General features: G+C 66.0%; 57 protein-coding genes and 2 tRNA genes (2 of these 59 running past the window's edge). 31 read left to right on the top strand and 28 right to left on the bottom strand.

The window, feature by feature from the left end:
• Positions 1-526, bottom strand: the 5' portion of a protein-coding gene (gene hisS, locus J7S20_RS12540; RefSeq protein WP_284054556.1) for a histidine--tRNA ligase. 725 nt of this gene lie to the left of the window's left edge; 526 of the gene's 1,251 nt are visible here — the first part of the coding sequence; it begins with the start codon at positions 524-526; the stop codon falls past the left edge of the window.
• 109 nt (positions 527-635) lie between these two features.
• Here hisS and J7S20_RS12535 point away from each other — a divergent pair.
• Positions 636-709 (top strand) — tRNA-Gly (locus J7S20_RS12535).
• Between the two features lie 26 nt (positions 710-735).
• Here the strand turns inward: J7S20_RS12535 and rlmB are convergent.
• Positions 736-1,482 carry a 23S rRNA (guanosine(2251)-2'-O)-methyltransferase RlmB gene (gene rlmB, locus J7S20_RS12530; protein ID WP_284054555.1) on the bottom strand — a complete coding sequence of 249 codons (747 nt, stop codon included), beginning with the start codon at positions 1,480-1,482 and terminating at the stop codon, positions 736-738.
• Positions 1,483-1,664: 182 nt separating this feature from the next.
• Here rlmB and J7S20_RS12525 point away from each other — a divergent pair.
• The 6 genes from J7S20_RS12525 to J7S20_RS12500 all read left to right on the top strand — a co-directional run bounded on the left by J7S20_RS12525 (position 1,665) and on the right by J7S20_RS12500 (position 7,883).
• Positions 1,665-1,750: transfer RNA gene (locus J7S20_RS12525), tRNA-Tyr, on the top strand.
• 188 nt (positions 1,751-1,938) lie between these two features.
• The gene (locus J7S20_RS12520; RefSeq protein WP_284054554.1) at positions 1,939-3,549 is read left to right on the top strand and encodes a putative bifunctional diguanylate cyclase/phosphodiesterase; all 1,611 of its coding nucleotides are present in this window, start codon (positions 1,939-1,941) and stop codon (positions 3,547-3,549) included.
• Entirely contained in the window at positions 3,550-4,308 is a 759-nt protein-coding gene (locus tag J7S20_RS12515) for a tetratricopeptide repeat protein (RefSeq protein WP_284054553.1), read from the top strand.
• Between the two features lie 70 nt (positions 4,309-4,378).
• Entirely contained in the window at positions 4,379-6,082 is a 1,704-nt protein-coding gene (locus J7S20_RS12510) for a protein kinase domain-containing protein (RefSeq protein ID WP_284054552.1), read from the top strand.
• A gap of 11 nt (positions 6,083-6,093) precedes the next feature.
• A complete protein-coding gene (gene tagH, locus J7S20_RS12505; RefSeq protein ID WP_284054551.1) occupies positions 6,094-7,116 on the top strand; it encodes a type VI secretion system-associated FHA domain protein TagH in 1,023 nt (340 codons plus the stop codon).
• 56 nt (positions 7,117-7,172) lie between these two features.
• The gene (locus J7S20_RS12500; RefSeq protein WP_284054550.1) at positions 7,173-7,883 is read left to right on the top strand and encodes a PP2C family protein-serine/threonine phosphatase; all 711 of its coding nucleotides are present in this window, start codon (positions 7,173-7,175) and stop codon (positions 7,881-7,883) included.
• A 27-nt stretch (positions 7,884-7,910) separates the two neighbouring features.
• On the opposite strand, the gene J7S20_RS12495 is transcribed toward J7S20_RS12500, so the two are convergent.
• Positions 7,911-8,453, bottom strand: coding sequence for a YceD family protein (locus tag J7S20_RS12495; protein ID WP_284054549.1), 543 nt, complete (start codon positions 8,451-8,453; stop codon positions 7,911-7,913).
• Complete coding sequence (locus J7S20_RS12490) at positions 8,450-8,959, bottom strand: ubiquinol-cytochrome C chaperone family protein (protein WP_284054548.1); 510 nt, start codon at positions 8,957-8,959, stop codon at positions 8,450-8,452. Before J7S20_RS12490 ends, J7S20_RS12495 begins: the two co-directional genes overlap by 4 nt.
• 115 nt (positions 8,960-9,074) lie before the next feature.
• Between J7S20_RS12490 and J7S20_RS12485 the strand changes: the two genes are divergently transcribed.
• Together J7S20_RS12485 and J7S20_RS12480 are read left to right on the top strand one after the other, a co-directional pair.
• The gene (locus tag J7S20_RS12485; protein ID WP_284054547.1) at positions 9,075-9,554 is read left to right on the top strand and encodes an outer membrane protein assembly factor BamE; all 480 of its coding nucleotides are present in this window, start codon (positions 9,075-9,077) and stop codon (positions 9,552-9,554) included.
• A 123-nt stretch (positions 9,555-9,677) separates the two neighbouring features.
• On the top strand, positions 9,678-10,280 hold the full coding sequence (locus tag J7S20_RS12480) for an RcnB family protein (RefSeq protein ID WP_284054546.1): 603 nt from the start codon (positions 9,678-9,680) through the stop codon (positions 10,278-10,280).
• Positions 10,281-10,464: 184 nt separating this feature from the next.
• On the opposite strand, the gene pbpC is transcribed toward J7S20_RS12480, so the two are convergent.
• Positions 10,465-12,609 (bottom strand): penicillin-binding protein 1C, encoded by a 2,145-nt coding sequence (gene pbpC / locus J7S20_RS12475; RefSeq protein WP_284054545.1) that lies wholly within the window; start codon positions 12,607-12,609, stop codon positions 10,465-10,467.
• Positions 12,606-18,347 (bottom strand): alpha-2-macroglobulin family protein, encoded by a 5,742-nt coding sequence (locus J7S20_RS12470; RefSeq protein ID WP_284054544.1) that lies wholly within the window; start codon positions 18,345-18,347, stop codon positions 12,606-12,608. The genes pbpC and J7S20_RS12470 overlap by 4 nt, the downstream gene beginning before the upstream one ends.
• Positions 18,348-18,501: 154 nt before the next feature.
• Between J7S20_RS12470 and J7S20_RS12465 the strand changes: the two genes are divergently transcribed.
• The 5 genes from J7S20_RS12465 (at position 18,502) to J7S20_RS12445 (ending at position 24,414) form a co-directional block, all read left to right on the top strand.
• Positions 18,502-19,887, top strand: a complete 1,386-nt coding sequence (locus J7S20_RS12465; protein WP_284054543.1) for a glycosyl transferase family protein — start codon at positions 18,502-18,504, stop codon at positions 19,885-19,887.
• Complete coding sequence (locus J7S20_RS12460; RefSeq protein ID WP_284054542.1) at positions 19,884-20,924, top strand: hypothetical protein; 1,041 nt, start codon at positions 19,884-19,886, stop codon at positions 20,922-20,924. The genes J7S20_RS12465 and J7S20_RS12460 overlap by 4 nt, the downstream gene beginning before the upstream one ends.
• Positions 20,925-20,973: 49 nt before the next feature.
• Positions 20,974-21,888 (top strand): sulfite exporter TauE/SafE family protein, encoded by a 915-nt coding sequence (locus J7S20_RS12455; protein ID WP_284054541.1) that lies wholly within the window; start codon positions 20,974-20,976, stop codon positions 21,886-21,888.
• The gene (locus tag J7S20_RS12450; protein WP_430980941.1) at positions 21,885-22,652 is read left to right on the top strand and encodes a TIGR02186 family protein; all 768 of its coding nucleotides are present in this window, start codon (positions 21,885-21,887) and stop codon (positions 22,650-22,652) included. Before J7S20_RS12455 ends, J7S20_RS12450 begins: the two co-directional genes overlap by 4 nt.
• Before the next feature lie 76 nt (positions 22,653-22,728).
• Positions 22,729-24,414 carry an ATP-binding protein gene (locus tag J7S20_RS12445; RefSeq protein ID WP_284054540.1) on the top strand — a complete coding sequence of 562 codons (1,686 nt, stop codon included), beginning with the start codon at positions 22,729-22,731 and terminating at the stop codon, positions 24,412-24,414.
• A gap of 65 nt (positions 24,415-24,479) precedes the next feature.
• Here the strand turns inward: J7S20_RS12445 and J7S20_RS12440 are convergent, their stop codons facing one another.
• Positions 24,480-25,979, bottom strand: a complete 1,500-nt coding sequence (locus J7S20_RS12440) for a M23 family metallopeptidase (protein WP_284054539.1) — start codon at positions 25,977-25,979, stop codon at positions 24,480-24,482.
• A gap of 235 nt (positions 25,980-26,214) precedes the next feature.
• On the opposite strand from J7S20_RS12440, the gene J7S20_RS12435 reads away from it, so the two are divergent.
• The 6 genes from J7S20_RS12435 (at position 26,215) to J7S20_RS12410 (ending at position 31,849) form a co-directional block, all read left to right on the top strand.
• Entirely contained in the window at positions 26,215-28,728 is a 2,514-nt protein-coding gene (locus tag J7S20_RS12435; RefSeq protein WP_284054538.1) for a helicase-related protein, read from the top strand.
• On the top strand, positions 28,721-29,026 hold the full coding sequence (locus J7S20_RS12430) for a S4 domain-containing protein (protein ID WP_284054537.1): 306 nt from the start codon (positions 28,721-28,723) through the stop codon (positions 29,024-29,026). Before J7S20_RS12435 ends, J7S20_RS12430 begins: the two co-directional genes overlap by 8 nt.
• Before the next feature lie 37 nt (positions 29,027-29,063).
• Positions 29,064-29,405 carry a ferredoxin FdxA gene (gene fdxA, locus J7S20_RS12425; protein WP_284054536.1) on the top strand — a complete coding sequence of 114 codons (342 nt, stop codon included), beginning with the start codon at positions 29,064-29,066 and terminating at the stop codon, positions 29,403-29,405.
• A 324-nt stretch (positions 29,406-29,729) separates the two neighbouring features.
• Complete coding sequence (locus tag J7S20_RS12420; protein WP_284054535.1) at positions 29,730-30,269, top strand: CarD family transcriptional regulator; 540 nt, start codon at positions 29,730-29,732, stop codon at positions 30,267-30,269.
• Between the two features lie 124 nt (positions 30,270-30,393).
• Positions 30,394-31,110, top strand: a complete 717-nt coding sequence (locus tag J7S20_RS12415) for a head GIN domain-containing protein (RefSeq protein WP_284054534.1) — start codon at positions 30,394-30,396, stop codon at positions 31,108-31,110.
• Positions 31,111-31,150: 40 nt separating this feature from the next.
• Positions 31,151-31,849, top strand: coding sequence for a head GIN domain-containing protein (locus tag J7S20_RS12410; protein ID WP_284054533.1), 699 nt, complete (start codon positions 31,151-31,153; stop codon positions 31,847-31,849).
• Positions 31,850-31,858: 9 nt separating this feature from the next.
• On the opposite strand, the gene pdeM is transcribed toward J7S20_RS12410, so the two are convergent.
• From pdeM to J7S20_RS12390, 4 genes are all read right to left on the bottom strand, one after another.
• Complete coding sequence (pdeM, locus tag J7S20_RS12405; protein WP_284054532.1) at positions 31,859-32,521, bottom strand: ligase-associated DNA damage response endonuclease PdeM; 663 nt, start codon at positions 32,519-32,521, stop codon at positions 31,859-31,861.
• Positions 32,522-32,565: 44 nt separating this feature from the next.
• Positions 32,566-33,480 (bottom strand): aspartyl protease family protein, encoded by a 915-nt coding sequence (locus J7S20_RS12400; protein ID WP_284054531.1) that lies wholly within the window; start codon positions 33,478-33,480, stop codon positions 32,566-32,568.
• A 118-nt stretch (positions 33,481-33,598) separates the two neighbouring features.
• Positions 33,599-36,022: a ligase-associated DNA damage response DEXH box helicase gene (locus J7S20_RS12395; protein WP_284054530.1), complete on the bottom strand. Its 2,424-nt coding sequence runs from the start codon at positions 36,020-36,022 to the stop codon at positions 33,599-33,601.
• 17 nt (positions 36,023-36,039) lie between these two features.
• A complete protein-coding gene (locus tag J7S20_RS12390) occupies positions 36,040-36,225 on the bottom strand; it encodes a hypothetical protein (protein WP_284054529.1) in 186 nt (61 codons plus the stop codon).
• A gap of 101 nt (positions 36,226-36,326) precedes the next feature.
• Here J7S20_RS12390 and J7S20_RS12385 point away from each other — a divergent pair, with 101 nt between their 5' ends.
• Entirely contained in the window at positions 36,327-37,322 is a 996-nt protein-coding gene (locus J7S20_RS12385) for a ligase-associated DNA damage response exonuclease (protein WP_284054528.1), read from the top strand.
• Positions 37,323-37,353: 31 nt separating this feature from the next.
• Positions 37,354-38,370, top strand: a complete 1,017-nt coding sequence (locus tag J7S20_RS12380) for a zinc transporter ZntB (RefSeq protein WP_284054527.1) — start codon at positions 37,354-37,356, stop codon at positions 38,368-38,370.
• Between the two features lie 19 nt (positions 38,371-38,389).
• On the opposite strand, the gene J7S20_RS12375 is transcribed toward J7S20_RS12380, so the two are convergent.
• From J7S20_RS12375 to J7S20_RS12345, 7 genes are all read right to left on the bottom strand, one after another.
• Positions 38,390-38,845: a hypothetical protein gene (locus tag J7S20_RS12375; protein WP_284054526.1), complete on the bottom strand. Its 456-nt coding sequence runs from the start codon at positions 38,843-38,845 to the stop codon at positions 38,390-38,392.
• A gap of 80 nt (positions 38,846-38,925) precedes the next feature.
• On the bottom strand, positions 38,926-40,428 hold the full coding sequence (gene rpoN, locus J7S20_RS12370; protein ID WP_284054525.1) for an RNA polymerase factor sigma-54: 1,503 nt from the start codon (positions 40,426-40,428) through the stop codon (positions 38,926-38,928).
• A 5-nt stretch (positions 40,429-40,433) separates the two neighbouring features.
• Positions 40,434-41,210, bottom strand: a complete 777-nt coding sequence (gene lptB / locus J7S20_RS12365) for an LPS export ABC transporter ATP-binding protein (RefSeq protein WP_284054606.1) — start codon at positions 41,208-41,210, stop codon at positions 40,434-40,436.
• A 128-nt stretch (positions 41,211-41,338) separates the two neighbouring features.
• The gene (locus J7S20_RS12360; RefSeq protein WP_284054605.1) at positions 41,339-41,872 is read right to left on the bottom strand and encodes an LptA/OstA family protein; all 534 of its coding nucleotides are present in this window, start codon (positions 41,870-41,872) and stop codon (positions 41,339-41,341) included.
• 2 nt (positions 41,873-41,874) lie between these two features.
• The gene (lptC, locus tag J7S20_RS12355; protein WP_284054524.1) at positions 41,875-42,519 is read right to left on the bottom strand and encodes an LPS export ABC transporter periplasmic protein LptC; all 645 of its coding nucleotides are present in this window, start codon (positions 42,517-42,519) and stop codon (positions 41,875-41,877) included.
• Positions 42,520-42,553: 34 nt separating this feature from the next.
• Positions 42,554-43,171: a ribonuclease D gene (locus J7S20_RS12350; RefSeq protein WP_284054523.1), complete on the bottom strand. Its 618-nt coding sequence runs from the start codon at positions 43,169-43,171 to the stop codon at positions 42,554-42,556.
• A gap of 31 nt (positions 43,172-43,202) precedes the next feature.
• A complete protein-coding gene (locus J7S20_RS12345; RefSeq protein WP_284054522.1) occupies positions 43,203-44,000 on the bottom strand; it encodes a TerC family protein in 798 nt (265 codons plus the stop codon).
• Positions 44,001-44,214: 214 nt separating this feature from the next.
• Between J7S20_RS12345 and J7S20_RS12340 the strand changes: the two genes are divergently transcribed.
• From J7S20_RS12340 to J7S20_RS12325, 4 genes are all read left to right on the top strand, one after another.
• A complete protein-coding gene (locus J7S20_RS12340) occupies positions 44,215-45,012 on the top strand; it encodes a cold-shock protein (RefSeq protein WP_284054521.1) in 798 nt (265 codons plus the stop codon).
• Between the two features lie 190 nt (positions 45,013-45,202).
• Positions 45,203-45,532 carry an ArsR/SmtB family transcription factor gene (locus J7S20_RS12335; protein ID WP_284054520.1) on the top strand — a complete coding sequence of 110 codons (330 nt, stop codon included), beginning with the start codon at positions 45,203-45,205 and terminating at the stop codon, positions 45,530-45,532.
• A gap of 11 nt (positions 45,533-45,543) precedes the next feature.
• A complete protein-coding gene (gene arsC / locus J7S20_RS12330; protein ID WP_284054519.1) occupies positions 45,544-45,972 on the top strand; it encodes an arsenate reductase (glutaredoxin) in 429 nt (142 codons plus the stop codon).
• Positions 45,972-47,258: an arsenic transporter gene (locus J7S20_RS12325; RefSeq protein ID WP_284054604.1), complete on the top strand. Its 1,287-nt coding sequence runs from the start codon at positions 45,972-45,974 to the stop codon at positions 47,256-47,258. The genes arsC and J7S20_RS12325 overlap by 1 nt, the downstream gene beginning before the upstream one ends.
• A gap of 13 nt (positions 47,259-47,271) precedes the next feature.
• Here J7S20_RS12325 and J7S20_RS12320 read toward each other — a convergent pair whose 3' ends face one another.
• The 7 genes from J7S20_RS12320 to J7S20_RS12290 form a co-directional block, all read right to left on the bottom strand.
• The gene (locus J7S20_RS12320) at positions 47,272-47,769 is read right to left on the bottom strand and encodes a GNAT family N-acetyltransferase (RefSeq protein WP_284054518.1); all 498 of its coding nucleotides are present in this window, start codon (positions 47,767-47,769) and stop codon (positions 47,272-47,274) included.
• Between the two features lie 6 nt (positions 47,770-47,775).
• On the bottom strand, positions 47,776-48,540 hold the full coding sequence (locus J7S20_RS12315) for a hypothetical protein (RefSeq protein WP_284054517.1): 765 nt from the start codon (positions 48,538-48,540) through the stop codon (positions 47,776-47,778).
• Positions 48,541-48,601: 61 nt separating this feature from the next.
• The gene (locus J7S20_RS12310) at positions 48,602-50,197 is read right to left on the bottom strand and encodes a cisplatin damage response ATP-dependent DNA ligase (RefSeq protein ID WP_284054516.1); all 1,596 of its coding nucleotides are present in this window, start codon (positions 50,195-50,197) and stop codon (positions 48,602-48,604) included.
• A gap of 68 nt (positions 50,198-50,265) precedes the next feature.
• A complete protein-coding gene (locus J7S20_RS12305) occupies positions 50,266-50,451 on the bottom strand; it encodes a DUF1328 family protein (protein ID WP_284054515.1) in 186 nt (61 codons plus the stop codon).
• Positions 50,452-50,514: 63 nt separating this feature from the next.
• Complete coding sequence (locus J7S20_RS12300; protein WP_284054514.1) at positions 50,515-51,006, bottom strand: Dps family protein; 492 nt, start codon at positions 51,004-51,006, stop codon at positions 50,515-50,517.
• Between the two features lie 101 nt (positions 51,007-51,107).
• On the bottom strand, positions 51,108-51,674 hold the full coding sequence (locus tag J7S20_RS12295) for a TMEM165/GDT1 family protein (protein ID WP_284054513.1): 567 nt from the start codon (positions 51,672-51,674) through the stop codon (positions 51,108-51,110).
• 10 nt (positions 51,675-51,684) lie between these two features.
• On the bottom strand, positions 51,685-52,008 hold the full coding sequence (locus J7S20_RS12290) for a hypothetical protein (protein WP_284054512.1): 324 nt from the start codon (positions 52,006-52,008) through the stop codon (positions 51,685-51,687).
• A gap of 191 nt (positions 52,009-52,199) precedes the next feature.
• Here J7S20_RS12290 and rpmG point away from each other — a divergent pair, with 191 nt between their 5' ends.
• Entirely contained in the window at positions 52,200-52,367 is a 168-nt protein-coding gene (gene rpmG / locus J7S20_RS12285; protein ID WP_066808222.1) for a 50S ribosomal protein L33, read from the top strand.
• Positions 52,368-52,469: 102 nt separating this feature from the next.
• On the opposite strand, the gene J7S20_RS12280 is transcribed toward rpmG, so the two are convergent.
• On the bottom strand, positions 52,470-52,832 hold the full coding sequence (locus J7S20_RS12280; protein ID WP_284054603.1) for a response regulator: 363 nt from the start codon (positions 52,830-52,832) through the stop codon (positions 52,470-52,472).
• A 39-nt stretch (positions 52,833-52,871) separates the two neighbouring features.
• Between J7S20_RS12280 and J7S20_RS12275 the strand changes: the two genes are divergently transcribed.
• The 4 genes from J7S20_RS12275 (at position 52,872) to J7S20_RS12260 (ending at position 55,229) form a co-directional block, all read left to right on the top strand.
• Positions 52,872-53,144 carry a DUF3572 family protein gene (locus J7S20_RS12275; protein ID WP_284054511.1) on the top strand — a complete coding sequence of 91 codons (273 nt, stop codon included), beginning with the start codon at positions 52,872-52,874 and terminating at the stop codon, positions 53,142-53,144.
• Positions 53,144-53,803: an HAD family hydrolase gene (locus J7S20_RS12270; protein WP_284054602.1), complete on the top strand. Its 660-nt coding sequence runs from the start codon at positions 53,144-53,146 to the stop codon at positions 53,801-53,803. Before J7S20_RS12275 ends, J7S20_RS12270 begins: the two co-directional genes overlap by 1 nt.
• Positions 53,800-54,261, top strand: a complete 462-nt coding sequence (locus J7S20_RS12265) for a RidA family protein (protein ID WP_284054510.1) — start codon at positions 53,800-53,802, stop codon at positions 54,259-54,261. Before J7S20_RS12270 ends, J7S20_RS12265 begins: the two co-directional genes overlap by 4 nt.
• Positions 54,262-54,458: 197 nt before the next feature.
• The gene (locus tag J7S20_RS12260; protein ID WP_284054509.1) at positions 54,459-55,229 is read left to right on the top strand and encodes a TorF family putative porin; all 771 of its coding nucleotides are present in this window, start codon (positions 54,459-54,461) and stop codon (positions 55,227-55,229) included.
• Positions 55,230-55,333: 104 nt separating this feature from the next.
• Here the strand turns inward: J7S20_RS12260 and J7S20_RS12255 are convergent, their stop codons facing one another.
• Positions 55,334-55,744, bottom strand: a complete 411-nt coding sequence (locus J7S20_RS12255) for a DUF3035 domain-containing protein (RefSeq protein ID WP_284054508.1) — start codon at positions 55,742-55,744, stop codon at positions 55,334-55,336.
• Positions 55,737-55,807, bottom strand: the final stretch of a protein-coding gene (gene lspA, locus J7S20_RS12250) for a signal peptidase II (RefSeq protein ID WP_284054507.1). Its footprint extends 448 nt past the window's final position; 71 of the gene's 519 nt are visible here — the last part of the coding sequence; its start codon lies beyond the right edge, outside the window — the gene reads right to left on this strand; the stop codon is at positions 55,737-55,739. The genes J7S20_RS12255 and lspA overlap by 8 nt, the downstream gene beginning before the upstream one ends.

Below are 55,807 nucleotides of genomic sequence, written 5' to 3'. Positions count from 1 at the left end.
GCGTTTCGGCATCGCCCAGCGTGTTGAGCTGCAGCGTAACACCGTCGGCGATGCCGAGTTCGTCCAGCAACTGATCGGCAAGCGTCAGCAGCTCGACATCGGCGGCGGGTTCGGCCGCGCCGATGATCTCGGCATCGATCTGGTGGAACTGGCGATAGCGCCCCTTTTGCGGGCGTTCGTAACGAAACACCGGCCCGTGCGTCGCAAGCTTCATCGGTGCGTGCTGCTGCCAGCCATTGGTGATGAAGGCGCGCGCGATGCCGGCGGTGAATTCGGGACGCAGCGTCACCGAATCGCCGCCGCGATCCTCGAACGTGTACATCTCCTTGGAGACGACATCGGTGGTCTCGCCCAGCGAGCGGGCAAAGACGGCGGTTGCCTCGAACACCGGTATCTCGACGCGGTCGAAGCAATAGAGCCGCCGGACGCGGTCAAAACCATCGACGACGCGCGCAAAGCGACGCTCGTCCTCGCCTAGGATGTCCTGCGTTCCGCGGATCCGGTTGGGGGTATCGATACGGGCCATGGAGCCGCGCTATCTAGGGCGAAGATCGACGAAACGCCAGTGCTTCGCGCGAACAGCATCTTGCGCCCGCGTGCGGTCCCCGCTAACTGCTGCGGTCCGCACTGCACGGGCGGGTATAGCACAATGGTAGTGCAGCAGCCTTCCAAGCTGAATATACGGGTTCGATTCCCGTTACCCGCTCCAGCAGTTCCCCAAATCGCCGACCGACCTCAGCCGCGTACCGCCGCTGCGTATAGCGCGATTGCGGCGGCGTTCGACACGTTCAGGCTTTCCACCTTTGGCCCGATCGGCAACTTGGCGAGTTCGTCGCAATGCGCCTCGGTATTGTTGCGCATCCCTTCGCCTTCGGCGCCGAGCACGAGCGCCACGCGCGCATCGCCCAGCGCGTCGGCGAGCAGCCGGTCGGTATGGCCGGTGAGTCCGATCCGCCAGAACGCCGCCTCCGCAATCTCGTCGAGCGCACGGGCCAGATTGACCACCCGGACCCATGGCACGGTCTCCAGCGCGCCGGACGCGGCGCGCGCGATCGTGCCCGATTCGGGCGGCGCGTGGCGGTCCTGCGTGACGATGCCCAGCGCATCGAACGCGGCGGCCGAGCGCAGGATCGCGCCGACATTGTGCGGATCGGTCACCTGGTCGAGCACCACCAGCGGGCGCCGGTCGCCCTGCCCCTGTTCGAGCAGATCGCCCAGCCAGACATCTTCGAGCGGATCGACTTCGGCGACGATTCCCTGATGCGGCGCATCGGAAGGCACCAGCCGCGCGAGATCGGCCGGCTCGGCAAAGGTGATCGGCAGCACCGGCGGCAGATCGAGCGCGCCCAGCGCCTCGCGCGTGCCCCAGATCTTGCGCACCGTGCGTTCCGGATTGGCGAGCGCGGCGGTTACCGCGTGCCGCCCCCAGAAGCGCGGACGGCCGGGCGCCGCCTTGTTCGGGCGATGTCCGCGCCGCGCCATCAGCGGGCGCCTGCGACGATGGCGAGCGATCGGATGGCTGACGGCATGAAATGTCTTTCGCTTGGTCGTTGGGCGGGCGGCGGACGCTATGCGTGCGTTACGGCGCTGGCAAGCGGGGAACAGGCGTTGACAGCGCGGCCCGTCATCGGCATGGAGCGCCCTCGCTGTTTCAGCGGCCCCATGGACAGGTGGCCGAGTGGTTAAAGGCAGCAGACTGTAAATCTGCCCGCGCAAGCGTACGCTGGTTCGAATCCAGCCCTGTCCACCACCCTCCCAAACTCGAATGGCCTGCAGCTACCGCGCCTCCGGCGACGGCATCTGCATTTAACCCTCTGTTACGGTTGTCGTTTTAAGACGCGAGCCTTGGGTTACTGAGTAGATGACATGGCCGCACGCAGGCGCGCGCCGAAGAGCGCGCCGGATCAGCACTGGATCCTATCCTTTGCGCCATGGGCAATGGCCGCGACGGGATTGCTGGTGCCGCTCCTGCTCGTTGCCGGCGCTCCCGACGACACCGATATCGTCTCGCTTTCGCTATGCGCCGTCGCGGTAGTCTCCGCCGCGCTGGGCCTCCACGCACTATTCCGCCGCGACGATCGGCTTGCGCGCGTCTCGCAGCGGCTCGATTCGATGCTGGAGACGCTTTCGATCTCGATACCCGAAGAACAGGCCGGTGCCGTCGATATGCTCGAAGCGCGGATGGATGCGCTGGGCGGCGCGGTCGATTCGGTGCGCCACCGCTTCGCGCGCCGCAACAGCGCAACCGGGCTGCCCACGCGCGAACCCTTGCTGGAGCGCATACGCGACGATCTCTCCCATGCCGCTTCGGGTACGCTCGGCGTGTTCGAATTCGTCGAGTTCGAGCGGCTGTCGGGCTTCGATCCTGACGTGGCCGACCGCACGATCACCGCGCTGGCAAAGCGGATCGGGTCGATGGTCGGCCAAAGCCAGCACCTGTCGCAACTCGACCGGTCGCGGTTCGGCATCTGGTTCGCCGGGCGCGGGCGCGACCAGACCGAATCGGGTATCGAGGCGATCCGCTACGCGCTCGGCGACGCCATCGCCGTCGATGGCCGTGAAATCCTCCCCGAAATCCGCGCAGGTTCAGCCAGCGCCCCCGATGACGGATCGACCGCCGAGGCGCTTCTCGCCGCCGCCATATCCTCGCTCGCCGACGATGGCGGAGACGGCACGGCGGCAGGCTCCACCTCGGTCGGCGCCCGCGTGCGCGAGGCGTTTTCGCTCGAACAGGATTTGCGCCGCGCGGTCGCACAGGGAGAGCTCGAGCTTGATTATCAACCGCTGATCGACGCGGCCGAGCGCCGGATTTGCGGCGCCGAGGCGCTGGTCCGCTGGCGCCATCCGACACGCGGACGCATCTCGCCGGGGTGCTTCATCCCCATCGCCGAACGGATTGGCCTGGCCGAAGAGATCGGCATGTGGGCGCTCAACGCCGCCTGCCGCCAGGCGCGGCAGTGGCGCGGCGCCGGTCTCGACCGGTTCCGCGTGGCGGTGAACCTGTCGGCACGTCAGCTCGATCGCGACGACCTGCCGGCGATGATCCAGCGAACGATGTCGCGGCACGCGCTGGAGCCCGGCATGCTGGAAATAGAACTGACCGAAACCGTCGCTGCGGGCGATGTCGCAAGGGCGGCGCGATTGTTCGATGCGCTGCGCGAACTGGGCATCGCGATCGCGATCGACGATTTCGGCACCGGTTTCGCCAGCCTCAGCTATCTGCGCCAGCTTGCCTTCGACAAGCTCAAGATCGACCGCGAATTCGTCACCGAAGTCGACAAGCGCCCCGCCAGCCAGGCGATCTGCCAGAGCCTGCTCGCACTGGGTCGCGGACTGGGGATTCGCGTGCTGGCCGAAGGCGTGGAGCGCGCCGAGGAATATCTGTGGCTGCGCCAGCAGGGATGCGGCCATTTTCAGGGCTATTATTTCGCCAAGCCGATGGCGCCCGAACAGCTGACCGCGCTGGCGAACGACAACGCATTGGCCGGCCGCATCGCGGTCTCGGCGCCGCAAATTCTTCAGCAACATATACGAACAGGGGTGCAGTAAATGAGCGTACACAGGGGGAGCGGCGTGCGTGCCGCATGGATCGCGATGCTCGCGGGGACCGCGCTTGCGGGCTGCTCGCACGGCGGCAATATCGCCCCGAAAACAGCGGCGCCCAGCGCGCCGGCGATGGTTCAGGCGATCAGCAACGACCTGCAGGTCGGCGATGTCATCGACGCGCTCAACCGCGGCGACGAAAAGACCGCGCGCAAGAAGCTGAAGGCGATGCTCAAGCGCGATCCCGGCGACGCTCGGGCGCAAACGCTGATGCAGTCGATAGAGGGCGACCCGAAAGCGATGCTGGGCGAACAGTCTTTCGCCTACACACTGCGTCCCGGCGACACCTTTCCCGATCTGGCGAAACGCTATCTGGGCGACACCGACAAATTCTATGCGCTCGCGCGCTATAACGGGATCGACACACCCGAGGCGGCGAAAACCGGCACGGCGATCCGCATTCCGGGGACCGAGCCGCAAGCGGCGCCGCGCCCGAAGCGCGTCGATCGCCCCGAGCCGAAACCGGCCCCGGCGCAGCCCAGGCCTGAACCGAAGGCCGAGCCCGCCCCGGCCAAGCCCAGCGCCGATCCCGCGCGCGCCGCCAGATATCGCTCGGCCGGTTTGGCGGCACTCAGCCAGGGCAAGGTCGATCGGGCAGTCGCGCTCCTGACCCGCGCCGCCGCGCTGGATCCCGGCAATGCACTCATCAAGCGCGATCTCGCCCGGGCGCAGCGCGTCCGTCGAGCGGTCCGCGCCCGACAATAGGCCGGCGGGAAGATTCCTTTAATTCCCGCCTGATACACATCCGTTCCGAAGCTGAGACGAAGGAACGGATATGCAATCGGTCGGCCGCTACCAGATCAAGGCTGCGCTCGGGGAAGGTGCGATGGCGGATGTCTATCGTGCGCATGATCCGGGCGTCGGCCGCGACGTGGCGATCAAGATCCTCAAGCCCGAATATCGCGCCAATGCCGATATCGTCGGCCGTTTCCTGCGCGAATCGCGCGCCGCCGGAATGCTGTCGCACGCCAATATCGCGACGATCTACGATGTCGGAGAGGCGGACGGCTTTCCCTATATCGCGATGGAATTCGTCGATGGCCGGCCGCTCGACGAAATCATCGCCGAACAGGGCCGAATGCCTGTCGAGCGCGCGCTCGACATTGCGCGACAGCTTGCCGATGCGCTGGCCTATGCCCATCGCCAGGGCATCGTCCACCGCGACATAAAGCCGTCGAACATCCTGATGTGCGAAGGCGGACGGACCGCCAAGCTGCTCGATTTCGGCATCGCGCGGATCGCCGACGGCGATGACATGCACGACGCCGACCAGGCCTGCCGCACGCAGGTCGGACAGGTCGTCGGCACGCCGCGCTATATGAGCCCCGAACAGGCGCTTGGCCTGCCGGTCGATCAGCGCTCCGACCTGTTTTCGCTAGGCGTGGTGCTGTACGAACTGCTGACCGGCAAGACCGCGTTCGATGCAACCGGCGTCGGGACGCTCGCCATCCAGATCGCGCAGCAACAGCCCGCGCCGATCGAGCGCACCGTTCGCGACTGTCCAAAGGGCGTGCGCTACATCGTCGACAAGCTGCTCGCGAAGAAGCCCGAGGAACGCTACGCCGACGGCGATGCGCTGGGCGACGCGATCGGCCGCGAGATCGAGGCACTGACCGGCGAGGATGGCGAGCGCCGCCGCGGCCTCGCGCTCCGTTTCAAGCTGCCGCTCATCCTCTGCGCGACGACCGCGATCGCCCTCGCCTTCTGCGTCGTTGCCGTGCTCAACCGCCAGACGCGAACGATGGAGAATATGGCGCTTGCCTCTGGTTCCTCGATCACCGCGTTCGTGACCAGCAACGCCGCGCTCTATGCAGCGGAAAACGCAGGGCTACCGCCCGAACAGCAAGACTGGATGCCGTTGCAGGCCTTTGTCGCGAGCGCAGCCGGCGATGCCAATGTGCGGCGGATCGTGGTGGTCGATGATCGCGGCATCGTTCGCGCCGCCGGCGACAAGTCGCTGATCGGAAACCCCTATCGGCAACCGGCCGGCGAGCCGCATGTCGATTTCAAGGGCAAGGCCAACATCACCGAAAGCACAGGCTCGCGCGGCGACGGGTATCGTTTCGTCGAACCGATCGAATATGCCGGCGCCAATTTCGGCAAGGTCGATCTGGTCATCGGGCGTCAGGCGCTGGACAGCGCCATCGCCAGCGCACGCAACCTGCTGATCGGCCTGTCGATCATCGTCATGGGGGTGGTGTTCGCGATCGGATATATGAGCGCGCGCATCATCGCGCGGCCGATCCGTCGCCTGCGCCGCGCGCTTGACGACGCGGCGAAGGGCCGGCTGGGCTTTCGCATTTCGCACCGCCGCCGCGACGAGCTCGGCCAGCTCTTCGACAGCTTCAACCACATGGCCGCGACGCTGGAGCCGCAACTGGTCGCGCCGGCCGAAGATCCGGCGGCGCTCGCCCGCACGCGCGTCGACAATCCCGTTCACAAGCAGCTCGACCGCATCCGGTCGCAGCACGCCGCGTAGGAGCTTCGGCGATGTACGTATTCCGCCTTTTCGATCAGGCAGACCCGCTGCATCCGCTCGATGCCCGGATGATCCGCGAAGGGTTGCTCCGCGTCGGCCGCGACCCCGGCTCGGACTGGGTGCTGGTCGACCCCGAATGCGAATTGTCGCGCGCGCACTGCGAGTTCGAGGCGAACGACGATGCGCTGACGATATGCAGCCTGGGCGCCAACGGCGTCTTCGACGACGCGACCGACACCCGCCTTCCCGAGCATGAGCGCGTCACGCTGTCGCTGCCCCAGACGCTCAGGCTCGGCAAATACCGCCTGGTCGCCGAACGCGCCGCCGACACCGAACTCGACGAGGCGAGCGCCAACAGCACGATGGTCTTCCAGCCGCCGCTCGGCGATTCGATCGAGGTACCGGCCGATTGGGCCGACGGCGCCGCAACGCTGTCGTCGCAACCGATGGAAGAGGGGTCGCTGCTCGAGGCGTTCTGCGAGGGCGCGGGTCTCGACGCATCGGTATTCTCGACCGAGGAGCCGACCGAGATCATGCGTCGTGCAGGCGCCGTATATCGCCAGATGGTGCTCGGCGTCGGCGACCTGATGGCCGAACGCGACCGCGCCCGCGCGCAGTTCCGCCTGGCGCGCACGACGATCGGCGGCGACGGCAACAACCCGTTCAAATGGGCGCCGACGCAGCGGCTCGCGATCGACCTGCTGCTCGCCGGCGAAGCCAGCTTCCTGTCGGGACCGGCCGCGCTCAAGGCATCGTTCCGCGACGTCAAGAAACACCTCGTCGCGACCTTTGGCGGATTCCGCGCATCGCTTCGCGCCGCCGTCGCCCATTTCGACCCAGAGGCCGTCGAACAGGAAGCGAGAAAGAAAAAGGGCGGCCTGCTCAAGAGCCGCGACGCCGCCGCCTGGGAAGAGGCGCGCAAACGCCATGCCGAGCTGGCGCAACAGATCGAACAATGCGAGGATGGTCTGCTCAATCGCGCTTTTGTCGAGGCCTATGGTAAAGCCGCGAACACGGCCGAAACGATAAGCTGATGGGCTTTTGGGGGGCGATTCGGCGACGGGCGGGTGAACCCGCGGCGACGGACGAAATGACAGGACACCGGCAATTCCGTTCGGCTGCGACGACGCATGTCGGGCTGGTGCGCCAGATCAACGAGGATCGGCTGCTCGACTATCCGGACGCCGGCATCTGGGCGGTGGCCGACGGGATGGGCGGGCATCGCGGCGGAGGATCGGCGGCGGCGACCGCGATTCGCGAGCTGGAAACGCTCGCGGCTGCCCCTGCGCGCCTTACCCGCGAACGTGTCCGGGATGCGCTCGACCGCGCCAACAGCGCCATCCGCCAGGCAACGGGCGATGGGGAAATCAGCGGCTGCACGATCGCGGGCGTGTTTGCAGGCGAAGGAAAGGCCCATATTTTCTGGGCTGGAGACAGCCGGGTCTATCGCTGGCGCGGCGGCCGGCTCGATTGCATGACGCACGATCACAGCCTGGTTCAGGAGTGGGTCGATGCCGGCGCGCTGACCGCCGATCAGGCGCGCGGGCATCCGCGGTCGAACGTCATCACGCGCGCGCTGGGCACCGCCGACCAGGTCGAAATCGATTTCCGCAGCGAAGATTGGTGCACCGGCGACCGCTTCCTCGTCTGTTCGGACGGGGTCTGGGGAATGATCGAGGAACCGGCGATAGCGGAAACGCTTTCGCTGCCGCTCGAATCGGTCGCGCCCGCACTGTGCGGCGCGGCGCTCGATGGCGGCGGCAGGGACAATCTTGCGCTGATCGTCATCGACCGGGCCTGACCCGCCGGCAGGGCCGCGCTTCGCTGCTCAGCCGCCCTTGAGTTTTTCCTTCAGCGCCCGCGCGAGCGGACTCGACTGCTCGGCATCGGCGTCCGCTTCTTCATCGCTGACCACGCCGGCTTCGCGCAGCACGCGGTCGGCGTCCGGACTGCGCGGAAACGGATCGAGCGCCAGCGCCAGCGTCTCGGCCGCCGCCTCACCCAGATCGACCGCACCGCCTTCGTAGAAGACCGTGTCGCATTCGTCCTCGTCGAGTTCGAGCTCCTCCTCGGTCTCGCTGCCGGCCGGGACGAAGCGCAGGCGGACATCCTCCTCGATTGCGGCGGGAACGGGCTCGCCGGTGGCGATGCACGCCTGTTCGACCGCACCCGACACATGGCCGTCGGCGAACACCGACCGCCCTTCGCGCCGGACCGAAAACTTCGCCTCCAGCCGGTCGAGCGAGACCAGTCCGAATCGCTGCGCCAGTGCCGCGCGCTCGGCATCGTCTGCCGCGATCCGCACCTCCGAATCGCCAGCGCCGATCTGGTCGAGGCGTTGCGGGCGGCTGAATTCGACCGCATCGGTCATGGCAGATTCCCCGCGAGCAGCGAATCGAGCTCGGTCGCCGCCAGCGCCTCGCGAAGCGCCATCAGCCGCTGCTCGACATGCCCGGCGGGCGCGCTGCCCGGGTCCTCACCGCGATAGAGATTGCGAATCAAGGCGGGCTTCAGGTCGCCCTCCTTCACCCCCTCGCGATAGGCACCCAGCCGACCGCCCAGCATGCCCATCATCCGCCCGACATGCTTGCCGATGACGATATCGCCGAAACCGATCTGGCGGAGCTGCCCGTCCATGTCGTCGATGAAACATTCGGCAAGGCTCGCGCCCGGTGCCGTGCCCTGCGGATCGGCTTCCAGCCGCAGCAACACCATCGAGAGAACCGCCGCGATCATGTCGAACCGGCCGTCGATCGTGTCGGCGACGCCCCCTTCGACATACCAGTGCGGCTGGCGCGCGCGTTCGACCACTGCATTGTACAGCGCGCTCGTTTCGCGCGGCGGCACCCTGCCGAAAAGCCTGTCCAGAAATCCCATCGCCGCTTCCATATATCGTCAGCGGCCTTGTTTGACCGCGCCACCGCGCATATTGAGGCGAACGGCGCGCGATGCAATCCGTGCGCCGGCGTATGTCGTGCTGGGAGAATTTTGAATGTCGGTGCTGTCCAACCGTGTCCTGATCGCCGTTGCGCTGGGATGCGCCGTTGCAACCGGCGGCTGTACCAAGACGCGAATCCATCACGGCTATGTGATCGACACCGATCTTGCCAATTCGATCAAGCCGGGCGTCGATAACCGCAACTCGGTCCTGCGCGTGATGGGCCGGCCGACCTTTGCCAGCCAGTTCAACGACGGCGAATGGTATTATCTCGCGCGCAACGTCAGCTCGTTCGCCTTCAACCGGCCCAAGCCGGTCAGCCAGACGACGATCCGCATCCGCTTCGACCAGAGCGGCACCGTCAGCTCGGTCGACAAGATGGGCATGGAACAGGTCGTCTCGATCAACCCGACCGACAAGAAGACGCCGACGCTGGGTCGCAAGCGCGGTTTCTTCGAACAGCTGTTCGGCAATATCGGCACGGTCACCCCCGGCGGCGTGGGCGGAGCAGGCGGCGGCGGGCAGGGCCAGTAACGCCCGCCTTTCGTTTTCCTGACCGTTACGTTCCCGCAAGGTTCAGTGCGGGCATGCGAAGGTCCTCCTCAGCATCGGAAAAGGCGCGCACGGCGCCGACCGGCAGACCGAGGAGGACCAAGGATGCGAAAGCTGACACTGGCGGCACTGATGGCCGCCGTTTCGATACCAATGACCGCGGTTCCCGCGACCGCTTCGGCGCAGTCGCGCCATCACGGCGAACATGCCCGCGACGGACGCCATCATCGCAACCACGATGCGCGCCAGCGCCACCGCGCGACGCGCCATGAAAGCCGCAGCCGCTCGCATCGCCGGGCAAGGCAGCGCGAACATCGTCGTGAGGCACGGCGCGAATACCGCCATCATCGCCGCGAAGCGCGTCGTGAATATCGTCACCACCGCCGCGAAGCACGCCGCGAATATCGCCACCACCGCGCCGAACGCCGCCATTATGCCCGCAATGCATGGCGGAGCCACCGGTCGCATAACCGGCGCCTCTATCGTCGCGGCCACTGGAACGCGCCGTTCCGCTACCACCATTTCCGCTCCGGCGTGCGGATCGGCCGCGTCTATTATTCGAGCCGCTATTACATCAACGACCCGTGGCGCTATCGCTTGCCGCCGACCGGCCGCTGGCAGCGCTGGGTGCGCCACTATGACGATGTACTGCTGGTCGACGTCCGGCGCGGCATCGTCCTGAGGGTGATCCCGAACTTCTTCTGGTAATCACCGGCAACAAAAAAGACCCGCAGCGATTTCGGTCGCTGCGGGTCTTGCGATAGGCCCCTACCCTTCGGCCGCGCCGGCCGTTACGCGACGGCGCGGCCGGTGCGTATGTGCACCAGTCCGAAAGGGTAAGGACCGAGGTGTAAAACGCGCATCTTCGCGATTGGCTCCACAGCAGATGCAACTATCGCACGGTGAAGCGAACCTGATCGACGACGCGGCCTGCAAGGTCGATCAGGCGCAGGCGATGCGACCCCGGCCCGGCCAGGACCAGCGGCCCGTCCTCCGCATTGCCAAGATCGCGCTTGTCGAGTTCGAGGCGGTGGCCGACCGCCTCACCCGAAACCGAAATCGCCAGCCGCTGACGCTCGATCGGAATATCGGGGTCCAGCGCATAGACGCTGCCCGAAACCGGGCTGACGATGCGCGGCCTGCGCGCAGCGGCCGGGGCCAGCGCGACCTGGCTCTGCGCGGTACCGGCAACGAAATATTCCTCGCGCGGCTGTTCGGCCCGGCTTGCGAAGGCGATTCGCCGTTCGTCGACACCCTTGGGGCGGCTCGGCTGTTTCCCGCCGCGATCGGCGTGGATGGCTAGCATCACGTCACGCCATACCGGCGCCGCGCCGCTCGTCCCCGATACCGCGCGCATCGGATCGCCCTCCAGATTGCCGACCCAGACGCCGACCGTGTAGCGGTCGGAAAAGCCGATGCACCAATTGTCGCGCATCGCCTTCGACGTGCCCGTCTTCACCGCCGCCCAGAAGGGTAGCCGCAGCGCATTGTCGAGGCCGAAAGTCGCCACGCGGGCATTGGGATCGGACAGCATGTCGCCGACGATCCATGCCGCCTGCGGCGTGGTGATCGCGCGCGGCTTCGCCACCTCGGCGCCTTTGACCAGCTTCAGCGGCGACCAGCGCCCGCGCTGTTCGAGGCTGCGATAGGCGGCGACCTGCTCCATCAGCGTCACCTCGGCCGAACCGAGCGCGAGCGAATAGCCGTAATATTGCCCGTCCTCGGTCAGCCCGCGATATCCGGTGTCCCACAACCGGTCGCGAAAGGCATCGACGCCGACGAGCAGCAGCGTGCGTACCGCGGGCACGTTCAGCGATCCGGCAAGCGCGATCCGCGCCGATACCGGCCCCTTGAACTCGTGATCGTAATTCTGCGGAACGTAGAGCCCGGTCGCCGTGTCGAGCTGAACCGGCGAATCGTCGAGGATCGAGGCGGGAGTCAGATATCCCTTCTCGATCGCATCGGCGTAAAGGAACGGCTTCAGCGTCGATCCCGCCTGGCGGTAGCTGTCGGCGCCGTCCACCGCGGGCGCGGTCGATGCACCGCCGACACCGCCGACATAGGCGCGCACCTCTCCGCTATCGTTATCGACAACGATCACCGCACCGTCGCGCGCGCGTGTGCCACCCAGTCCCTGCAACTGCCGCCGGAGCGCGGTGATCGCGATCTGCTGGATATGCGCGTCGAGCGTCGAGGTGACGCGCATACCGGGCCTGGTCAGCAGCTTGACTGAGAGATGCGGCGCAAGACCGGGATCGAGCGCGAGGCTGCGCGCCGGGCCGAGCATCGACGCGGCCCCCGCTTCGAACCGGGCACAATCCTTAGCAGCGGCGAGAGCGCAGGCACGCGCGGCAACTTCCGGCGCGTCGGCAGCCGGGTCGGGCAGCAACGCCGCGAGCAGTTCGCCATCGTCGCGCGACAGCGTTGCCGGCGTCTTGCCGAACAGGCTGAGCGCGGCTGCGCCGATCCCCTGCGATTCGCCCCGAAAGCCGGCGAGGTTCAGATACGCCTCGAGGATCTGGTCCTTGCTCCAGCGCTTTTCGAGCGCGAGCGCGGCGCGCATCTGGCGCATCTTGTCCCAGATGTCGCGACTGCCGGGTGCTGCGAGATCGGGCGAAAGATACGCCGCGACCTGCATCGACAGCGTGCTGGCGCCGCGCGAGCGCTTGCCCTCTATCCGGTCGCGCGCCGCGCCGAGCACCGCCCACCAGTCGACGCCGCGGTGCGAGCGGAAGCGCTTGTCCTCGGCATCGACCAGCGCCTTGCGCGCGGCCGGCGACACCTTGTCGGCAGGCGTCCAGGCGAGCCGCCGCACCTGGAAATCGACGCGCGCGCTGTCGAGCAGCACGCCGTTGCGGTCGTAGAGCCACGCTTCGGACGGGCGCCACGCCGCACGCACTTGTCGGTAGTCCGGCAGGTGCGGCGGGAAGGTGACGAAATCGAGCACCGCGATCGCCAGTGCGAGCATGCCGACCGCCGCCAGCGCCACCTTCGACCAGGTGAGCGTGACGTTGCGGCCGGCGAGCGCGAATTTCATCGCTGCGCGACCGTCATCGGCTGGTTCGGCACGGCGGCGTGGATCGCGGGCGAATACATCGCCTCGACGCGCGTCGGCGGCAGGTTGAAATGCCCGGCACCGTTCAATCGCATGACATAGGAAACGGTCAGATCGCCCTCGGGCATCCAGCCATAATAAGCGCGCCAGCTATCCTGCCCGCGCTCGACATAGCTGGGGGAGATCCCGGTGCTCGTGCCGCCCTCGCCGCCCAGCATCTGCGACTGGCCGCCGAGATTGCTGACGATCGTCGCACCGGCAGGGACCGGATCGTCGATCACCACCCAGCTCCGCGCCGCCGAGGCATTGACGCTGATCGTAACCTTCACGACATCGCCGCGCGTCAGCTTGCCGGGCGTTCGCGCCTGCACCACCTCCACGCGCCGGGTCATGCGATATCCGGCCGCAACCGGCTGCTTCAGCGGAACCGCCGCACGCACCGAAACCAGCGCCCAGGGTGCTGCGCCGCCCGCTTGCGACAGCGTCAGCCGCGACTGATTTTCGGGCAGCGGCAAGCGAAGCGTGCGCGCATTGCCCGACACGGGCCATTTGCGGCTGACCGACTGCCCGCCGAGCGACGCGGTCGTCACACCCGCAATCGCTTCGGCCGGATAGGCGCGCATGAAATTGCGGACCGCGACGCTGCCCCAGGCATTCGCGGTCGTCGTATCCCAATGTCCGTGTCGCAATCGCTGCGCGACGCCGACCATCATTTTCGGCGTGTCCTCGTTCCAGCCCGGCCGGCCCATCGTCGCCATCATCGCCTTGATCGCCGATTCGTCGTTCGAAGCCATCAGCCACCACGCCGTGTCCTCGCTGTCGGTAATGTCGAGCCGCGTGCCTTCATAGGCCAGCCGCTTGCGCAGTTCGGCCTCGGCTTCGACGCGGAGCTGCGGCCCGTTGGCGAGCCCCGGCACCTTGCCGAGCGCCATCAGATAATCGGCAAGGCTCGCGGTCGGCATCTGCGTGACCGGCAGCCCGATCTGACCGAGCATATCGGCGCTCGCCGCGCCCTGCCTTGCCAGTGCCGCGAACGCCGCGACGCGTTGCAGGCGGACATCGCCATAATCCTCGTGCCGCAACCGCCCGTCGAGCACCGCTCTCATGCCGTCGAGCATCCGTCCGCGCGGCCCGTCGGGAATCTCCAGCCCCGCCTCGGCGGTCAGCGACAGCACATAGGCGGTCAGCGCCTCGGACCCCTGCAACTGGTCCGAGGGGAAGTATCTGAGCAGCCCGTCGCGATCGAGATAAACGGGGATTTCCGCCGCCAGCCCGCGCCAAGCCTGCTGGTCGCCCAGCGCCACCGCCTGCGACAGCTTCTGTTCGAAACAGCCATAGGGATACTCGGCCATGTACGACCGCACGCCGGTCAGCGGCGGCGCCAGCGTATCGCTGAGCGCCACCGTCACATCGCCGCGGCCCGGCAATGCTCCACCGGGCGGGGCAATGGCGATGGTGCCGCTCGCGCGGGTCAGCGTCGAAGACCAGGTTTCGACCGGCACCGCCGGGATGACCTTCTGTGTGACGCTAAGGCGATCGGTCGAACGGCCGCTCGCATCGCGTGCGCTTACCTGCCAGGTGAGCTGGTCGATCCCCTCGGGCACGGTCATGTTCCACGCGACCGGCGCGGCACCGCCGGGCGGGATCGTCACGGTCAGCGGATGGCCGGTGGCAACGCGCGGATTGACCGCCACCGTCGCCGTCACCTTCATCGGATGATCCGATCCGTTGCGCAGCGTGAAGGCGTTGGCGACGAAATCGCCGGTGCGCACCAGCGGCGGCACGCCCGAGAAGATACTGAGGTCCTGCGCGGTCCTGACCGTCGTCTGGCCGGTGCCGAACATGCCGTCGCCATCGGTCGCGATCGCCACCAGCCGGAACGAGCTGAGCGCGTCGGACAGCGGCACGCGGATGCGCCCGATGCCGCGCTGGTCGAGCGGGACATGCCCCTTCCACAGCAGCACCGGCTTGAAATTCTCTCGGTTGAGACCCGACAGGTCACCGCCACCCCCGCCGCCGCCAGCCGCGACCGCCTTGCGCCCATAATGCCGCTTGCCGACGACCTGCATCTGCGCGGTCGAGGTCAGTACCGACAGCGGACGGTCGCCCATCATCGCCTTCAGCACGTCCCAGCTATCGTTGGGTGCGAGCTGGAGCAGCGCCTCATCGACCGCGACGAAGGCGACATCGGCGTTCCTGGCCGCCTTGCCGTCGGGCGTCAGCACCTGGAACGCGACGCTCGCCGTATCGCGCGGCGAATAGCGCGTCTCGTTCGCGGCGACGCGGACATTCAGCCGGTGTGCGTCCCAGCCGACCTTCACCTTCGCGATGCCAAGGCGATAAGCGGGCTTGGCGAGGTCGACGGTCGCCGTCGGTTTTGCGACATCGCGCGAGAAGAACGGCAGATGCCAGCGCCGTGCGAGATCGGCGAGCCACAAGCGCCAGCCGCCGACGCGTCCCCGCACCGCGAGCACCGAGACATAGACGTCGGGCGCATAGGCGCCGGGCATCGGCACCTCGACCACCGGGTCCTTGCCCGACAGCTTGGTGACGAAGCTAGACAGCACGCCCTCTCGCTCGACGGTGACGAGCGCGGTCGCCTGACGGAACGGCATCCGCACCTGGAAGCGCGCGGTCTCGCCCGCCTTGTATTCCTGCTGCTCGGGAATGACGTCCATGCGGTCGCCATTGTCGCCGCCGAACCACCAGTCGTCGTCGCCCGCAAGCCATACCGAGGTACCCGCGCGCGCCACATTGCCGGCGGCATCGGTCGTCGTCGCCACCGCGTAGATTTCCCCCGACAAGCCGGGATCGAGCTTGCATTCGGCGCGGCCGAGCTTGTCGGTCGTGGCGGTGCAGCCTTCGTCGAGCCGCGTCGTCTTGCGCTGGTTGTCATAGGCGTAGAAGCCGCCGATCAGCCGCCGCCGCGCGGTCAGGATCTCGCGGCTGTAGAGCGCCACCGAAACCTTCTTGTCCTTGAGCGGCTTGCCGTCGGTGTCGAGCGCGATGAATTTCAACCGCAGATCGTCGGCGCGCATCATCCAGCCATCGGTGCGGATGCCGAGCTGCACGCCCGAGGTGTAGAGCGGAATGCGCCGCGACGCCGTCAGCACCTCGCCGTTCGCATCGGGATAGTCCATCTCGACCAGCATGTTGGTCGGCTGGTCGACCGTCTGCGGCACATCGATCGCGACGCGCGCGGTGCCGTCGCCCTTGAGCGTGATCGGCATCGTTTGCGTCGGCGGCAGCGGATTGGTCTCGTCGACCTCGTTGTCGCCGTTCAGCGGCTGCACGCCCTCGGTCACCTTGTCGGCGGAGAAGCTGTAATCCTCGTATCCGTCGGGGTGGAGCGCGGTCTCGAAATAGCCGACGCGCGTCTCGACCGGGAGGTTCGCCGCGCCGCCGCCCGACAGATAGCCGACATAGAGGTCGAGCGGCACGACATGCGGCTTCACCTGCGCTTCCTTCGGCCCCGACACCGTCGCCTTCATCGTCGGCAGGCGGTATTCGTCGACGCGGAAGGTCTGGTCGGTCCAGATCGTCTTGTCGCCGATGATGAAGCGCAGGTCGTATTCGCCCATCGGCGCACCCTGCGGCACGTGCCACATACTTTCGCCCACGCCGCGCGCGTCGATCGTCACCGGCAGGTCGAACTGTGTATCCGATCCGCGGTGCGACAGGCGCAGCGTGCCCTTCATCCCGCCCTCGACGGCGAAGCCCTTCGCCACCTGCTTGCGGACGATATGCTTCATGTGGATCGTCTCGCCCTGCCGGACGAGCGCGCGGTCGAAGATCGTGTGGAAGACCGGTTCGGGCGACGAATAGCCGAACGGCAGCTCGAAATCGTACGGCGCGATGCCCTTGTCCCAGTTCGTCAGCGTGAAGCTGTAATCGCCGCCCGAGCGCGCCGAGACCATCAGCGGGTGAGGACCATCCTTGCGCTCGCAACTGCCATAACCGTCCGGTTCGGGAAGCCCGTCGGGGATGAGCAACCGGCCCTCGCCATCGGTGCGGCCGTGCGCGAGCAGCTTTCCCGTGCAGCTATCGGTGACGCGCACATCGGCACCGCCGACCGGCTTTCCGCTATCGAGCGACGTGATCCACGCAAGCGAGTTCGCCCGCCCCCATTTGAAATGCACCGCCATGTTGGTGACGAGCGCTGCGGTGGCGACATAGCGCGTCTGGTCACGACCCAGCAACGCGCGGCCAAGCGCCGGGCTGGCCAGTTCGACGACGTAGAAACCGGGCTTGCCGAGCGGGATGCCGACGACCTCGAACGCCTTGCCCTTGCCCGCGGGCTTCAGTGTGAAGCGATGCGCATCGGCGGCGGTCAGCACGGGATTTTCGCCGGTACGGTTGATCCGCACCTGCTTGCCGTTCCGGGTAACGGTTTCGACCTTGTAATCGCCCGCCTTGTCGACCTTGCGCAGCCACTCGGCGACCGCGCCGTCCGATCCGGCGACGCGCAGGCTCTTACCGGTTGCGCGCAGATTGCGGTTCATGCCCTGCAATACCGGCTCGACACCGCGCACGGTGACGGGGAGCACCCCACCTTCCTTCGCCTCGAGAATGCCGAACGGCGCGGCGAACTTCACCAGCGGCGGCGCTTCGTCGATGCGAATGTCGAGCGGGAAGCGCTCTGCATTGGCGAGGCCGCGACCCGACAGATCCCTGATCGCCGCGGGCAGCACCAGCTTCGCCGTCGTGTCGACCGGCAGCGGCGCCTTGAACGTCAGGTCGGACAATGTCGCATGGCGCTTGTCATCGTCCGACAGCGTCGGCGCGACCTTGCGCCCATCGGGAAATTCCAGATGCAGGCCGGCAAGTTTCGACCGCGGCACGCGGGCACTGAACCGGACATGCGCGTCGGTCAGCGGATTGCAGCCCGCCTGCGGATTGACGCGCGAACATTCGAACCGCGCGGTGAAGGGTTTCCTGACCTCGTAATCGAAGCGCTGGTCGGTGCCCGCGACACGCCCCGATTTGCTCTTGATCCCCGCACCCCAGACGAGCGCCATGTCGCGTCCCGGCGGCAGCGGACGGCGGCATTTCAGCGCGGTGACGGCCGATAGCGCCTGCCCGCGGAGCTTCGGGTCGTCGGGCAGGTCTTCGGCGATGCCGCCGCGTTCGAGAAAGCTGCGTACCTGCCACCGATTGGGCCCGAGCTTCGTCAGCAAATCGCCGGCAAGTTCGGGTTTCAGGACATCGACCGGAATCTTCTCGCCGATGCCATCGACCGCGCAATAGGCGTTCTCGGCAACCGAAACGGGGTCGGCGGGCAGGTTCGCCGCGATCAGGAAAACCTGATCCTCGTCGATCTCGCTACCATAGGCGCTCGGCAGTACCGAACGCGCCACCGGCCCGCCGCTATCGACTTCGAAATGCGACGTGCCCGCGACGGCATAGCCCTTCAGGCTCTTCAGCCCGTCGACCAGATCGAACCCGCAGGTGACGCCGCCGGGCAGCGGTTTTGCGAAGTCATAGACAAAGGTACGCTGATCCACCCAACGCCCCTGCCCCTTGCATTTCGTGGTAACCGGCGGCGCGCTGCGCGGATCGCCGAGCGGCACCATCGGGTCGCTGAAGCGGATCGTGAAACGCGCGATCGCACCGCCACTGACGCCGGGCGTCGAAAGGATCACCCTGGGGGCGGCATCGCCAAAGGCCAGGACCGGCATCAGCGCGAGCAGCGCAAACACGATCCGAGCAACGAGTTTCATCGACAGCCTCCCCGTACATGCCGAAGCTACCGCACCGGCGAGACGAGTCCAGCGCGGATTCTTCCTATTTCGACGGCACTTGCGCTGACGTTACGCAAAGCCAATGATGCGCGCGTCCGAATCGATAGGGGGGTACGTGCCGGACGCGGGGGTCATGATCGGCTGGCTGGATGCACTTGCGCGGGAGGTGACGCTGTTCGCCTGCGTCGGATTTCTGGTCGGCGGGCTCGACGATCTGGCGGTCGATTATCTTTTCCTGAAACGCGCTATTCGCAACCGTTTGCGGCGCGGCAGTCAGCGTCAGCCGAATGTCGGCGACCTTGCGCCGCGCGCAGACGCGCTGCTCGCGATCTATATCGCCGCCTGGGACGAATCGGCGGTGATCGGCCGAATGCTCCGCGCCGCGCTCTCGCGAATCGACCGATCCGATTACGTGATCTATGTCGGCACCTATCCCAACGACCGCGAAACCATCGCCGCCGTCGCGGCGGTTGCGGCCGGCGACGACCGCATCCGGCTGGTCATCAACGACAAGCCCGGGCCGACGACCAAGGCCGATTGCCTGAACGCCATCTGGCGCGCGATGCTGCGCGACGAGCAGGCCGGGGCTCCACGCGTCGAGGCGGTCGTGCTGCACGATGCCGAAGACCTGATCGACCGCGATGAACTGAACGTCCATGCCGCATATCTTCGCGACTTCGAGCTCGTCCAGGTACCCGTATTGCCGCTGATCGACCATTCGTCGCGCTTCGTCGCCGGTCATTATGCCGACGAGTTCGCAGAGGCGCATGGCAAGCAACTCCCCGTCCGCTCGACGCTCGGCGCCGGACTGCCGCTCGCTGGTGTCGGCTGCGCCATCCGGCGCGACATGATCGAACGAATCGCGGTCGATCGAGACAATGACCCCTTCGACGCATCCAGCCTGACCGAGGATTACGAGCTTGGCCTGACGGTCAAAAAGCTCGGCGGCAGGGCGGTGTTCGCCCGCGTGTCGAGCCGACCCGGCGGCCCGCCGGTCGCAGTGCGCGCCTATTTCCCCGGCCGGCTGGACGCAGCGGTCCGTCAGAAGACGCGCTGGATGATCGGGATCGCGCTGGCCGGATGGGACCGCGTCGGATGGGCGCCCGCACGCGACTGGCGCGATCACTGGATGCGGATGCGCGACCGGCGGGCGCTGATGGCGGTGCTGGTGCTCGCCACCGCCTATGTCGCCGTGGTTGCCAATGCCGCCGCATGGGGGCTGCACCGGCTGACGGGGCTGTCCGCGCCGCCCGTTCCGTTCGTGCGCCAGGCGCTGCTGGTCGCGACGATGCTGCTCCTGTTCTGGCGACTTGGCGTGCGCGCCGTCTTCGTAGGGCGCGCCTATGGTGTCGCCGAAGCACTGCTGTCGATCCCGCGATCGGTGGTCGGCAACGTCATCGCGCTGCTGGCGGCACGGCGCGCGGTATTCCGCTATGTCACGATGCTGCGCGGCGGCCATATTGCATGGGACAAGACCTCGCACCGGTTCCCCGACGCGGTCGAGGAAGCCGCGACGTGACGCGTGGAGGGCGACCGTTACGCTTCATACTGCTCGTCGTCGGTGGTTGGACGGCACTGCGCGTGGCGATGCTCTGGCCGCAGACAGGCTCGTTGCCGGCAGCTGTACGCGGAGCATTGCCGGTGACGATCGCGCAAACGCGCGGCCTGCCGGTGCTCAGGCGACATCGTCCTGTTTCAGCCAATGCCGCCGCGCACGATTCCGCGGCGCGTGCCGTCCAGCCGGAATCGCCGATTGCTACCGCAACGCCAAAACGGTCGGTTTTCAACCTGCCCGAAGCACGGCCAGCCCATGATGCGGTCCGGGCACAGTTCGCGCTGATCGGGCTGGTGCGGTTCAACGGCACCGTAGAGGCGCAGGCACGTCCGCGGCCCGTTCTCGACCCATTGCCCGCGAGACCGGCGCCGCATCCGTCGCGCTGGCGGGGGACCGCTTGGCTCTTCACGCACGGGAACGGTACGCAACTGAACGATTCGGCACGGCTGGGCGGCAGTCAGGCAGGGGCGCGGCTATCCTATCCGCTGGCGCCCGATAATCGGATCGCGGCGGCGGGCCGCGCCAGCACGCCGTTGCAAGGCGACGGGGCGGAGGCGAGCGTCGGTGTCGAATGGCGCCCATGGAATGCACCGGTCGCGCTGGTAGCCGAACGCCGCTTCGGCCTCGACAATCAGCGGGGTGGTCCCGCGACCGCCATTGTCGGCGGATCGGGACCCGCGCCACTCGCCGGCGGCTTCGACCTGGAAACCTATGGCGAGGCGGGTGCGGTATTCCGCGAACGGCCCGATTATTATGCCGCCGGCGCGGCGCGGCTGTCGCGAAAGACCGCCAGGATCGGCGACACCGCAATATCGCTCGGGCTCGGCGCATGGGCGAGCATGCAGCGCGAAGCGTCGCGGGTCGATATCGGCCCTTCGGTCAGTATTCCGCTGCATGTCGCCGACGGAAATGCCCGCCTGTCGCTCGACTGGCGACAGCGCGTGGCGGGCGACGCCAGCCCCGGTTCGGGGCCGGCGTTGACGCTGGGTGCCGATTTCTGACCGAGGCGGCTTTTTAACCGCGCGAGAACGCACTATCCCTGCCGTCCGCATGGACATCTACCTTCCCATCGCCAACCTGTCGGTCAACGCGCTCGTCATCATCCTGTTGGGTGGGGGCGTCGGGCTGTTGTCGGGCATGTTCGGCATCGGCGGCGGATTTCTGACCACGCCGCTGCTGATCGTGTACGGCATTCCGCCGACGGTGGCCGCCGCGTCGTCGGCGTCGCAGGTCACGGGATCCAGCGTGTCCGGCGTGTCCGCGCATTTCCGCCGCGGCGGCGTCGATGTGAAGATGGGCGCGATGATGGTCACCGGCGGCATATTCGGCTCGCTGTTCGGCGCGGTATTGTTCAGCATCCTTCAGAAATCCGGCCAGATCGATACCGTGATCGCCATCCTGTACGTCGTGCTGCTCGGTTCGATCGGCGGACTGATGTTCATCGAATCGATCGGCGCGATCCGTAAGGCGAGATCGGGCACGGCATCGCGCGCGCGCAAGCGCCGCCACCACCCGCTCATCGCTTCGCTGCCGTTCCGGACGCGCTTCTATGCGTCGGGACTCTACATATCGCCGCTCGCGCCGATGCTGCTCGGCTTCTGCATCGGTATCCTGACGACGCTTCTCGGCATCGGCGGCGGCTTCATCCTCATCCCGGCGATGCTCTATCTGCTGGGCATGCATACGCGCGTCGTCGTCGGCACGTCGCTGTTCCAGACGCTGTTCGTTACCGCCAGCGCGACGCTGGTCCATGCGACGACCACCAAGTCGGTCGATATCGTCCTCGCCACGCTGCTGCTGCTCGGATCGGCGACGGGCGCGCAGATCGGCGCGCGGTTCGCGCAGAAGGTGACGCCCGAATATCTGCGGCTGGCGCTCGCCGTCATCGTCCTCCTCGTCGGTCTGCGCATGGCGCTGGGCCTCGGCTGGCGCCCCGACGAGATCTACACGGTAGACCTGCCGTGAAGCTGCGCGCGCTGATCCTTACCGCGCTGCTGCCGCTCCTGATCGGCGCGACCAAGCCGGTGCTGGTGCCCGATGTCTCGCAACGCGACATCGACATCGTCTACAGCTTCACCGGTGCCGACCTGCTGCTGTTCGGAGCGATTCTGTACCCCGGCGGGCAGGCGCCGGGTCCCGACGAGCCGCCGACCGACATCGTGATCGTGGTAAAAGGCCCCTCGCAGTCGATCCTGCTGCGCGAAAAGCAGAAGGTCGCCGGCATCTGGGTCAATGCCGAAAGCGCGCGCTATCGCTCGGTCCCGTCCTTCTACGCCATCGCGTCGTCGCGGCCGGTGCGCGATCTGGTCGATGACCGCACCCGCGCGATTTACGAATTCGGGCTCGACCGGCTGCAACTCTCGCCCGCCTCGGGCATGGCGCCCGACACCCAGTCGCGATTCGCAAGCGGCCTGGTCGATCTGCGCAAGCGCGCCGGGCTCTATTACGAAGCGCCCGATGCAGTGCAGATCACCGACCGCGTTCTCTACCGCGCTCGGGTGACGATCCCCGCGCGCGTGCCCGTCGGCAAGTTCACCGCGGAGACGTTCCTCGTCCGCGATGGCCGCGTTCTCGCGGCGGCGGTGCGAGACATCAATATCCGCAAATCGGGGTTCGAACGTTTCGTTGCGAGCGCAGCCGACCGCTCCTCGATCCTGTACGGGCTTGCCGCCGTCGCGCTGTCGGTGCTGCTCGGCTGGAGCGCGGGAGCGATTTGGCGTCGTTTCTGACGCCATGGTAGCGCGAACCTAACGGTATATTTACCCGGCGTCGCCAAGGTGGCCGATGGACCACCGAGGATTTTTTATGGCGGACATGCTGGGCGCGCATGCGTTCGAACAGGCGGAACCTGCGGGAACGGGCAGCGCGAGCGCGACCGGTTCCGCACCCGAATCGGTGGCGGCAATCGGTGCCGTCATGGAAATCGCCGGATCGTCGAGCCTGGTGCTGCTCGACCGTGCGGCGATCGAGGAGCTCGCCGATCACGAGGATTCGGCGATGGCGACGGCGGGCCGGGTCGGGGCGCAGATCAAGATGCGCGTCGGCAATGTCTGGCTGGTCGCCAATATCCGCTCGCTCAAGATGAGCGACATCGATTCGGACCGCGTCGTCGCGCAGATCGACTTTCTCGGCGAGGGCGACGAGGAACGGCTGACCGGAAAGCTCTATCGCTTCCGCCGCGGCGTGACGCGTTATCCGACACCGGGCTCCTACGTCTATCCGGTATCGACCGCCGACCTGAACCAGATCTACGCCGCCGACGAGCGCGCCAATGTCGAGATCGGCACCGTCTATCCGACGCGCGACATTCGCGCCGCGCTGTATGTCGATGCGATGCTCGGCAAGCATTTCGCGCTGCTGGGATCGACCGGCACGGGCAAATCGACCGCGACATCGCTGATCCTGCACCGCATCTGCGAACTCGCGCCGCAGGGTCATATCGTGATGATCGACCCGCACGGCGAATATGCCGCGGCGTTCAAGACCAACGGCGCGATCTACAATGTCGACAACCTCGCGCTGCCCTATTGGCTGATGAACTTCGAGGAACATTGCGAGGTATTCCTCACCGGCTCGGGCTCCAGCCGCCAGGTCGACGCCGACATCCTCGCCAAGTGCCTGCTGATGGCGCGCGGCAAGAACCGGCTGGCGCAGCAGATCGGGAAGCTGACGGTCGATTCGCCGATCCCCTATCTGCTGTCCGACCTGACCAACATCATCCAGCTCGAAATGGGCAAGATGGACCGCGCCGGCGACACCGCCCCCTATCTGCGGCTCAAGACCAAGATCGAGGAAGTGAAGGCCGACCCGCGCTATTCGTTCATGTTTTCCGGCATGCTGGTCGCCGACACCATGGCAGACTTTCTGTCGCGCATCTTCCGCCTGCCGAGCAACGACAAGCCGATCTCGATCATCGACGTATCGGGTGTTCCCTCCGAAATCACGTCGGTCGTGGTCGCGCTTCTGTCGCGCATGGTCTTCGACTTCGCGATCTGGTCGCGCAACGAACCGCAACGGCCGATCCTGCTCGTCTGCGAAGAGGCGCACCGCTACGTTCCCAACGATCAGAGCGCGGAAAGCTCGTCGGTCGGGCACACGCTCAGCCGCATCGCCAAGGAAGGCCGTAAATACGGCGTCTCGCTGGGCCTCGTGACGCAGCGGCCGTCGGACCTTGCCGAAGGCGTGCTGTCGCAGTGCGGCACGATCATCTCGATGCGCCTGAACAACGACCGCGACCAGGCCTATGTCCGTGCGGCCATGCCAGAGGGCGCACGCGGCTTCCTCGATTCGATCCCGGCGCTCAGGAACCGCGAATGCATCATTTGCGGCGAAGGTGTCGCAACGCCGATCCGCGTCCTGTTCGACACGCTTGAGGAAGATCGCCGTCCGGCATCGGGCGACCCGCTATTCTCCGAACTCTGGCGTCAGGTCGGCGACGAGGAAGCGATCATCGGCCGCACGATCAAACGCTGGCGCGCACAGGGGCACTGAGCCCCGCGCGCAGCGGCACCGCCGCGGTCACGCCAAATCCAGTTTTTCGAAAAGCCGAACCGGCTTTAGCCGGCGTCTTCCTCGGCATCGCCGGGGACGCCGGCCGCCGGCACCGAAAGCAGGCGCCGCAACCGCGCCTTGAACTCGCGCAGATTGCTTCCCGCCAGCCGTTCGACCGAGGAAAAGCTGAAGCTTTGCGGATTCACCGCGCGGCCGTTCTTCCGGATTTCCCAGTGCAGGTGCGCGCCGGTCGACAGGCCGGTCGAACCGACATAGCCGATCACTTCGCCGCGCCGGACACGCTCGCCCGAATGCACAGCGAACTTGCTCATATGGCCATATTCGGTGGTGATGCCGCCGCGGTGCTTCAGCTTGATGAAATTGCCATATCCGCCGGCGCGCCCCGCATAAGCGACCACGCCGTCCGATGCGGCATGGATCGGCGTGCCATAAGCAGCCGCGATGTCGAGCCCCTTGTGCATCCGTTTCGCGTGGAGGATCGGGTGGTAACGCATGCCGAAGGTGGACGTGATGCGGCCATGGACCGGCATCATCATCGCGCCCTTGCGCTCGCTCGTGCCCTTGGGGTCGAACCAGCTTGTGCGCCCGTCATCGTCCCAGCGCATCAGCTGCACGTCGCGGCTGCCATGGTCGAGCCCCGCATATAGCAGGTTGCCGAGCTGCGTCTCGCCGGTCGCGGCGCGTTCGCGCTGGACGATGATATCGAACTGGTCGTCGGCGACGATCGAGGACATCGGCACGACATTGGCGATCGACTTGATATAGGCCGCGACCGCGCTGGCCGGCACTCCGGCGGCACGTGCCGAACGATACAGGCTGGCGCCGACCCGACCGCGAATGCGCAGCGGCGTGTGATCGACCGCGATCGGGATGCGCGTGAGCGACAGGCCGGCATCGCCGCGCGAGACCTCAAGCGTCAGGTCGAACTTCGCGCGGAAGGAAAGCTTTTCGAGCGGGCGCGGCTGCGACTTCGCCGGACGGCGGCCAAGCGTCAGGTCGAGCCGCGTACCCGATTTGAGATCGTCGAGCGAAATCGCATTTCCCACCAGATCGGCGGTGCGCGTCGCGTCGGCCTTGTCGAGCCCGGCCCGCAGCAGAACGTCCGCGAAATCCTCTCCACGACCGACCAGCGCAGTCTTTTCAATGATGGGACGTTCAGGCGTATCGGCCAGCGGCTCGACCAGATTGGTCGCGCCCATATGCGCACCGGTGTTCGATCCCAGCGCCAGTGCCGAGATCGACTGGGTGCGCGCATCGTCCCAATCGGAGCCCGACAGCGGCGCGGGCGACGCCGCATGGATAGGGCGGGAAAAACCGGGCGACAGCATGACGGTGACGGTGCAGAGCGCGGCGCAGGTCGCAACGCCGCGAAACCATTCGCGCGAGCCGATCCGCGACCCGAGGTCGGGCACCGGATCGAAATCGGGAAAGCGTTCGCGCAGCTTGTCGGCAAGGCTCTGCGGACGCGGCGCCAGAACACGCCCGAACGAGAGCGCCCCCGTTCCGCTACCTTGATCCAGTCCATGTTCGGTGCGCAGGAACAATGCGCCAACCCCCGGCAATCTGCGGCCGCACTACCCCCGGCCCGGGAAAATCACTGTGCAACTAATAGGCTAAAGTCAAATTAACCCGGCGCCCCTCGGACGATAGTTGCGGTGAACCGTGCGGCGAGAGGGACGAACCCGGAAAGATTACGCAACTTTCCCGGTTTTGCGCGAGTCGCGGGCTGAATTTCGGCAACTTGCAACGGTCGACGAAACCAACGATCTTGGGGCGGTGATGAGTGAGTTCGCACTAAGCCCCGTCACGGCGGTGCTCGGCCCCACCAATACCGGCAAGACGCATCTGGCGGTCGAGCGGCTGTGCGGCCATGCGAGCGGCATGATCGGCTTTCCGCTGCGGCTCCTGGCGCGAGAGGTTTATGACCGCGTGGTCGCGATCAAGGGCGAGCGCCAGGTCGGGTTGATAACCGGCGAGGAGAAGATCCTGCCGCCCGATGCACGCTGGCTGCTGTGCACCGCGGAATCGATGCCGGTCGATCGCGATGTCGCCTTCGTTGCGCTCGACGAAGCGCAGCTCGGTGCCGACCCCGAACGCGGCCATGTCTTCACCGATCGGCTGTTGCGCGCGCGCGGACGCGAGGAAACGATGATCCTCGGCTCTGACTCGCTCGCGCCGATGCTGCGCAAGCTGGTGCCGGAGGCGGAGATCATCGGCCGGCCGCGGTTCTCGACGCTCAGCTATGCCGGCGCCAAGAAGCTTTCGCGCCTGCCGCGGCGCTCGGCGATCGTCGCCTTCTCCACCGAAGAGGTTTATGCCGTCGCCGAAACGCTGCGCCGGCTGCGTGGCGGCACCGCCGTCGTCATGGGCGCATTGTCGCCGCGAACGCGTAACGCGCAGGTGGCGATGTTCCAGGCTGGCGAGGTCGATTATCTCGTCGCGACCGACGCGATCGGCATGGGGCTGAACCTCGATGTCGCGCATGTCGCCTTTGCCGGGCTCAGCAAGTTCGACGGCCATCGGCGCCGGCGGCTGACGGTCGCCGAAATGGCGCAGATCGCCGGGCGCGCAGGTCGCCATCAGCGCGACGGCACGTTCGGCTCGCTCCATGCAGACGGGCCGTCCGCCTTTACGCCCGAAGAGATCGAGGCGCTCGAAGATCACCGCGTCGCACCGCTCAAGTCGCTCTACTGGCGCGACGGTGTGCCGCGCCTGTCGAGCATCGACACGCTGATCGCCGACCTTGAGGCGAAGCCCGAACAAGAACTGCTGCGCCCCGCGCCCGAGGCGATCGACCTTGCGGTGCTCAAGAAGCTTGCGAACGAAGACTGGGTTCGCGACCGCGCGCGCTCCCCCGCGATGGTCGCACGACTTTGGGCCGCCTGCGGCCTGCCCGATTTCCGCAAGCTGGGTGTCGATCCGCACGCGCGCTTCGTCGGCCGCGTGTTCGAAGCGTTGAGCGAAGGCAACGGCCATGTCTCGCACGAATGGTTCGCGGGTGAGATCGCCCGGCTCGACAATGTCCAGGGCGATGTCGAAACCATCGCCGGACGGATCGCGGCGGCGCGAAGCTGGGCCTATATCGCGCACCGCGCCGACTGGCTCGCAAGTCCCGAACACTGGGCCGGGCGAACGCAGGAGATCGAGGAGCGCCTGTCAGATGCGCTGCACGAGCGGCTGACGCAGCGGTTCGTCGATCGGCGAACGTCGGTCCTGCTGCGCCAGATCGGCGCCGATGCGGGCGAGCTTCCGGTCGAGATCGGGCCCGAGGGCGAGGTGATGGTCGAGGAACATGTCCTCGGCCGGCTCGACGGATTTCGCTTCTCGGTCGCCGCGGATGCCCGAGCGCATGACAAGCGGATGCTGCTCGCCGCCGCCGAAAAGCGACTGGGCGGCGAATTGTCGCGGCGCGGCGCAGCACTTGCCGCGGCCAGCGATTCGGAGATCACGCTGTCCCCCGACGATGGTGGGGCGCCGCAGCTATGCTGGCGCGAGGTCGTGATTGCGCATCTGAAGGGCGGTACGTCGCCCGCCCGTCCGAAGGTAGTTCTCGACCGCAGCCTCGACTGTCTCGACAAGGCGCAGCGCAAGGCGGTGAAGGATCGCATCGAACGCTGGGTGGCCGACCAGATTGCGCGGCGCTGCCCGTCGCTGCCCCGGCTCGACGCGATTACGCGCGATCCCGCCGCCTCGGCCCGGCTGCGCGCGGTAGCGGCGGCGCTGTCCGAACATGGCGGCATCACCGCGCGCGATCCCGTGGCCAAGGCGGTGGGCGCGCTCGAGGCCGAGGATCGCAAGCGCCTGCGCAAGGCCGGTATCACGATCGGGACGCTCGACCTGTTCGACCCCCGGCTGCTCAAGCCCGCGGCAGCGCGGTGGCGCGCAGCGCTGTTCGCGGCAGCGGGCGGCAGGCACGCCGCGCAGCCCAAGGAAGGCGCGACGGTGCTCGATCGCGGTGCCCCGGGGGCAAGCGCGGCAATGGGCTTTCGCGCGATCGGTGCGCAAGCGGTTCGCGTCGATCTGGTCGAACGCATCGCGCGCGACGCGCATGACAAGCGCGACGGCCGGACCCCGTTCGCGCCCGATCCCGCGCTCGCGACCTCGATCGGGCTGACCGATGCCACGCTCGGCAAGCTGATGGCCCGGCTGGGCTTTCGCGGTGCGCCGCCGGTCGAAGGGCGCGCGCGCTGGACATGGCGTGGCCGGCCTGCCCCGCGCCGGCGGCCCGACAAGCCCGCGCAGCCCGGCAATGCGTTCGCAGCGCTTGCCGATATCGAGTTCGGCAATGGCTGACGCGGCCATGCGCCTCGACCGTTTTCTATGGTGGGCGCGGCTGGCGCCCACGCGGAAGGTGGCGCAGGCGATGGCGGAAGCTGGGACGCTGCGGCTCGACGGCCGCCGGATCGACCGGGCGCACGCTGCCGTACGTCCCGGCGCGATCATCGCCTATGCTCGCCATGGCAAGGTCCGCGTGCTGCGCGTCGCGGCGCTGCCGCGGCGTCGCGGGCCGCCTGCCGAAGCCGCAAGCCTGTACGAAGACCTGCAACCCGGAAGCGCCAACCCCGTTGACGCGCCCCGCGCCCGCGAATAGCAGGTTAGGCAAACACTGGCTTGGAGTTCCGCCACCAATGACCTACGTCGTCACCGAGGCCTGCATCCGTTGTAAATACATGGATTGCGTCGAGGTCTGCCCGGTCGATTGCTTCTATGAAGGCGAAAACATGCTGGTCATCAACCCCAGCGAATGCATCGACTGCGGCGTTTGCGAGCCCGAATGCCCGGCCGAAGCGATCCTGCCCGACACCGAGCCGGGGCTCGAGAAGATGCTCGAGGTCAATACCAAATACTCGGCCGAGTGGCCGAACGTGACGACCAATGCTGGTCAGACGCCCGACGATGCCGACGAGCACAAGGGCGAAGAAGGCAAGTTCGAGAAATATTTCTCGCCGGAACCCGGCAAGGGCGACTGACCCGCGGGCAGCGCCCGCCGAACGGCACGGCCACACAAAATCCCGGGCACGCGCTTCGAACAATCGAACCGGCGCCATATGGTGCCGCACCTGTCGACATAGCCGTCGGCGGTGTCGCATTTGTGCGACGAAACGCCCTGCCGGATATGCAAACCGGCTAGTAATTTTATTACAGCTGTGTTAAATGATGCGCGACGGAGGCGTACATGCCCTCCGACCGGAGACTCTTGTTGATTGCCCCGGCGGCGCTGACCGGGTTCGGCTAGCCGAGCTTTCGCCAGTGTTCAATCCCCCGGGACAAAATTTACGGAAAGGCTTCCCCCTATGGCTGCCAAGGCGCTGTCCTTCGACGTCGGCGATTATGTTGTTTACCCCAAGCACGGCGTCGGCCGTGTCATCGAACTGCAGAAACAGGAAATTGCTGGAATGCAGCTCGAACTTTATGTTCTGCGTTTCGAAAAGGAGCGGATGACGCTCCGCGTGCCCACCAACAAGGCCGAAAGCGTCGGCATGCGCAAGCTGTCGAGCGACAAGACGCTCAAGGAAGCGCTCGATACGCTGAAGGGCAAGCCCAAGGTAAAGCGGACCATGTGGTCGCGCCGCGCGCAGGAATATGAAGCGAAGATCAATTCGGGCGACCTCGTGTCGATCGCCGAAGTGGTCCGCGACCTGTTCCGCGCCGACGACCAGCCCGAACAGAGCTATTCGGAACGTCAGATCTTCGAAGCCGCCGCATCGCGCCTGGCGCGTGAGCTCGCCGCGATGGAAGAGGTCGACGAACCCACCGCGCTTGAGAAGATTCTCGACATCCTGCGCGAAGCGGCACCGAAATATAACAAGGACAAGGATGCCGCTGCCGCCTGACGGCACGGTGCATCCGCACTCGAGAAAGGGGCGGTCGGAAACGGCCGCCCCTTTTGCATTCGGGCGGGATTGCAGCGACCAAATTTATGTGTATTATTGGTGCAATACACTAAGGGAGGTTGCAATGCGCCGTGCGATCACAGTCCTGTTCCTGCCGCTCGCGGCTTGCGGAACGATCGGCAACAGCGGAGGCGCCGAAAGCGCGGGGGCGAAAATCTCGCGCACCTATTCGGCGAACGGGTTCGACGCGGTCAGGCTGCGCGGGTCCGACAATGTGGAAATTTCGACCGGCAAGGACTTTTCGATCCACGCCACGGGCTCCGAAAAGGCGATCGAGCGACTGGAGGTCAAGGTCGATGACGGCGTTCTGACCATCGGCACGAAGCGCAACAGCGGCTGGAGCTGGGGATCGCGCGGAAGCGCGACGGTGCGCGTCACGATGCCCGAACTCCACGGCGCAGCGATCGACGGGTCGGGCGATATGACCGTCGACCGCGCCCAGGGCGATTTCAACGGCTCGATCGCGGGGTCGGGCGACCTTGCCGTCGGGATGGTCGAGGGTGGCCGCGTTGCGCTTTCGATCGCGGGTTCGGGCTCACTGTCGGCGGCCGGCAGGGCGGATGATCTGTCGATTTCCATCCAGGGGTCGGGCGATGTCCGCGCGCGCGACCTGAAGGCATCCTCGGCCACGGTCTCGATTGCCGGATCGGGCGACGCGACCGCGATCGTAGATGGCCCGGCCACGGTGTCGGTGATGGGATCGGGCGATGTCGATCTGGGACCCGGCGCGCGCTGCACGAAGCACAAGATGGGATCGGGCGATATCCGCTGCGGAGCATAGTTGCTTGCGCCGGCTTCGCTTCGATGCGATGCCGGCGACCATGCCGATCCGCCTCCTGCTCGCAGCGCTGTTGCTGCTCGTGCCCGCCAGCGCGGGAGCGCGCGATCGCACGATCATGCTCTCGACCTTCGACAGCATTCGCGTCGATGGGCCGTTCGAGGTCCACCTGACGACGGGAAGCGGCTCCGGCGCCACCGTTTCCGGCGATGTGCGCGCGATAGAGGCGGTCGATGTTCATGTCGAAGGGCGGACACTGATCGTCGCGCCCAGCCTCAACCAATGGGGCGGCTGGCCCGGCGAGCGCCATCAGCCGCCGGTCATCACCGCCACCACGCCGGAGGTTCACGCAGCAAGCGTCATCGGCGGCGGTACGCTCGATCTCGACATGCTGACGGGCCAGTCGGTCGCGCTGACGGTAACCGGATCGGGGCGGCTGAATATCGGCAAGGTCGATGCCGATCAGCTTACCGCCGTGCTCGCGGGGTCGGGCGCACTGGCGCTTTCGGGCAAGGTTCACCAGGCGCGCTTCACCAACAGCGGCACCGGAAGCATCGACGCAGCCGACCTTGTGGTATCCGATCTGACGGTCAGTTCGGACGGGCCCGGGCAAAGCGATTTCCATGCCGAGCGGAGCGCGAACATCACCGCCACCGGGCTTGGCTCGATAACCGTCACCGGCAATGCGAGCTGCACCATCCGCGGCCCGGGACCGGTGCATTGCGACCGGATGGAGCGCTAGGCCCGCATCTCAGGCGGCAACGCGAAACCGCAGCAACCGGTCGTCCAGCGCGATCAGTGCTTCTGCCGACCGGCCGATCGCACGGATGATTTCGGGATGCGCGGCGTCGAGTCCGCCGGTCAGCGACCCGAAGGCAGGCAGGATCAGCTTGCTCTGACTGGCCAGAAAACATCTGCGCGCCACCGATCGGCCGCGCGCACGAACGCGGATCTTGGGGTGGAAATGCCCCGACAATTCGGGCCGCGCCTCGGCCGGTTCGGCCTGGTGGCGCAGGATGAGGCCATCGACCTCCGCCTCCGTCACGACGTCTCCGCCCAGCCTGTCCTCATATACCGCGTCATGGTTGCCGCTGATCCAGGTCCAGCGCACGCTGCGCGTCAGGTCGTGCAACGCATCCCGCGCTTCGGCGCGCATCCGCGCGCTGCCCGCCCTGTCGTGAAAACTGTCGCCCAGGCACCAGACCTCGCGAGCGTCCACGGCCTCTACCGCTGCGGCAAGCATGCGAAGCGTGGCCATGCTGTCATAGGGCGGAAGCATCTGGCCATGCCGCGCGAACCAGCTCGCCTTTTCGAAATGGAGGTCCGCGACCAGCAGCGCACGCCGCTGCGGCCAGAACAGCGTGCCGTCGGTACGTGCCGCAAAGTCGCGACCAGCGAACGAAAGGGGAACCATGGCACCGCTATCGTTCGCGCACGGTCAGCGGTCAAGGCCCAAGGCTACCACCACACAGGCGGCACATAATCGGGATCGGGCATATGAAACACGATCCGCGAATTGGTGAAGTCGATATCGACCTGCGAGAAAATCCGCAGCGCGTCCATGCCGAGGATCAGGACCGGCCTGTCCCCCGGGGCGAAGGTGTCGAAGGGCGGTTGCGGCGAGAATGCCACCGGCAGTGATTTATAGCGGACGCTGCCGATCTTCACCCCGTCGACGAGTGACAACTGCGCCTCCACGCGATCGCCGGTCACGCTCAGCACCGTCAACGGGTTGGCGATGCTGCGACTCCTCTCGACCAGGCGCTGAAAGGCGGGATTTCCAACGCTGATGACCGATCCGGTGTCGATCAGCACCCGGATGGCATGACCGCGATATTCGGCATCGGTCAGCACGAGCCGGTGATGATAGCGCCGTGCCGTGACCACGATCTCATCGGACGAATGACGCAGCACACGGCGGCGCGGCGAATCGCGAACCGACATTTCGCGCCGGGCAAAGTCGAAGCGGATCAGATGTCCCTCGAGCACGTCGAGGCCGAGCAGCCCGTGTGCCCCCAGGTCGTATTTGTCGAGCCCCGGCGCGGCCAGGCCGGCAAAATCAGACAGCCGCTCGACGGACAATTCGGGCACAACATAGGTGCCGACAACCTGTCGGCCGCTCATCGCCGCCAGCGTGACGCGCGGCCCCGACTTGAGCCCCAGCACCGTGGCAAGTTGCCGCGAAATAACCGTGCGCTCGGCGCCCGTGTCGATGACGAAGGGATATGGCCCCTCGCCGTTGATCGAAACGGGCACGGTCATCCGCCGCTGGTTTTCACCCAGCGTCAGCAGCGCCGCATCGGACAACATCTGGCGAAGTTCGGGCGATGGTCGCGCGCTTGCCGATCCATCACCGGAATGTGTGGCTGGCAAGGATTGCGCCGAAAGCAACGCGGCGCAAGGTAATATCATAAGCGCCTTCAACATTGAAAAATGATAACACAAAATGTGCCATTTCGCAATTTGACCGGCGACTTTGCGGTCCGCGAAGCTATTCCATCGCAGCCGCGGCGAGCAGTTCGGCCTCGGACAGCAGCGCATCCTCGGCGCTTCCCTGCGCAACATTTTCACGCCCGATCAGCACGAGCACCGGCACCGCGAGCGGACTGATCCGGTCGAGCCGTTTGTGCAGCATCGTACCGCCCGCGCGGTCGAGCAGATCGGCCAGCCGGCCGACATCGGTCATCCGTGCGCGGGCATCGGCCCATGCTGCGCGCAGCAACAGGTGGTCGGGTTCGTAGCGGCGCAGCACGTCGTAGATCAGGTCGGTGGAAAAGGTCACCTGCTTGCCCGACTTGCGCTTGCCCGGATGCTGTCGCTCGACGAGCCCGCCGATAACCGCAACCTCGCGGAACGCGCGTTTCAGGAGCGCAGAGCCCTGCACCCATTCGACAAATTCATGCTCCAGGATATCGGGCGAGAACAGCGCCGCCGGGTCCTCGACCGGTTCGAGCCCATAACAGGCGAGCGCATAGTCGCTCGACACGAAGCCGAGCGGTTTCAGCCCCTGGCTTTCCATTCGCCGGGTGATGAGCATGCCGAGCGACTGGTGCGCGTTCCACCCCTCGAAACTGTACGCGACCATGTAATGTCGCCCCTCGTGCGGGAACGTCTCGACGAGCAGCTGGTCGGGAGCGGGCAGCACCGATCGCCGTTGCTGTACCTCGAGCCATTCGCGAACATCCCCGGGAAAGCGTGCCCACTGGTCGCGGTCGTGCATCAGCGTGCGCACGCGCCGCGCGAGATTGGTCGACAGCGGCATCCGCGCGCCGACATAGGTCGGGATGCGCGCCGACCTGGCGGTCGCCCGCACGACGAGATCGGTGACGTCGATCCGCTCGACCTCGAGGCTCATGCCCGCAAAGAAGAACGTGTCGCCCGGCGAAAGCTGCGCGGCGAAATATTCCTCGACCGTGCCCAGCTTGCGCCCATTTTTGAACCGCACGTCGAGCGTCGGCGCATCGACGATGATGCCGGCGTTCATTCTATGCTGCGTGACAAAGCGCGGATGGCTGACGCGCCACAGCCCGTCGGCACCGTGCGTCAGCCGCTTGAACCGGTCATACGCCTTCAACGAATAGCCGCCATCTTCGATGAAGCCGAGCACGCGATCGAAGGCTTCTTGCGTGAGCGCCGAATAGGGCAATGCTGCACGAACCTGCCGCAGCATTTCCGCAGCATCGAACGGCGCTGCGCAGGCACACGCCATCAAATGCTGCGCGAGAACGTCGAGCCCGCCGGGGCGGAAAATATCGGGATCGAGTTCGCCCGCCTCTACCGCATCAAGCGCCGCGCGCGCTTCCAGATACTCGAAGCGGTTGCCCGGAACGAGAACCGCCTCCGACGGCTCGTCGAGCCGGTGATTGGCGCGGCCGATCCGCTGCAGCAATCGCGACGATCCCTTGGGCGCGCCCATCTGGATCACGCAGTCGACATCGCCCCAGTCGACGCCGAGGTCGAGGCTCGCCGTCGCGACCAGCCCGCGCAACTTGCCCGCCGCCATCGCCGCCTCGACCTTGCGCCGCGCCTCCTTCGACAGGCTGCCGTGATGGACACCGATCGGCAGCCCCATCTCGTTTGCCTTCCACAAATCCTGGAAGATCAGTTCGGCGAGGCCGCGGGTGTTGCAGAACACGATCGTCGTGCGGTGCGTCTCGATCTCGGCCATGACCTGCGGCGCGGCATAGCGGCCCGAATGGCCCGACCAGGGCACGCGCCCCTCGGGAAGCAGGATGGAGATATCCGGATCGGCGCCCGCTTCGCCAAGCACCTTCTCGACGCTGTCGATATCGCCATCGGGTGCCAGCCATGCGCGGTAGCCGTCGGGATCGGCCACCGTTGCCGACAGCGCGACGCGGCGCAGCGTCGGCGCGATATGCTGCAACCGCGCGAGCGAGAGCGAGAGCAGGTCGCCGCGCTTCTGCGTGGCAAAGGCATGGACCTCGTCAACGACGACGGTGCGCAGATTTTCGAATAGCGTGAAACTGTCGGGATAGGACAGGAGCAGGCTGAGCGATTCGGGCGTCGTCAGCAGGATCTGCGGCGGTCGCGCGCGCTGGCGTTTCTTGCGATCCGACGGCGTGTCGCCGCTGCGCGCCTCGACGCGGATATCGAGGCCCATCTCCTCGATAGGCGCCATCAGGTTGCGCTGCACGTCGATCGCGAGCGCCTTGAGCGGCGATACGTAAAGCGTGTGCAGCCCCTCGGCGGGACTTTCGATCAAGTCGGCGAGCGTAGGCAGAAAGCCCGCCAGCGTCTTGCCCGCACCGGTCGGCGCGACGAGCAGCGCATGTCGCCCGGCACGCGCCGCCTCCAGCATCTCGATCTGGTGTCGGCGTGGCCGCCAGCCGCGTTCGGCGAACCATTCGCGAAGCGATGGCGGCAGCGATTCGATGATGTCGGCGGGTGCGTCCACTCCGCCCGTCTAGCGCGTCACAGGTTTTCGCGCAGCTTGTCTTCGCGGTCCTGCTCGTCATACAGGCGATGCGTCGCCGCTTCGATTTCGGCATCCTGTTCGCGCGACGTCCGATTGTGCAGGATCGCCCAGATGATGACGGCGGCCAGTACGATCGGGCCGATCACCGTTGCGAGGCCCCACAGGCTTCCCAGGTCAATCATCACATTCTCCTTCGGCTCCTTGCGCCTTTCACTCCTTTCAACACTGCGGCGCTGCTTTCGATCCGACTGGCGAAGCGTTCGCGCCACCCCATATCGGCGCAATGGCGCTTGGCAGCTGGATCGAACCCCATCCGGAAGGAATCTTCGTGCCCGCCGCCGATGCGTGGGTGGACCCGTCCGCGCCAAAGCCGCGTGCGCTCGTCACGCACGGCCATGCCGACCACGCCCGCGGCGGACATGAAACGGTCTGGGCGACGCCCGAAACGCTGGCGATCATGGAAGCGCGCTACGGCCCGCAAAACGGCAAGCCCGTCGCTTATGGCGAAGCGATTCGCCTCGGCGAGGTCGATGTCACCTACGTGCCCGCGGGCCATGTCCTCGGATCGGCGCAGATCATACTCGAACATCGCGGTGAGCGCGTGGTCGTCTCGGGCGACTATAAGCGCCGCGAAGACCCGACCTGCGCGCGCTTCGAACCCGTTTCGTGCGACATCTTCATCACCGAAGCGACCTTCGGCCTGCCCGTGTTCCGCCATCCCGAAACGCGCGACGAAATCGCCAAGCTGATCGATGCGCTCCACGCCAATCCCGATCGCTGCGTGCTGGTCGGCGCCTATGCGCTCGGCAAGGCGCAGCGCGTCATTCGCGAACTGCGCGAGCTGGATCATGTCGCGCCGATCTACGTCCACGGCGCGCTCCAGCGGCTGTGCGACCTGTATGTCGATCACGGTGTCGATCTGGGCGAGCTGCGCCCGGCGACCGGGGCCGACAAGGGCGAGATGCGGGGGCATATCGTGCTCGCCCCGCCCTCGGCGCTCAACGACCGCTGGTCGCGGCGGCTGCCCGACCCGATCACCGCGATGGCGAGCGGCTGGATGCGCGTCCGCCAGCGCGCTCGGCAGCGCAATGTCGAGCTTCCGGTCATTCTGTCCGACCATGCCGACTGGGACGAGCTGACCAGCACGATCCGGGAGATCGCGCCGAAGGAAGTGTGGGTCACGCATGGCCGCGAGGATGCGCTCGTCCATTGGTGCGGACTGCATCAGATCAAGGCGCGCGCGCTCGAACTGGTCGGGTTCGAGGACGAGGACGATTGATCGCGGCTGTGCCTGCAGATAGCCTTTGGCGATGAACGCCGCGCGCACCTCCGAGACCGAACCCGATCCGCAGACCGGGCTGATCTTCGCCCGGATACTCGACGGCGCCGGCGGTGCGCGACCGGCCGACTGGAACAAGGCGCGCGATTGGCATCCCGAAAATGAGCAGGAGACGCTGTGGCTGCATCTCGACCGTACGGTCGACGCGGTCACCGACTGGCTCGACAGCGCGCTGCACCTGTCCGAGGCCACGGTCGAACTGCTGACGGCCAATGACACGCGACCGCGCGCCTTTCGCGAGGGCGGAACGCTGGTCACGATTCTGCGCGGGATCAACTTCAACCCCGGAGCCGAGCCCGAGGATATGGTGGCGATGCAGATCTGGGCCGATGCGCGCCGTGTCGTCACGCTGCGCCGTCGCCGGCTCCAGACCCCGTTCGATGTGCTCGCCGATGTCGACGGCGGAGAAGGACCGCAAACCGCGGGCGACCTCGTCACCGAACTCGTCGAACAGACGGTCGCGAAGATGAGCCGGTCGATCGTCGACATGAACGACCGTATCGACGAGCTGGAGGAAGAGGGCGACGCCGACGATGCCGACGCCGACGCGATCCTCGACGTGATTGCCGACATTCGCCGCAACTGCCTGGCGCTGAAGCGCTACATGTCGCCGCAGCACGAGGCACTGCTCGAGATCGGCCGCACCGCGCCGCCCTGGCTTAGCGAGGATAATCGCCGCGACATCCGCGAGACGATCGACCGGCTGCGTCGCTATCTCGAGGATATCGACGTATCGATGCAGAGCGCGGTCGTGCTTCAGGACGAAATCAACAGCCGCGCCGCCGCGCGCGCCAACCAGACGATGTACATGCTGTCGGTCGTCGCAGCGATCTTCCTGCCGCTATCGTTCGTGACCGGGCTGCTCGGCATCAATGTCGGCGGGATGCCGGGCGTCAATGACGGCGATGCCTTCTGGATCACGGTGGCGCTGCTGGTCGGCCTGTTCGGTTTCCAGCTGCTGATCTTCCGCAAGCTGAAATGGCTTTAGGGGCGCCCGCCCGACCGCCCTATTTCGGGCCGGCGACCATGTCGTCGAACTGTTTCTTGGTCAGCTGCAGCATCAGTCCGTTGCGATTCTTCCCGAACGCCTCGACCGGGACGCCGACCGCGCTGTCACCCGTTTCGACGATCGCGGTCGGACCATCGACCGACCGGATCGTGCCCAGCGCCTTGCCCGCCTCGTCGAAGATCGGCGCCCCCGCGATCAGGTCGGCCGCCGTGGCGGCAACCGCTCGGTCGCGCCGCGAGCGGCGGCTGCGTTCGGACTGGTCCTGAAGCGCATTGCGCGCAGCCGCATCGCGGGCACGCGCTGCATCGGTCTTGACCCCGATGTCCATCGAATCGCTTTCCCCGACCAGCACCGGCATGCCCGGACCGGTCGAACCCGCCGCCTGTGCGAGGGCGGTACCGGGCAATATCGCTGCGAGACCGGCGGCGGCGTATACGATTGGGCAAATGCGCATGATCCTCTCCCAAAAGATCGGTACCACGCTAAGCCGGGCGCCGCGCCACGACAAGGCGGACGATTTCCGGACCGGCAGGCCTAGCCGCTGACCCCTTCAAGCGCCTTTTGCCGACGACGCTGAACCGAGCTGCCGATACCCATTGCCTCGCGATATTTGGCGACGGTGCGCCGCGCGATGTCGAAACCCTGTTCGCGCAGCATCGCGACAAGCGTGTCGTCGGACAGGATTTTCTTCGGGTCTTCGGCGGCGATCAGCGCCTTCAGCGCATTCTTGACCGCATTGGCCGAAACCGCCTCACCGCCATCGGCCGACTGGATCGCCGAGGTGAAGAAATATTTGAGTTCGAACAGCCCGCGCGCGCAGCTCAGATATTTGTTGCTCGTCACGCGGCTGACGGTCGATTCGTGCATTTCGATGGCATCGGCGACCTGCTTCAGCGTCATCGGTTTCAGGTGCGCGACCCCTTTCAGGAAGAACGCCTCCTGCTGCTTCACGATCTCGCTTGCCACCTTGATGATCGTACGCTGGCGCTGATCGAGCGCCTTGACCAGCCAGTTGGCGCTGGCGAGACAATCGGTCAGCCAGCTTTTCGAGGCCTTGTCCTGCTTGCCGGTCGAAAGCTCGGCATAATAGGCGCGGTTGACGAGCACGCGCGGCAGCGTGGCGTTGTTGATCTCCACCGCCCAGCCATCCTTGCGCCGCGCAACGAACACATCGGGCACGACCGCCGCCACGCGCTCGCCGCCGAAGCGGCATCCGGGCTTCGGGTCGTAGTCGCGAAGTTCGCGGATCATGTCGGCCATGTCTTCGTCATCGACCCCGCAGATCCGCTTCAACCGGGCGAGATCGCCGCGCGCGACGAGGTCGAGATTGTCGATCAGCGCCGCCATGCAGGGATCGTAACGGTCGGCCTCCTTCGCCTGCAGCGTCAGACATTCGGCGAGGGTGCGCGCGCCGACGCCGGTCGGGTCGAACGTCTGGATCGTTGCCAGCACCGCCTCCACGCGCGCCAGCGCCACGCCCAGCCGGTTGGCGATGTCGAGCAGCGGAACGGTCAGATAGCCGGTCTCGTCGATCTGGTCGATCAGATGCGCGGCGATGAACATGTCGGCGCCATCGACCGCCGTGCCTGCCTGCGCGAGCAGGTGGTCGGCCAGGCTGATATCGCTTTCGGCAAAGGCATCGAGGTCGGGGCCGTCCTCGCCCACGCCGCCACTACCCGTCGCCGCCATTCCCAGGCCGCCGTCGAGCCCGCCGATCCCGTCGGCCGCGCTGTCGTGATGGAAGGATTCGGCGCCGAGATCGACGTCGAGACCCGCCTCGCCCGAGCCTTCTCCGGTCATCAGCAGTTCGTCGGCGCTCGCCGGCTCGTCGCGCGACTCGGGCGTGTCGGCCTCGCGGTCGGGCGCACCGTCGTCGTCGCCGCCGGTTTCGAGCAGCGGGTTCTTGGCGATTTCCTCCGCGAGATAGGTTTCGACCTCGATATTCGACAGCGCGAGCAGGCGGATCGCCTGCTGGAGCTGCGGCGTCATCACCAGCGATTGCGTCTGCCGAAGGTCGAGGCGGGGGGCGAGCGACATGGCCGTTAGAGCGAGAATCCCTCGCCGAGATAGAGGCGACGAACATTTTCGTCGGCGACGAGCTCGTTGGGCGATCCCGCGAACAGCACGCGCCCGTCATAGATGATGTACCCGCGGTCGACGATTTCCAACGTCTCGCGGACATTGTGATCGGTAATCAGCACGCCGATCCCGCGATCCTTCAGGTCGCAGACGAGATCGCGGATATCGGCGATCGAAATCGGATCGATGCCGGCAAAGGGTTCGTCGAGCAGCATGATCTTCGGATCGGCGGCCAGCGCGCGGGCGATTTCGGCGCGGCGGCGCTCGCCACCCGACAGCGCCATCGCGGGCGCATCGCGCAGCCGCGTCAGGCCGAATTCGTCGAGCAGCTGGTCGAGCCGGCGTTCGCGCGCCGCCTTGTCGGGTTCGGCGAGTTCGAGCACCGCGAGAATGTTCTTTTCCACCGAAAGGCCGCGAAAGATCGACGTTTCCTGCGGCAGATAGCCCAGCCCCAGGATCGCGCGGCGATACATGGGCAGGCCGGTAATGTCCTCGCCGTCCATCATGATCCGGCCCGAATCGGGCTTCACCAGCCCCATCACCGAATAGAAACAGGTCGTCTTGCCGGCGCCATTGGGGCCGAGCAGGCCGACCACCTCCCCGCGCGCAACCGATAGCGACACGTCCGACAGCACCGGCCGTTTGTCATAGGCCTTGGCGATCGAAACCACCGCCAGCCCGTTGTCGGGCGGCGTTTCGACGATCGGTTCTGCTTCGGCCAGGGTGGCGACGTCGTTCATCATTTCACCATCGTTGTTCGCACGGACATGGTTAGCAAAAACCTACCAGCCGCGTGGTTGGCAGGAATCCTGCATGATAATCGCGCGCGAGAAAAGGGCCGCCTTCGCAACCCGCCGGATCGTGCGCGTTACTGGCCGCGATCGGGGACCGAGAAACGCCCGGTCACGCGACCATTTTCATGAGTCGTCGTCTCGCCGCTGCGCGAGCTGCCGACCGACGATCCGTCGATCACCGCCTTGCCGGTGTCGAGATCGATGCGCAGGCGGCCGCCGCCGATGGTGTTGCCGCCCTGTGTCAGCCGGACATTGCCGAGCATGGTGATGACCCGCGAATTGAGGTCATAGACGGCATATTGCGCGCGCGCCGTCTGGTCGGGGCGCTTGATGAAGACGCCGCCCGACGCGTCGAGACGCGAAACCTGGGGCGAACCGTCGATAACCTGACCGGTATAGCGCACCGTCACGCGCGCAGCGTCGAGCGTCATTTCGGCCTGCTGGATCGACACGTTGCCCGACAGGATTGCGCGGTTGGCGCGGTCCTGAATCTCGAAATGCTGGGCGGAAAAGTCGATCGGCGCATTGGTGTTGTGGCGCGTCTGCGCCACCGCCGCGCCGCCAATGGCGACGGCGAACAGAGCCGGGAGGAAAAGGCGAGCGCGCATCATCAGCGCCTATTTGCCTGCTTGGGCACGATCCGCAAGTGTGCATTGCCGTCGATGCGGATGATGCGCTTTTCCAGATCGGCGCTGAGTTCGTCGCCGCTGAACGTTCCAAGCGGCGTTCGACCGCTCACCGGGCTGTCGCTCTTCATCGTGCGCGTGCGAAGATCGACGGTCGCATCGCGGGTGTCGAGCTGGTAGCCATCGGCGGCGCGAAACTTGATCGGTCCCTCTATCTTCACCTTTTGCGAATCCATGTCGTAGCGCCCCTGCTGGGCGACGAGCCGCGCGGGGCCATCCGAAAGCTGGATCTGCGCGGCAAGGTCCTTCATCCGCACCACGGGTTCGGCCGAGCTTTTCTGCACCGCCTGCCCGGCGACCAGCGTAAAGGCCCGGCCCTTGTCGTCCTCTCCGCGATACGTCGCACTCTGGATCTTCAGACGCTCCTTGGCGACATCGACCTTGTCCTTGGCGAGCAGGAAGCTGACATCGCCGCCCTTGAACAGCGGCGCCATGACGAGGAATGCCGCGAGCACGCCGATCGCCATCGGCAGACCGGCCTGCATGATCGCGACGATCCGGTCATGGCCGCTGCCGGGCTCCGCCCAGCGCTGCCGACGCGACCGCATCTGTTTCGCGATTTCGGACATGCGCCGCCCTCACCCCCTTGCGATGATCTTCCGATCAGACATGCGCGAAGATGTCGACCTCCGGCCACCCGGCGAGATCGAGCGCCGCACGGTGCGGAAGAAAGTCGAAACATGCCTGGGCAAGCTCGGTCCGCCCTTCGCGGACAAGGCGACGATCGAGTTCTTCGCGGAGCTGGTGGAGGAAGCGAACGTCCGACGCGGCATAATCGCGCTGCGCCTCCGACAGCTCGGGGCCGCCCCAATCGGAAGATTGCTGCGCCTTGGAAATGTCGCCGCCGAGCAGTTCGCGCACCAGTTCCTTCAGCCCGTGGCGGTCGGTATAGGTGCGCACCAGCCGCGACGCGGTCTTGGTGCAATAAACGGGCGCCGCGACGACGCCCAGATAATGCTGGATCGCGGCGAGATCGAACCGCGCGAAATGATAGAGCTTCAGCCGCGACGGATCGGCGAGCACCGCCTTCAGATTGGGCGCGGCATAATCGCTGCCGGGGTTGAAGCGGACGAGATGCTCGTCGCCCTTGCCATCCGAAATCTGGACGACGCACAACCGGTCGCGCAGCGTGTGGAGGCCCATCGTCTCCGTATCGACAGCGACGGGGCCGGGTGCGAGGACGCCCTCGGGCAGGTCTTCTTCATGGAAATGAACGGTCATGCCGACCGCCTAGACCCGTTTGGCTGAACGCTCAATGGCCGGTTGTGTTCTGACCGTTTGCGGCGCCGCGCTTGCGGGCGACGAGGTTCAGTGCCTCGACCCCGGCTGCAAAGGCCATCGCGCTGTAGATATAGCCCTTGGGAATATGCACGCCGAACCCGTCGGCGATCAGGACAAGCCCGATCATCAGCAGGAACGACAGCGCGAGCATCACGACGCTGGGGTTGCGCGCGATGAAATTGGCGAGCGGATCGGCGGCGAACAGCATCACCCCGACCGCGACCACGACGGCGACGATCATCACCGGCAAGTCGTCGGTCATCCCCACCGCCGTAAGGATCGAATCGATCGAGAACACCATGTCGAGCGCGAGGATCTGCGCGATCGCCGCGGCGAAGGTCAGGGTCCGCTTGCCCGCCGGCGCGCCGTGCGATTCGGCGGCATCGCCCTCGACATTGTGATGGATCTCGGTGGTCGCCTTGTAGAGCAGGAACAGCCCGCCCGCGATCAGGATCAGGTCGCGAATCGAAAAGGCCGTTTCGAAGGTGGGCTCGCCATGCGCGCCGGGCGCACCGACCAGGCCCAGGTCGAACACCACCGCCTTCAACCCGACGATCCAGGCGATCATCGACAGCAGCGCGAGTCGCAGGATCAGCGCGAGCCCGATTCCGAGCTTTCTGGCGCGCGCCTGCTGATGCGCGGGCAGCTTGTTCGACAGGATCGAGATGAAGATCAGATTGTCGATGCCGAGAACGACTTCGAGCACGATCAGCGTGATGAGCGCTGCCCAGGTGCCGGGATCGGCGAAGAGCGCAAGGATGTCGGCCATGGGCAAAAGCTGTGCCTATTATGCACCGGAAGCGCAAGTATCGCCGCGATCTTGACCTCCATCATGACAAAATCGTTCGCGACGCTTGATCTTTTCGGTTATACGGATTCGTGCGCCAGAAGAGTTTGTGCGCGCGAAGACCTGCGTTTGTCGTCCGACGCTACGGTTTTTGGGACTTATGGAGACGGGACGAACCGGGAAGACGAACAGGGCAATGAGTTTTGACAAAGGACGCCGCGGCGATCGTGGCGGGCGCGGCAGGGACAAGCGCGATTTCTTCGGTGAAGAAGGCTATCAGGGGCCGGATCAATCCAATTTCGGCGGCGGCCGTGGTGGTTTCGACGACCGTGGCGGCGGCTTCGGCGGTGATCGTGGTGGCTTCGGCGGCGGTCCGCGCGGCGGTGGCGGCGGCTTCGGCGGCCCTCGCGGCGGCGGTGGTGGCGGCTTCGGCGGCCCTCGTGGCGGCGGTGGTGGCGGCTTCGGCGGCGGACGCGGCATGCCTCCGCAGGTCGTTGGTGAAGCGACCGGCGTCGTAAAATTCTTCAACGGGCAGAAGGGCTTCGGCTTCATCGTCCGTGACGATGGCGGCGAGGATGTCTTCGTCCATATCTCCGCCGTCGAGCAGGCCGGACTGACCGGACTGGCCGAAGGTCAGCCGCTGGGCTTCACGCTGGTCGATCGCGGCGGGCGCATCTCCGCCACCGATCTGAAGATCGACGGCGAACCGATGCCCATCGAATCGCATGGTGGTGGCGGCGGCGGTGGCGACCGCGGCGGCCCGCAGCGCCAGCTGACCGGCGAGAAGGCGGCCGGCACGGTCAAGTTCTTCAACGCGATGAAGGGTTTCGGCTTCATCCAGCGCGATGATGGACAGCCCGATGCCTTCGTCCACATCTCCGCCGTCGAGCGCGCCGGCATGCCGACGCTCAACGAAGGCGACCGGCTCGAATTCGAACTCGAGGTCGATCGGCGCGGCAAATATGCAGCGGTGAACCTGCAGCCCGCGCAGTAAAGTCGGCGAATACGACACGGAAAAGGCCCGGCCCGCATACGCGGCGCCGGGCCTTTTTGCATTCGCTCAAGGGTGATGCGGCCAATCCGCCTCGCTCGACCCGCCCTCCCCGCGCATGACGTGGCGGGAAAACCATCGATATTTACCGATAGGAATTGACAGCGGTCTATCCATCGGCAATTTCCGATGGATGGATGACGACCACGCACTCGCGACGCTCTCGGCGCTCGCCCATCCAACCCGGCTTGCCGCGTTTCGCACGCTGGTGCGCGCCGAACCCGAAGGCTTGTCGACCGGGCAGCTCGTCGCGGCGTCGGGGCTGAGCCAGAGCACCTTTTCCAGCCATCTTGCCGTGCTGTCGGGTGCCGGGCTGGTCACATCGAAGAAGCATGGGCGCCAGATCATCCAGCGCGCCGACATTGCGCGGCTGCGCGGCCTGATGCTCTTCCTCGCCAGGGACTGCTGCAACGGCAGCGCCGAACTGTGCGAACCGCTCCTCGCCGATCTCGCCTGCTGCTGAAAGGGACGCCCGTGGCTACCGACGTCATCATCTATCACAACCCCGATTGCGGCACGTCGCGCAACACGCTCGCGATGATCCGCAACGCGGGGATAGAGCCGCACATCATCCACTATGTCGACAATCCGCCGTCGCGCGCGCTGCTCGAGCAGCTTATCGGACGCGCCGGCCTAACCCCTCGCGCGCTTCTGCGCGAAAAGGGTACGCCCTATGCCGATCTCGGCCTCGACAACGAAACGCTTTCCGACGCCGAACTGATCGACGCGATGATGGCGCACCCGATCCTTATAAACCGACCGCTGGTGGTAACCCCGGCGGGCGTCCGCCTGTGCCGCCCGTCCGAGGTCGTGCTCGACATCCTGCCCGAGCCGCAGCACGGCGCCTTTGCCAAGGAAGACGGCCAACCGGTCGTCGGCGAACGGGGCGAGCGCCTCGCTTGATACTCACCGCGCTTCTGATCTTCGCCGCCACGATCCTTTTGGTGATCTGGCAACCGAAAGGGCTCGGTATCGGCTGGAGCGCGATGGGCGGGGCCGTGCTCGCGCTGCTCACCGGTGTCATTTCACCCGGCGACATCCCGCTTGTCTGGCACATCGTCTGGAACGCGACCGGCGCGTTCGTCGCCATCATCCTCATCAGCCTGACGCTCGACCGCGCGGGCTTCTTCGCCTGGGCGGCGCTCCACGTCGCGCGGTGGGGCGGCGGCAACGGCTATTGGCTGTTCGCGCTCGTCATACTGCTGGGAGCAGGGGTCGCCGCTTTGTTCGCCAATGACGGCGCGGCGCTCATCCTGACCCCCATCGTCATCGCGATGCTGCGCGAACTGGGATATGATAAAAGGGCGATGCTCGCCTTCGTCATGGCGGCGGGATTCATCGCCGACACGTCGAGCCTGCCGCTGGTCGTCTCCAACCTCGTCAATATCGTGTCGGCGGACTTCTTCGGCATCGGGTTCGGCGACTACGCGCTGGTGATGGTGCCGGTCGATATCGCCGCCATCGCCGCGACGCTGGCCGTGCTGATGGCCTTTTTCGGCAGGGATATCCCGCGCCGTTACGACGTGACGCAGTTGCAGCGCCCTGCGGAGGCGATTCGCGATGCCGCCGCCTTTCGCGCCGGATGGGTCGTGCTGGCGCTTCTGCTTATCGGCTTTTTCGTCCTCGATCCGCTGGGCGTGCCCGTCAGCGCGGTCGCGGCAATCGCCGCTGCCGCAATGCTGGCGATCGCCGCACGCGGGCGCGCCATCGCTGTCCGGTCGGTCATTCGCGACGCGCCGTGGCAAATCGTGATCTTTTCGCTCGGCATGTATCTGGTCGTCTATGGCCTGAAGAATGCCGGCCTGACCGCAGCGATCGCCGCGCTGCTCGAACGCGCCGCGCAGGGTGGCGTATGGAGTGCCGCGTTCGCAACGGGCTTTCTGTCGGCGCTCCTGTCGTCGGCCATGAACAATATGCCGACCGTGTTGATCGGCGCACTGTCGATCGACGCCACCGCCGCGACCGGAGCGGCGCATCAGGCGATGGTCTATGCCAATGTCATCGGCTGCGATCTCGGCCCCAAGATCACGCCGATCGGATCGCTCGCGACGCTGTTATGGCTGCACGTCCTCGCGCAGAAGGATGTGCGGATCGGCTGGGGCTATTATTTCCGCGTCGGCGTCACGCTGACGCTGCCGATCCTCGCGGTAACGCTCGCCGCACTCGTCCTCAGCCTGTCGCTGCAATAGCAGGTCGACGCGCTTATTCGGTCGCGCCAAGCGGTTTCAGAAACACCTTCGAGATCGGACGAAACCCCGACCGCTCGAACAAACGGTGCGCACCGTGATTGTGCAATCCGCTTTCGAGGAAGATCCAGGCCATTCCGCGCTCCCGCGCCGCTTCCTCGGCAAAGGCGACCAGGTCCGCGCCGACACCCCGATTGCGCACGGCCGGATCGACGGCGAGATCCTCCAGCACGCAATAGGCGACCCTGCCGCCTCTGACCCAGAGCAGCACTGCCGCTCCGACGATTCGCCCCCCGTCGCTTGCCACCGCCACGCTGCGACATGGTCCCAGTTCTTCGAAATCCGCGATCATTTTCGCGGCGAGGTCGGGCGCCCAATGCCTGCCATCCGAACTCAGCCCGGTCTGGACCTCACCGTGACTGATATACGAATCATCGCCTGAAATTACCCTGGCAAAAAAACGCGCGACGTCCTCCATCAGCGCGTCGGGGGCCCAGTCGATCGTGAACGTCATAGGATATTACCGAAACGCCAGCGGGTGGGCGCGGTCGCCGCGCCCCTCCTCGACCCTGGCAAGCCAGTTGGTGATCGTCGGACAGACGAACTTGCTTCCCAATTCTGCATAAAAACGGCTCCTCAAAGCCTCGATCGTCTGATCCGCAACCATTCTGACAGCCTCTTCGGACTCATTCTGCCCGGCTCCGCGCCTGCTATCATGCGGTGCGTCCCAATCGCGGATCAGCTCGTTGACGAACTTGTCGAACACCATCCGCAGTTGCGGCGTGTAATTGTCGCGCAGGTCGTGCCACAGCGCGCGAAAACCCCATTCGAGCAGCGTGTCGAAATACCACGCGACCCAACTGGCGAAAACCTCCGGATCGACGATGTCCTTTTGGCGAAGCCGGGCCGAAATCTCGAACAGATTGCAGCAGTTTTCATAATATTTCCGCGCGGTCAGGAAATCGTCGCCCTCGCGTGCCCGCCGCTCATACTCGGCGCGACCGGGCGCCAGATGGGTCTTGAAAAAGGGCAGAATGTCGCTGTGTTCTGCTTCGAACTTGAACACCGCGTTCGATTCGATCTCGAGCCGCTGATAGATTTCGACCTGCCGGCTTTCCAGCGCCTTGCGGGCGGTTTCCTCGCGCAGCGCCGCCGCCTCGGCATCGGCCCTGCGATTGGCGCGGGACTGGATCGTGAACTGGGCAACGGCGAACAGCAACGCAACCGTCTGGATCGCGTCGCCGGCGCTGATCTTGGCATCGAACAGGAACGGCCCCCACGGCATCGCCTCGTCTCCCCGCTGAACGCGGTGATGCTAGCAACAGAAAGATGGGCCGGGAAGCCGATCAGGTTATGAGCTTGCGCAGAGCATCGATCGTATCCGCCTCGGCCACGGGCTTGTCGCGGCGGATGCGCGCGATGCGGGGGAAGCGCATCGCAAGGCCCGATTTGTGGCGCTTCGATTCATGGACCGAATCGAACGCGACTTCGAGCACCAGCGCCTTTTCCACTTCGCGCACCGGCCCGAAGCGGTTGACCGTATTGTTGCGCACGAACCGGTCGAGCCATTTGAGCTCCTCGTCGGTGAAGCCCGAATAGGCCTTGCCCACCGGCAGCAACTCGCCCTCGGCATTCCAGCAGCCGAAGGTATAGTCCGAATAGAAGCTTGAGCGCTTTCCGTTGCCGCGCTGCGCATACATCATCACGCAATCGGCGGTCAGCGGGTCGCGCTTCCACTTGTACCACAGCCCGACGCGGCGGCCGGCGACATATTCCGAATCGCGCCGCTTCAGCATCACCCCTTCGATCGCGCCCTCGCGCGCGCCTTCGCGGATTGCGGCAAGTGCTTCGAAATCGTCCGCCTCGATCAGTTCGCTGACGTCGAAGCGATCCGTTTCCAGCCGAGCGGCAAACACCTCCAGCCGCTGCCGCCGTTCGCGCCATTCGAGGCGGCGAAGATCCTCTGCGCCATCGAACAGGATGTCGTAGAGCCGGACGAATGCAGGTGATTCGGCGAGCATCTTCTTCGACACGGTCTTGCGGTTGAGCCGCTGTTGCAGGGCGTTGAAGCTGGCGGCCCCCGCCCCTTCGCCCAGCGCCGCGCCCTGCCCCTCGCCGCGCACCAGCAGTTCGCCGTCGAGCGCGCCGGGCTCGCGAAAATGCTCCGCCACATCGGGAAAGGCGCGGGTGATGTCTTCGCCCGCCCGGCTGTAGAGCCGCGTTTCGCCTGCGACATGGACGAGCTGCACGCGGATGCCGTCCCATTTCCATTCGGCCGCATATTCGGCAAGATCGACAGTCCCATCTTCCAGTGGGTGCGCCAGCATGAACGGACGGAATACCGGCACGTCTGCGGGCGTCGGCTGATCGCCCCGCCCCTCGCCCCAGGCGAAGATTTCGGCATAGGGCGGCGACAGCCCGTGCCATACCTCCTCCACCGCATCGACATCGAGGTCGAAAGCCTGGGCGAGCGCGGTCTTCGCCAGCCGGGCCGATACGCCGACACGGAGCCCGCCGGTCGCGAGCTTGAGAAGCGCATAACGTTCGTTGGCGTCGCAGCGGTCGAGCATCGTGGCGAGCACCGCCGGCGCCTCGCTGCGCGACAGCCCCGACAGCCGCTCGACGACATCGGCCACCCCCAGCGGTTCATCGGTGTCGCCGGTCGCGGGAACTTCCGGCCACAAAAGGGCAACGGTTTCGGCAGTATCGCCGACGAAATCGCGGCTCAGCGCCACGAGCACGGGATCGACGCGTTCCTCGATAAGCCCACGCGCGACCGAGCTTTTCACCCCGCGCAGGTCGAGGTCGCCGGTCAGCGCCGCGATCGCCCAGCCGCGATCGGGGTCGGGCGCGGTACGCAGATAGTCGGCGATCAGCCGCAGCTTCGCATTGCGCGAGCGCGTGTAGATCAACCGGTCGAGCAGTTCGGCAAAGGCGCGCATCGTTCAGACACGCAAAGGGCGGCCGGACAAGCCGACCGCCCCTCGCTTCCGTGCTGACCAACCTCCGGTCAGTCTATTGCGTCCTTCACGGCTTTTCCGGCCATCAGCCTCATGATGAGGAAAATGACGAACAGCGCGATGGCGATGAACGCGAGCACCTTGGCGATGGTGAACGCAACGCCCGCGGCGCCGCCGAACCCGATTGCCGCCAGAACCAGTCCGGCGACCAGGAATATGATAGCCCATTTGATCATGTACGGTTCTCCTGTTGCTGCACGGGTTAACCCATATCAACGGGCAAGCGTTCCTTCGGCGGTTCAGCTCTTGCGGCCTGCCTCGAACAGGAACCAGGCGCGTTCCTCGGCCTGGTCGGTCCAGTCGTCGAGGATTCCGCTCGTCGCATTGTCCTTGGCTTCATCGACGATATCCTTTGCCTCGCGCAGCGCGGCGACGAGCTTCAGATTGTCCTCGCGCAGTTCCGAAAGCATGTCCTCGGGCTTCACGAAATCCTTGTCGTTGTCGGAAATCGTCTGGCGCCGTGCGATGTCGCCGATCGAGCGCAGCGTGGTATTGCCGGTCTTGCGCACGCGTTCGGCGATCGCATCGGTCGTGCCGAGGATCTGCGCCGCCTGATCGTCGAGCATCAGGTGATAATCCCGAAAGTGCGGGCCGGACACGTGCCAGTGGAAATTCTTGGTCTTGATGTAGAGCGCATAGGAATCGGCGAGAATGCCGTTCAGCGCCTGCGCAACGGTCTTCGCCGCATTGTCCTTCAGGTCGGTGGGCGTATCGAGCGCGGTCGTGGTCATGTGCGTTTCCCTTTCGATTTTCGGTTCGTTTCAACAACGAGGCCGTAATCGAAAGGCTCCGCGACGCCATTGGGAATGTCCCGATGACAGCAATCGAACGCCTAGATAAGGCGCAGCGCACCCAGCGCCATGATACATCCGATGAGCAGGAACGCGCCCCCCGACGCGATGCGCAGCCATTTTAGCGGAAGCGCGCACCATGCCCGCTCGCCCAGATAGATCGCCGGCAGGTTCGCCGCACTGGCGCCAGTCGCGGCACCGATCCCCGCAAGCACCGGATGCGCCGAATCGAGCGCGATACCCGCGGTCAGAAACTGTGTCCGGTCGCCCAGTGCAAGGATGAGGAGGCCGAGAAAGGCGGTTGCGAACGCACCGATTCGCCAGCCGTCCAGCCGGTCGGATATCCGCACCGGCCACAACGCGCCTGCGCCCGCGAACAGCAGTGCCAGCGCGAGCATCAGCGACCGGGCATCGGGGTTGAGGACCGGACGGACGATTTCCGACCCGACCACGGCGATGGCCGCACTCGCGGCCTGGACGAGCGCCACGGCCACGAAAATCGTCAGCGGTGTACGGTATCTGCTCGACAGAATCGCGGCGAGCCAGGGCGGCCGGTCGCCCGCCTGCGCCAGCAGCGCGGCTATGAAGGCCGGGACGAGAGCGTCCACCGGCCCGGGATCAGCCGTTCAGACGAACGGAACAGGCAGCGGCGAACAGCGTGTCCGCACTGGCTTCGGCAAAGTCGCAATCGACCGCGTCGCGTAGAATCGCGAGCCAGCCCTGGACGAGCGCGCCGCACTCGCCGCGTGCCAGCGCCGAATCGAGCGCATGGATTACCGTTACCGCCGGGCGGATGCCGTTCTGGTGCGCGATGCGGCGGATGGTTTCGAGTTCGAGCGCGATCTCGCCCGGGTGGGTGGCAGGCGCGCGAGCGGTGATCGAATCGACGCGGGCGGCAAGTTCGGCGCGAATTTCGGGGGTCGGCAATGCGGTCTGGGCCATGCGGAAATTTCCCTTCCCTGATATGGAAAGGGTATAACGCGGCCTTGGTTAATGGCCGGTAAAACCGCCGCGCGGCTTGACAATCATGCGCCATTGCCGCATGCGCCCGCGTCTGGACAGCGGCCGCCCCGGCACCTGCATTGGGCGCGCGCCGCTTTTTCGTATTTATTCGAACCGTAAGGACATGGGTCATGGCCAAGCCGACCACCGTCAAGATCAAGCTCGTCAGCTCGGCTGATACCGGATTCTTCTACGTCACGAAGAAGAACCCGCGCACCCAGACCGAGAAGCTGTCGTTCCGCAAATACGATCCCGTCGTGCGCAAGCATGTCGAGTTCAAGGAAGCGAAGATCAAGTAAGCCGCGGGCGGCCGACGGCCGCTCCGCCGAGCTTTGTCGATTGGATAGCCGCGTTTGCGCGCAGCCCCTGGCTGTCGTGCTTGCGCGGTGTTTTCGTGCGCGTCAGATTAGCGCGCGGACCTCTTCCATGAAACGCGTCACCGCGATCGGTTTCGATACATAGGCGTTGGCGCCTGCCGCGCGGATGCGGTCCTCGTCCTCACGCCCGACATAGGCGGTCACCGCCATGATCGGAATTTTCTGCAGGCTCGGGTCGGCCTTCATCTGACCGATCAGCTCGGTGCCCGTCACATGCGGAAGCTGGATGTCCATGATGACCAGATCGGGTTCGAAATCGCGTGCTCGCTGCACGGCGTCGCGGCCGTCGCGCACGGGTTCGGTGGCGAAGCTGTGCGCACGCAGCAGATCGCAGAACAGTTTGAGATTTAGTTCGTTGTCCTCGACAACGAGAACCTTCTTCGACACCCTGTTCATCTCTCCGAAATGTTGAGACCTTTCTAGGCGATGCCCGAGCGCGATACAAACAAGGACGACGCTATTGTCATAGGGTTGGGTGCGCTCGGCTGGATCGTCAGCGCCGACGATCGCGCACGGCGCTTTCTCGACCTGACGGGGATCGACCTGCCCACGCTGCGCGACCGCGCCGGCGATCCCGTATTCCTCGCCGCGGCGATCCTGTTCCTCGAGGCCTATGAGCCCGACCTGCTCGCCTGCGCCGATGCGCTTGCGATGACGCCCGAGGCGCTGGTATCCGCGCGGCGCGAACTGGAGGAATGATGCGACCGCTGCTGATCTGCGACTGCGACGAGGTACTGCTGCACATGGTCCGCCACTTCGGCGCCTGGCTGGACGAGGAGCATGACATCGACTTCAGCCCCGATGGCGGCGATTTCAGCAACGCGCTCAAACGCCGACCCTGCGGCACGCCGCTGGCGCGCGAGGAGCTGTGGCCGCTGCTCGAAGGCTTCTTTCCCGACGAGATGAAGCGGCAGACGCTCGTCCCGCACGCGCGCGAAGCGCTCGGCGAACTGGCCGGGCACTGCGACGTCGTGATCCTCACCAACCTGCAGGACCATTGCCGCGAGCACCGCATCGCGCAGCTCGCAGCACACGGCATCCGCCACCGCGTCGAGTGCAACCAGGGCGGCAAGGGCGATCCCGTTTCGCGACTGGTCGCCGAACATGGCCACCCGGTGACCGTCTTTGTCGACGATCTTTCCGTGCACCACGATTCGGTCGCGCGGCACGCGCCGCAGGTACACCGCCTGCACATGGTGTCGGAGCCGTCGCTGGCGCCGCATGTCGCGCCCGCCCCTGCCGCACATGCGCGGATCGACGACTGGCGCGCTGCATCGGCGTGGATCGCACAGCGTTTCGCGGCGGGTCCTGCACCTCTTGACCAGCAGGCAGCAGCGGTAGAGGAGCAAGCATCATGAGCGAACAGATCGAAGCGAAGCTGGCCGAACTCGGCCTTTCCCTCCCCGAAGCGGCGGCCCCCGTCGCATCCTATGTTCCCGCGGTCGAGGCCGGCGGGCTGCTCCACATCTCCGGGCAGTTGCCGTTCGACAAGGGCGAACTGATGACCGGGCGGCTCGGCGAGGACCGCGAACTCGCCTTCGGCCAGCACGCGGCACAACGCTGCGCGCTGATGCTGGTGGCGCAGATGAAGAAGGCGCTGGGCGACCTCGACCGCGTCGAGCGCGTCGTGAAGCTGGGCGTTTTCGTCAACAGCGCGGGCAGCTTCACCGATCAGCCCAAGGTCGCAAACGGCGCGTCCGAACTGATGGCGGAGCTGTTCGGCGAAGCCGGTCGCCACGCCCGCAGCGCGGTCGGCGTCCCGACGCTGCCGCTGGGCGCAGCGGTCGAAATCGACGCGATCGTCGCGGTCCGCTGATACCGTTTCGCAGGCGGCACTTGTTGCTGCACTGCAACACCATGTCATCAATCGGTCATCTGCCGGGCAATTTGCATTGCGTCCGGCAGGCGATTTCGGCAATCTTGTTATGTCGCACCCGATAGTCACGCACATTTGACGACGTGACAGGGGCGCGGCCGCAGGAGCGAATCGACCGTTCGATAAATGAAAGGGATATGATGCGCTTCTCAACACTCAGCGTCGGCGCGCTTTTGCTCGCCTCGACCGTACCGGCCATGGCGCAGGACACCGCGCCGCCGCCGCCCGTAACCGTCTCCGGCGGCGTGACCGTGACCAGCGACTATCGCTTTCGCGGCCTGACGCAGAGCGACGAAGGCCCCGCGTTTCAGGGCACCGTCAACATCAACAGCGATACCGGTTTCTATATCGGCACCTGGTATTCGACGATCGACGGAAAGACGTCGCTTCCCGGCTACGGCAACGAGGAAGTCGATTTTTACGGCGGCTATACGAAGTCGCTCGATAATGGCGTCGGTTTCGATGTCGGCCTGCTCTATTACTATTATCCCAATGGCGCGAGCGGCCTGAACACCGACTTTTTCGAACCCTATGCCTCGGTCAGCTATTCGATCGGGCCGGTCGATACCAAGCTGGGTGCGGCCTATGCCTGGGGCGGCCAGAGCGGCCTCGACTTCACCAGCGGCAATGACGACAATCTGTACGTCTATGGCGAGGCGTCGACCGCGATCCCCGGCACGCCGCTGTCGGTAAACGCGCATCTCGGCCATACGAGCGGCTCGCTGGGCCTCGTCAATCCGGGCGCGAGCGACAAATATTGGGACTGGTCGACCGGCGTCGAATGGTCGGGCGGCCCGATCACCGGCGGCGTCAAATATGTCGATACCGACATCTCCAATGTCGGCAATTTCGCGCAGAACAACGGCCGCGGCTCGACCGTGCTCGGCTATGTCGGGCTAAGCTTCTGACACCATCTTCGCGGGCGCGCTCGCCGTGCCCGCCACATGGGAAAAGCGCCGGGGCAGCCCATGCCGCCCCGGCGCTTTTTCGTACTTCGACAGACGCCCGGCCGTTACGGCGTGGTGACGCGCGCGACCTGTCCGTCACCCGCGGGCGCCGCGACGATGTCGCGCGTGGTCGACCCCTTGTCGACGACCTTGGTGTCGGCATCGCCGACTTCCGACCGGACGCCGGGATCGACCGAGTTCTGGCCGGCGGCGTCGAGTGTATCCTTTTCGACCGCGCTGCGCGGGGCAGCACCGCCGAACATCGCCTGCAACGCCTGTTCGGCAGGACCGGTATCCTGCGGACGCGGCGCGCCGGGCTGCGGCGGCGTCAGCGAGAAATCGGGCGGAATGACGAGCGGCGCCTGACGCGCGACCGCGAATTCGTTGGGTCGCGTGCGGTCGAGCCCGCTTTTCGCGCAACCGGTGACAAGGACGGCGGCAGCGAGCCCCGCGGCGATGGGTAGAGCCTTACGCATTCACATTCTCCACAGTGGCGCGTGCATCCCTGGGCTTTTCGCGCACGAACAGGGCACGGATCA

The sequence above is a fragment of the Stakelama marina genome (assembly GCF_018122655.1).
GTDB classification, from domain to species: Bacteria; Pseudomonadota; Alphaproteobacteria; order Sphingomonadales; family Sphingomonadaceae; genus Sphingomonas; species Sphingomonas marina.
The sequence above is the reverse complement of the archived record's forward strand: the minus strand, read 5'-3'. Positions and strand labels throughout refer to the sequence as shown.

Excerpts from the sequence above, each read along its gene's own strand:
- J7S20_RS12430 (WP_284054537.1), top strand. The coding sequence starts at position 28,721 with ATGGCTGACGCGGCCATGCGCCTCGACCGTTTTCTATGGTGGGCGCGG.
- J7S20_RS12385 (WP_284054528.1), top strand. The coding sequence starts at position 36,327 with ATGGCGCTTGGCAGCTGGATCGAACCCCATCCGGAAGGAATCTTCGTG.
- J7S20_RS12270 (WP_284054602.1), top strand. The coding sequence starts at position 53,144 with ATGCGACCGCTGCTGATCTGCGACTGCGACGAGGTACTGCTGCACATG.
- J7S20_RS12360 (WP_284054605.1), bottom strand. The coding sequence starts at position 41,872 with ATGCGCGCTCGCCTTTTCCTCCCGGCTCTGTTCGCCGTCGCCATTGGC.
- rlmB (WP_284054555.1), bottom strand. The coding sequence starts at position 1,482 with ATGGCGCGGCGCGGACATCGCCCGAACAAGGCGGCGCCCGGCCGTCCG.
- rpoN (WP_284054525.1), bottom strand. The coding sequence starts at position 40,428 with ATGTCGCTCGCCCCCCGCCTCGACCTTCGGCAGACGCAATCGCTGGTG.
- J7S20_RS12390 (WP_284054529.1), bottom strand. The coding sequence starts at position 36,225 with ATGATTGACCTGGGAAGCCTGTGGGGCCTCGCAACGGTGATCGGCCCG.
- J7S20_RS12290 (WP_284054512.1), bottom strand. The coding sequence starts at position 52,008 with ATGGCCCAGACCGCATTGCCGACCCCCGAAATTCGCGCCGAACTTGCC.
- pbpC (WP_284054545.1), bottom strand. The coding sequence starts at position 12,609 with ATGAAATTCGCGCTCGCCGGCCGCAACGTCACGCTCACCTGGTCGAAG.
- fdxA (WP_284054536.1), top strand. The coding sequence starts at position 29,064 with ATGACCTACGTCGTCACCGAGGCCTGCATCCGTTGTAAATACATGGAT.
- rpmG (WP_066808222.1), top strand. The coding sequence starts at position 52,200 with ATGGCCAAGCCGACCACCGTCAAGATCAAGCTCGTCAGCTCGGCTGAT.
- J7S20_RS12485 (WP_284054547.1), top strand. The coding sequence starts at position 9,075 with ATGTCGGTGCTGTCCAACCGTGTCCTGATCGCCGTTGCGCTGGGATGC.
- J7S20_RS12375 (WP_284054526.1), bottom strand. The coding sequence starts at position 38,845 with ATGCGCATTTGCCCAATCGTATACGCCGCCGCCGGTCTCGCAGCGATA.
- J7S20_RS12435 (WP_284054538.1), top strand. The coding sequence starts at position 26,215 with ATGAGTGAGTTCGCACTAAGCCCCGTCACGGCGGTGCTCGGCCCCACC.
- J7S20_RS12340 (WP_284054521.1), top strand. The coding sequence starts at position 44,215 with ATGAGTTTTGACAAAGGACGCCGCGGCGATCGTGGCGGGCGCGGCAGG.
- lptC (WP_284054524.1), bottom strand. The coding sequence starts at position 42,519 with ATGTCCGAAATCGCGAAACAGATGCGGTCGCGTCGGCAGCGCTGGGCG.
- J7S20_RS12445 (WP_284054540.1), top strand. The coding sequence starts at position 22,729 with ATGGCGGACATGCTGGGCGCGCATGCGTTCGAACAGGCGGAACCTGCG.
- J7S20_RS12455 (WP_284054541.1), top strand. The coding sequence starts at position 20,974 with ATGGACATCTACCTTCCCATCGCCAACCTGTCGGTCAACGCGCTCGTC.
- J7S20_RS12310 (WP_284054516.1), bottom strand. The coding sequence starts at position 50,197 with ATGCGCGCCTTTGCCGAACTGCTCGACCGGTTGATCTACACGCGCTCG.
- J7S20_RS12490 (WP_284054548.1), bottom strand. The coding sequence starts at position 8,959 with ATGGGATTTCTGGACAGGCTTTTCGGCAGGGTGCCGCCGCGCGAAACG.
- lptB (WP_284054606.1), bottom strand. The coding sequence starts at position 41,210 with ATGAACGACGTCGCCACCCTGGCCGAAGCAGAACCGATCGTCGAAACG.
- J7S20_RS12420 (WP_284054535.1), top strand. The coding sequence starts at position 29,730 with ATGGCTGCCAAGGCGCTGTCCTTCGACGTCGGCGATTATGTTGTTTAC.
- J7S20_RS12510 (WP_284054552.1), top strand. The coding sequence starts at position 4,379 with ATGCAATCGGTCGGCCGCTACCAGATCAAGGCTGCGCTCGGGGAAGGT.
- J7S20_RS12380 (WP_284054527.1), top strand. The coding sequence starts at position 37,354 with ATGAACGCCGCGCGCACCTCCGAGACCGAACCCGATCCGCAGACCGGG.
- J7S20_RS12255 (WP_284054508.1), bottom strand. The coding sequence starts at position 55,744 with ATGCGTAAGGCTCTACCCATCGCCGCGGGGCTCGCTGCCGCCGTCCTT.
- J7S20_RS12320 (WP_284054518.1), bottom strand. The coding sequence starts at position 47,769 with ATGACGTTCACGATCGACTGGGCCCCCGACGCGCTGATGGAGGACGTC.
- J7S20_RS12465 (WP_284054543.1), top strand. The coding sequence starts at position 18,502 with ATGATCGGCTGGCTGGATGCACTTGCGCGGGAGGTGACGCTGTTCGCC.
- J7S20_RS12305 (WP_284054515.1), bottom strand. The coding sequence starts at position 50,451 with ATGATCAAATGGGCTATCATATTCCTGGTCGCCGGACTGGTTCTGGCG.
- J7S20_RS12520 (WP_284054554.1), top strand. The coding sequence starts at position 1,939 with ATGGCCGCGACGGGATTGCTGGTGCCGCTCCTGCTCGTTGCCGGCGCT.
- J7S20_RS12410 (WP_284054533.1), top strand. The coding sequence starts at position 31,151 with ATGCCGATCCGCCTCCTGCTCGCAGCGCTGTTGCTGCTCGTGCCCGCC.
- J7S20_RS12470 (WP_284054544.1), bottom strand. The coding sequence starts at position 18,347 with ATGAAACTCGTTGCTCGGATCGTGTTTGCGCTGCTCGCGCTGATGCCG.
- J7S20_RS12350 (WP_284054523.1), bottom strand. The coding sequence starts at position 43,171 with ATGACCGTTCATTTCCATGAAGAAGACCTGCCCGAGGGCGTCCTCGCA.
- J7S20_RS12495 (WP_284054549.1), bottom strand. The coding sequence starts at position 8,453 with ATGACCGATGCGGTCGAATTCAGCCGCCCGCAACGCCTCGACCAGATC.
- J7S20_RS12500 (WP_284054550.1), top strand. The coding sequence starts at position 7,173 with ATGACAGGACACCGGCAATTCCGTTCGGCTGCGACGACGCATGTCGGG.
- pdeM (WP_284054532.1), bottom strand. The coding sequence starts at position 32,521 with ATGGTTCCCCTTTCGTTCGCTGGTCGCGACTTTGCGGCACGTACCGAC.
- J7S20_RS12415 (WP_284054534.1), top strand. The coding sequence starts at position 30,394 with ATGCGCCGTGCGATCACAGTCCTGTTCCTGCCGCTCGCGGCTTGCGGA.
- J7S20_RS12345 (WP_284054522.1), bottom strand. The coding sequence starts at position 44,000 with ATGGCCGACATCCTTGCGCTCTTCGCCGATCCCGGCACCTGGGCAGCG.
- J7S20_RS12275 (WP_284054511.1), top strand. The coding sequence starts at position 52,872 with ATGCCCGAGCGCGATACAAACAAGGACGACGCTATTGTCATAGGGTTG.
- J7S20_RS12300 (WP_284054514.1), bottom strand. The coding sequence starts at position 51,006 with ATGACCACGACCGCGCTCGATACGCCCACCGACCTGAAGGACAATGCG.
- tagH (WP_284054551.1), top strand. The coding sequence starts at position 6,094 with ATGTACGTATTCCGCCTTTTCGATCAGGCAGACCCGCTGCATCCGCTC.
- J7S20_RS12480 (WP_284054546.1), top strand. The coding sequence starts at position 9,678 with ATGCGAAAGCTGACACTGGCGGCACTGATGGCCGCCGTTTCGATACCA.
- J7S20_RS12515 (WP_284054553.1), top strand. The coding sequence starts at position 3,550 with ATGAGCGTACACAGGGGGAGCGGCGTGCGTGCCGCATGGATCGCGATG.
- J7S20_RS12265 (WP_284054510.1), top strand. The coding sequence starts at position 53,800 with ATGAGCGAACAGATCGAAGCGAAGCTGGCCGAACTCGGCCTTTCCCTC.
- J7S20_RS12335 (WP_284054520.1), top strand. The coding sequence starts at position 45,203 with ATGGATGACGACCACGCACTCGCGACGCTCTCGGCGCTCGCCCATCCA.
- J7S20_RS12260 (WP_284054509.1), top strand. The coding sequence starts at position 54,459 with ATGATGCGCTTCTCAACACTCAGCGTCGGCGCGCTTTTGCTCGCCTCG.
- J7S20_RS12315 (WP_284054517.1), bottom strand. The coding sequence starts at position 48,540 with ATGCCGTGGGGGCCGTTCCTGTTCGATGCCAAGATCAGCGCCGGCGAC.